This window comes from Burkholderia sp. YIM B11467 (assembly GCF_052952715.1).
In genome coordinates this window covers 797,173-851,958 of record NZ_JBQVSQ010000001.1, presented here as the reverse complement: position 1 = coordinate 851,958, position 54,786 = coordinate 797,173, and the positions used below count along the sequence as shown (strand labels likewise).

55 protein-coding genes (2 of these 55 cut by a window edge) are annotated in these 54,786 nt (G+C 66.4%); 29 read left to right on the top strand and 26 right to left on the bottom strand.

The genetic code is table 11. From position 1 onward, the window contains the following. Positions 1-214, bottom strand: partial view of a hypothetical protein gene (locus ACTRWB_RS03835; RefSeq protein WP_446900989.1) — the 5' portion only. It extends 701 nt beyond the left edge of the window; only the first 214 of its 915 coding nucleotides appear in the window; the start codon lies at positions 212-214; the stop codon falls past the left edge of the window. 175 nt (positions 215-389) lie between these two features. On the opposite strand from ACTRWB_RS03835, the gene ACTRWB_RS03830 reads away from it, so the two are divergent. Both ACTRWB_RS03830 and ACTRWB_RS03825 read left to right on the top strand, forming a co-directional pair. Then, on the top strand, positions 390-647 hold the full coding sequence (locus ACTRWB_RS03830; protein ID WP_446900988.1) for a type II toxin-antitoxin system ParD family antitoxin: 258 nt from the start codon (positions 390-392) through the stop codon (positions 645-647). After that, positions 644-943 (top strand): type II toxin-antitoxin system RelE/ParE family toxin, encoded by a 300-nt coding sequence (locus ACTRWB_RS03825; RefSeq protein ID WP_164462844.1) that lies wholly within the window; start codon positions 644-646, stop codon positions 941-943. Before ACTRWB_RS03830 ends, ACTRWB_RS03825 begins: the two co-directional genes overlap by 4 nt. Before the next feature lie 188 nt (positions 944-1,131). On the opposite strand, the gene ACTRWB_RS03820 is transcribed toward ACTRWB_RS03825, so the two are convergent. From ACTRWB_RS03820 to fae, 4 genes are all read right to left on the bottom strand, one after another. After that, the gene (locus tag ACTRWB_RS03820) at positions 1,132-2,505 is read right to left on the bottom strand and encodes an MFS transporter (protein ID WP_343490928.1); all 1,374 of its coding nucleotides are present in this window, start codon (positions 2,503-2,505) and stop codon (positions 1,132-1,134) included. A gap of 121 nt (positions 2,506-2,626) precedes the next feature. Then, the gene (locus ACTRWB_RS03815; protein WP_446900987.1) at positions 2,627-4,078 is read right to left on the bottom strand and encodes an NAD-dependent succinate-semialdehyde dehydrogenase; all 1,452 of its coding nucleotides are present in this window, start codon (positions 4,076-4,078) and stop codon (positions 2,627-2,629) included. A 22-nt stretch (positions 4,079-4,100) separates the two neighbouring features. Beyond that, a complete protein-coding gene (locus tag ACTRWB_RS03810; RefSeq protein WP_446900986.1) occupies positions 4,101-5,123 on the bottom strand; it encodes an aldo/keto reductase in 1,023 nt (340 codons plus the stop codon). A gap of 40 nt (positions 5,124-5,163) precedes the next feature. Further along, complete coding sequence (gene fae, locus ACTRWB_RS03805) at positions 5,164-5,688, bottom strand: formaldehyde-activating enzyme (RefSeq protein WP_011356415.1); 525 nt, start codon at positions 5,686-5,688, stop codon at positions 5,164-5,166. Positions 5,689-6,013: 325 nt separating this feature from the next. Between fae and ACTRWB_RS03800 the strand changes: the two genes are divergently transcribed. The 3 genes from ACTRWB_RS03800 to ACTRWB_RS03790 all read left to right on the top strand — a co-directional run bounded on the left by ACTRWB_RS03800 (position 6,014) and on the right by ACTRWB_RS03790 (position 8,077). Beyond that, positions 6,014-6,931: a LysR family transcriptional regulator gene (locus ACTRWB_RS03800; protein ID WP_446900985.1), complete on the top strand. Its 918-nt coding sequence runs from the start codon at positions 6,014-6,016 to the stop codon at positions 6,929-6,931. Between the two features lie 172 nt (positions 6,932-7,103). Further along, on the top strand, positions 7,104-7,454 hold the full coding sequence (locus ACTRWB_RS03795; RefSeq protein ID WP_446900984.1) for a hypothetical protein: 351 nt from the start codon (positions 7,104-7,106) through the stop codon (positions 7,452-7,454). Between the two features lie 62 nt (positions 7,455-7,516). Further along, positions 7,517-8,077: a hypothetical protein gene (locus tag ACTRWB_RS03790; protein WP_129516391.1), complete on the top strand. Its 561-nt coding sequence runs from the start codon at positions 7,517-7,519 to the stop codon at positions 8,075-8,077. Here the strand turns inward: ACTRWB_RS03790 and ACTRWB_RS03785 are convergent, their stop codons facing one another. Further along, positions 8,078-8,953 (bottom strand): LysR family transcriptional regulator, encoded by an 876-nt coding sequence (locus ACTRWB_RS03785; RefSeq protein WP_048249776.1) that lies wholly within the window; start codon positions 8,951-8,953, stop codon positions 8,078-8,080. It abuts the gene before it with no gap. Positions 8,954-9,082: 129 nt separating this feature from the next. Between ACTRWB_RS03785 and ACTRWB_RS03780 the strand changes: the two genes are divergently transcribed. Beyond that, a complete protein-coding gene (locus ACTRWB_RS03780) occupies positions 9,083-10,402 on the top strand; it encodes a DUF3422 family protein (RefSeq protein WP_193101565.1) in 1,320 nt (439 codons plus the stop codon). 34 nt (positions 10,403-10,436) lie between these two features. Then, positions 10,437-10,640: a hypothetical protein gene (locus ACTRWB_RS03775; RefSeq protein ID WP_096475265.1), complete on the top strand. Its 204-nt coding sequence runs from the start codon at positions 10,437-10,439 to the stop codon at positions 10,638-10,640. Between the two features lie 75 nt (positions 10,641-10,715). On the opposite strand, the gene ACTRWB_RS03770 is transcribed toward ACTRWB_RS03775, so the two are convergent. From ACTRWB_RS03770 to cynR, 5 genes are all read right to left on the bottom strand, one after another. Further along, positions 10,716-12,728, bottom strand: a complete 2,013-nt coding sequence (locus tag ACTRWB_RS03770) for a phospholipase effector Tle1 domain-containing protein (protein WP_446900983.1) — start codon at positions 12,726-12,728, stop codon at positions 10,716-10,718. Between the two features lie 15 nt (positions 12,729-12,743). Next, complete coding sequence (locus ACTRWB_RS03765; protein ID WP_446901408.1) at positions 12,744-13,199, bottom strand: DUF3304 domain-containing protein; 456 nt, start codon at positions 13,197-13,199, stop codon at positions 12,744-12,746. A 351-nt stretch (positions 13,200-13,550) separates the two neighbouring features. Beyond that, positions 13,551-14,582, bottom strand: a complete 1,032-nt coding sequence (locus ACTRWB_RS03760) for a DUF4123 domain-containing protein (protein WP_446900982.1) — start codon at positions 14,580-14,582, stop codon at positions 13,551-13,553. Between the two features lie 14 nt (positions 14,583-14,596). Then, entirely contained in the window at positions 14,597-17,149 is a 2,553-nt protein-coding gene (locus tag ACTRWB_RS03755) for a type VI secretion system Vgr family protein (RefSeq protein WP_446900981.1), read from the bottom strand. A gap of 176 nt (positions 17,150-17,325) precedes the next feature. Continuing rightward, positions 17,326-18,222: a transcriptional regulator CynR gene (cynR, locus tag ACTRWB_RS03750; RefSeq protein ID WP_419688020.1), complete on the bottom strand. Its 897-nt coding sequence runs from the start codon at positions 18,220-18,222 to the stop codon at positions 17,326-17,328. Positions 18,223-18,335: 113 nt separating this feature from the next. Here cynR and ACTRWB_RS03745 point away from each other — a divergent pair, with 113 nt between their 5' ends. The 3 genes from ACTRWB_RS03745 to ACTRWB_RS03735 all read left to right on the top strand — a co-directional run bounded on the left by ACTRWB_RS03745 (position 18,336) and on the right by ACTRWB_RS03735 (position 20,078). After that, entirely contained in the window at positions 18,336-18,995 is a 660-nt protein-coding gene (locus ACTRWB_RS03745; RefSeq protein ID WP_446900980.1) for a carbonic anhydrase, read from the top strand. 34 nt (positions 18,996-19,029) lie between these two features. Beyond that, complete coding sequence (gene cynS / locus ACTRWB_RS03740; protein ID WP_089491865.1) at positions 19,030-19,500, top strand: cyanase; 471 nt, start codon at positions 19,030-19,032, stop codon at positions 19,498-19,500. A 110-nt stretch (positions 19,501-19,610) separates the two neighbouring features. Beyond that, positions 19,611-20,078, top strand: a complete 468-nt coding sequence (locus ACTRWB_RS03735) for a nucleoside deaminase (RefSeq protein ID WP_412025402.1) — start codon at positions 19,611-19,613, stop codon at positions 20,076-20,078. A gap of 163 nt (positions 20,079-20,241) precedes the next feature. On the opposite strand, the gene ACTRWB_RS03730 is transcribed toward ACTRWB_RS03735, so the two are convergent. Next, positions 20,242-20,610, bottom strand: coding sequence for a hypothetical protein (locus tag ACTRWB_RS03730; RefSeq protein WP_446900979.1), 369 nt, complete (start codon positions 20,608-20,610; stop codon positions 20,242-20,244). On the opposite strand from ACTRWB_RS03730, the gene ACTRWB_RS03725 reads away from it, so the two are divergent. The 5 genes from ACTRWB_RS03725 to ACTRWB_RS03705 all read left to right on the top strand — a co-directional run bounded on the left by ACTRWB_RS03725 (position 20,603) and on the right by ACTRWB_RS03705 (position 25,033). Further along, the gene (locus ACTRWB_RS03725; RefSeq protein WP_446900978.1) at positions 20,603-21,703 is read left to right on the top strand and encodes an ABC transporter ATP-binding protein; all 1,101 of its coding nucleotides are present in this window, start codon (positions 20,603-20,605) and stop codon (positions 21,701-21,703) included. The genes ACTRWB_RS03730 and ACTRWB_RS03725 overlap by 8 nt on opposite strands. 10 nt (positions 21,704-21,713) lie before the next feature. Then, positions 21,714-22,700, top strand: coding sequence for an ABC transporter permease subunit (locus ACTRWB_RS03720; protein ID WP_446900977.1), 987 nt, complete (start codon positions 21,714-21,716; stop codon positions 22,698-22,700). Next, positions 22,697-23,536 carry an ABC transporter permease subunit gene (locus ACTRWB_RS03715; protein ID WP_048252093.1) on the top strand — a complete coding sequence of 280 codons (840 nt, stop codon included), beginning with the start codon at positions 22,697-22,699 and terminating at the stop codon, positions 23,534-23,536. Before ACTRWB_RS03720 ends, ACTRWB_RS03715 begins: the two co-directional genes overlap by 4 nt. Before the next feature lie 166 nt (positions 23,537-23,702). Further along, positions 23,703-24,503: a hypothetical protein gene (locus ACTRWB_RS03710; protein WP_446900976.1), complete on the top strand. Its 801-nt coding sequence runs from the start codon at positions 23,703-23,705 to the stop codon at positions 24,501-24,503. Between the two features lie 95 nt (positions 24,504-24,598). Then, positions 24,599-25,033, top strand: a complete 435-nt coding sequence (locus ACTRWB_RS03705) for a GNAT family N-acetyltransferase (protein ID WP_419688014.1) — start codon at positions 24,599-24,601, stop codon at positions 25,031-25,033. A gap of 28 nt (positions 25,034-25,061) precedes the next feature. Here the strand turns inward: ACTRWB_RS03705 and ACTRWB_RS03700 are convergent, their stop codons facing one another. From ACTRWB_RS03700 to ACTRWB_RS03690, 3 genes are all read right to left on the bottom strand, one after another. Beyond that, positions 25,062-25,637, bottom strand: coding sequence for a hypothetical protein (locus ACTRWB_RS03700; protein WP_446900975.1), 576 nt, complete (start codon positions 25,635-25,637; stop codon positions 25,062-25,064). A 137-nt stretch (positions 25,638-25,774) separates the two neighbouring features. After that, positions 25,775-27,058 carry a cystathionine gamma-synthase family protein gene (locus tag ACTRWB_RS03695; protein ID WP_446900974.1) on the bottom strand — a complete coding sequence of 428 codons (1,284 nt, stop codon included), beginning with the start codon at positions 27,056-27,058 and terminating at the stop codon, positions 25,775-25,777. Positions 27,059-27,198: 140 nt separating this feature from the next. Continuing rightward, positions 27,199-28,095: a LysR substrate-binding domain-containing protein gene (locus ACTRWB_RS03690; RefSeq protein ID WP_446900973.1), complete on the bottom strand. Its 897-nt coding sequence runs from the start codon at positions 28,093-28,095 to the stop codon at positions 27,199-27,201. 138 nt (positions 28,096-28,233) lie between these two features. On the opposite strand from ACTRWB_RS03690, the gene tam reads away from it, so the two are divergent. Further along, positions 28,234-29,019 (top strand): trans-aconitate 2-methyltransferase, encoded by a 786-nt coding sequence (gene tam, locus ACTRWB_RS03685; RefSeq protein WP_446900972.1) that lies wholly within the window; start codon positions 28,234-28,236, stop codon positions 29,017-29,019. A 29-nt stretch (positions 29,020-29,048) separates the two neighbouring features. On the opposite strand, the gene ACTRWB_RS03680 is transcribed toward tam, so the two are convergent. After that, positions 29,049-29,639 (bottom strand): GNAT family N-acetyltransferase, encoded by a 591-nt coding sequence (locus ACTRWB_RS03680; protein WP_446900971.1) that lies wholly within the window; start codon positions 29,637-29,639, stop codon positions 29,049-29,051. Between the two features lie 681 nt (positions 29,640-30,320). Here ACTRWB_RS03680 and ACTRWB_RS03675 point away from each other — a divergent pair. After that, positions 30,321-31,484 (top strand): porin, encoded by a 1,164-nt coding sequence (locus ACTRWB_RS03675; protein WP_446900970.1) that lies wholly within the window; start codon positions 30,321-30,323, stop codon positions 31,482-31,484. Between the two features lie 196 nt (positions 31,485-31,680). Next, on the top strand, positions 31,681-32,340 hold the full coding sequence (locus tag ACTRWB_RS03670; RefSeq protein ID WP_446900969.1) for a M24 family metallopeptidase: 660 nt from the start codon (positions 31,681-31,683) through the stop codon (positions 32,338-32,340). Positions 32,341-32,388: 48 nt separating this feature from the next. On the opposite strand, the gene ACTRWB_RS03665 is transcribed toward ACTRWB_RS03670, so the two are convergent. From ACTRWB_RS03665 to ACTRWB_RS03650, 4 genes are all read right to left on the bottom strand, one after another. Further along, positions 32,389-34,839 carry a phosphocholine-specific phospholipase C gene (locus ACTRWB_RS03665; protein WP_446900968.1) on the bottom strand — a complete coding sequence of 817 codons (2,451 nt, stop codon included), beginning with the start codon at positions 34,837-34,839 and terminating at the stop codon, positions 32,389-32,391. A 44-nt stretch (positions 34,840-34,883) separates the two neighbouring features. Further along, on the bottom strand, positions 34,884-35,021 hold the full coding sequence (locus tag ACTRWB_RS03660; RefSeq protein ID WP_226127085.1) for a hypothetical protein: 138 nt from the start codon (positions 35,019-35,021) through the stop codon (positions 34,884-34,886). A gap of 168 nt (positions 35,022-35,189) precedes the next feature. Next, entirely contained in the window at positions 35,190-35,870 is a 681-nt protein-coding gene (locus tag ACTRWB_RS03655; protein WP_412025387.1) for an HAD family hydrolase, read from the bottom strand. Between the two features lie 23 nt (positions 35,871-35,893). Continuing rightward, positions 35,894-36,838, bottom strand: coding sequence for a choline ABC transporter substrate-binding protein (locus ACTRWB_RS03650; RefSeq protein WP_446900967.1), 945 nt, complete (start codon positions 36,836-36,838; stop codon positions 35,894-35,896). Positions 36,839-37,106: 268 nt separating this feature from the next. Here ACTRWB_RS03650 and ACTRWB_RS03645 point away from each other — a divergent pair, with 268 nt between their 5' ends. The 4 genes from ACTRWB_RS03645 (at position 37,107) to ACTRWB_RS03630 (ending at position 39,675) form a co-directional block, all read left to right on the top strand. Continuing rightward, entirely contained in the window at positions 37,107-37,787 is a 681-nt protein-coding gene (locus ACTRWB_RS03645) for an MgtC/SapB family protein (RefSeq protein WP_048249149.1), read from the top strand. 43 nt (positions 37,788-37,830) lie between these two features. Next, positions 37,831-38,598, top strand: a complete 768-nt coding sequence (locus tag ACTRWB_RS03640) for a DeoR/GlpR family DNA-binding transcription regulator (RefSeq protein ID WP_343490903.1) — start codon at positions 37,831-37,833, stop codon at positions 38,596-38,598. Positions 38,599-38,739: 141 nt separating this feature from the next. Beyond that, complete coding sequence (locus ACTRWB_RS03635; protein ID WP_446900966.1) at positions 38,740-39,231, top strand: molybdopterin-dependent oxidoreductase; 492 nt, start codon at positions 38,740-38,742, stop codon at positions 39,229-39,231. Between the two features lie 120 nt (positions 39,232-39,351). Further along, on the top strand, positions 39,352-39,675 hold the full coding sequence (locus tag ACTRWB_RS03630; RefSeq protein ID WP_129517372.1) for a winged helix-turn-helix domain-containing protein: 324 nt from the start codon (positions 39,352-39,354) through the stop codon (positions 39,673-39,675). A 34-nt stretch (positions 39,676-39,709) separates the two neighbouring features. Here ACTRWB_RS03630 and ACTRWB_RS03625 read toward each other — a convergent pair whose 3' ends face one another. The 5 genes from ACTRWB_RS03625 to ACTRWB_RS03605 form a co-directional block, all read right to left on the bottom strand. Next, entirely contained in the window at positions 39,710-41,044 is a 1,335-nt protein-coding gene (locus ACTRWB_RS03625) for a DUF2325 domain-containing protein (protein WP_446900965.1), read from the bottom strand. Positions 41,045-41,164: 120 nt separating this feature from the next. Continuing rightward, positions 41,165-41,695 (bottom strand): hypothetical protein, encoded by a 531-nt coding sequence (locus ACTRWB_RS03620; RefSeq protein WP_446900964.1) that lies wholly within the window; start codon positions 41,693-41,695, stop codon positions 41,165-41,167. A 117-nt stretch (positions 41,696-41,812) separates the two neighbouring features. Next, positions 41,813-43,294 (bottom strand): aldehyde dehydrogenase family protein, encoded by a 1,482-nt coding sequence (locus ACTRWB_RS03615; RefSeq protein WP_446900963.1) that lies wholly within the window; start codon positions 43,292-43,294, stop codon positions 41,813-41,815. 28 nt (positions 43,295-43,322) lie between these two features. Further along, positions 43,323-44,273, bottom strand: coding sequence for an agmatinase (gene speB / locus ACTRWB_RS03610; protein ID WP_048249142.1), 951 nt, complete (start codon positions 44,271-44,273; stop codon positions 43,323-43,325). A 153-nt stretch (positions 44,274-44,426) separates the two neighbouring features. Then, entirely contained in the window at positions 44,427-45,311 is an 885-nt protein-coding gene (locus tag ACTRWB_RS03605; protein ID WP_446900962.1) for a helix-turn-helix transcriptional regulator, read from the bottom strand. A gap of 197 nt (positions 45,312-45,508) precedes the next feature. On the opposite strand from ACTRWB_RS03605, the gene ACTRWB_RS03600 reads away from it, so the two are divergent. The 4 genes from ACTRWB_RS03600 to ACTRWB_RS03585 all read left to right on the top strand — a co-directional run bounded on the left by ACTRWB_RS03600 (position 45,509) and on the right by ACTRWB_RS03585 (position 49,669). Then, on the top strand, positions 45,509-45,853 hold the full coding sequence (locus tag ACTRWB_RS03600) for a cupin domain-containing protein (RefSeq protein WP_048249140.1): 345 nt from the start codon (positions 45,509-45,511) through the stop codon (positions 45,851-45,853). Between the two features lie 84 nt (positions 45,854-45,937). Then, complete coding sequence (locus ACTRWB_RS03595; protein WP_446900961.1) at positions 45,938-47,398, top strand: NAD(P)/FAD-dependent oxidoreductase; 1,461 nt, start codon at positions 45,938-45,940, stop codon at positions 47,396-47,398. A gap of 88 nt (positions 47,399-47,486) precedes the next feature. Continuing rightward, positions 47,487-48,677 carry an MFS transporter gene (locus ACTRWB_RS03590; protein ID WP_446900960.1) on the top strand — a complete coding sequence of 397 codons (1,191 nt, stop codon included), beginning with the start codon at positions 47,487-47,489 and terminating at the stop codon, positions 48,675-48,677. Between the two features lie 71 nt (positions 48,678-48,748). Continuing rightward, positions 48,749-49,669: a LysR family transcriptional regulator gene (locus ACTRWB_RS03585; protein ID WP_129516419.1), complete on the top strand. Its 921-nt coding sequence runs from the start codon at positions 48,749-48,751 to the stop codon at positions 49,667-49,669. A 16-nt stretch (positions 49,670-49,685) separates the two neighbouring features. Here ACTRWB_RS03585 and ACTRWB_RS03580 read toward each other — a convergent pair whose 3' ends face one another. Further along, positions 49,686-50,525, bottom strand: a complete 840-nt coding sequence (locus ACTRWB_RS03580) for a helix-turn-helix transcriptional regulator (protein ID WP_193101516.1) — start codon at positions 50,523-50,525, stop codon at positions 49,686-49,688. A gap of 229 nt (positions 50,526-50,754) precedes the next feature. Between ACTRWB_RS03580 and ACTRWB_RS03575 the strand changes: the two genes are divergently transcribed. The 3 genes from ACTRWB_RS03575 to ACTRWB_RS03565 all read left to right on the top strand — a co-directional run. Continuing rightward, a complete protein-coding gene (locus ACTRWB_RS03575) occupies positions 50,755-52,479 on the top strand; it encodes an amidohydrolase (protein ID WP_446900959.1) in 1,725 nt (574 codons plus the stop codon). A 211-nt stretch (positions 52,480-52,690) separates the two neighbouring features. After that, positions 52,691-53,806 (top strand): polyamine ABC transporter substrate-binding protein, encoded by a 1,116-nt coding sequence (locus tag ACTRWB_RS03570; RefSeq protein WP_193101513.1) that lies wholly within the window; start codon positions 52,691-52,693, stop codon positions 53,804-53,806. A 96-nt stretch (positions 53,807-53,902) separates the two neighbouring features. Then, positions 53,903-54,786: the 5' portion of a DUF3138 family protein gene (locus ACTRWB_RS03565; RefSeq protein ID WP_412025375.1), read on the top strand. 691 nt of this gene lie beyond the right edge of the window; the window shows 884 of its 1,575 coding nt (coding positions 1-884); its start codon is at positions 53,903-53,905; its stop codon lies off the right edge, out of view.

Below are 54,786 nucleotides of genomic sequence, written 5' to 3'. Positions count from 1 at the left end.
TGAGATCGACACGCTGGGCGGGCATGGCTGCGGGCGCTGAGTGGAAAGCACCGAGCATATCGCCGCGCATCCGGTTCGCAGAGTCCGCCGAACGGCCAGTTCGAACACGCGGACGCAGGTGACGCGCGAGCCCGGCAGCGGTCTCGGCGAAGACGACGGCATCCGATGGATAGACCTTCAGGCCGGGTTGTGGCGTGACGATGCCTTCAATCATGATCGGCGTTCGCACCGGGAGAGCCCTGCAAGGCGACCTGAAAGCAGGCGAGAACAGGATGCGCGATTGGCGGCGTCTGCATTCGTGCCGATTCGACTGGAGTTCATTTCCTTGATAACTGTTGATAACCAGGTTACCCTTCATGCATCGAATTCAATCCCGTCGGGAGGTCGACATGATCAGTGCGGAACTGGGCCAGCAACTGGAGGCTTATGTCGCGAAGCTGGTCGAATCGGGGCGCTACGGGTCCAAGAGCGAGGTGCTTCGCGAAGGCGTGCGCCTGATTCAGGATCGCGAGGCGCAACTGAATGCGCTGGACGCGGTGATCGCGCGCAGCCTGGCCGATGCGGAAGCAGGACGCGGCGCCGATGCTCGGGAAGTATTCGATCGCCTCGAAGCGAAGTATCGGGCACAGGCGAATCGTCAGGCATGACCGTCCGCCTGTCGGACTTCGCGATTGCCGAACTCGAAGCGATTGCGGATTACATCGCACGTGACAATCCGCAACGAGCCGTGACCTTCGTGCGGGAGATTCGCGACAAGTGTCTGGGCCTTGCCGGGATGCCGCTGGCGTTTCCGCTGGTGCCGCGCTTCGAGCGTCACGGTGTGCGACACCGCGTGTACGGCAACTACCAGATCTTCTATCGGGTCGTCGGCGATCCGCCGACGCGGATCGATATTCTTCACATCCTGCACGGCGCGCGCGATTACGCGTCGATTCTCTTCTGAGCGATTACACGCATCGCGTATTGTCGGGAAGGTAGAAAAACGGCCGGCTAGAATGCACGAACCCGGCCTCGGCCGGGTTCGTTCGAATCACAATCCGCATTCCGCATTACCGCCGCACATAAGCGGCGTGTCGATGCGAAAGCGCTTGTGCACATCGCCACAGGCAGGCACGACGCCTGCCTCCATCGTCAATGCCCCGACGCCTCCTCGAGCGTCAGATGCTTCGTCTCCGGCGCCCACGCGATCGACACGATCATCCCGACCAGCAGCACGCCCGCCAGCGCGAACATCGTCGCGTGAAAACCGAGCGTCGCGATGCCGACCGGCAGCAGGAACGTGCCGATCGCCGAACCGAGCCTGCTGCACGCGATCGCCAGGCCAACGCCGCACGCGCGCACTTCGGTCGGGAAGCATTCGGGCGGAAACACGCCGACGAGGTTGCTGAATGCCGACATCGTCAGCGTGAAGATCGCGAACGCGACGATCATCGCGATGGCCGCCGACGACGGCAGCACCGCCAGCGCGACGAGCGACGCGCACGTCACCGCGAACGACCCGATCAGGAAGCCGCGCCGCGACAGCCGGATCGTCAGCCAGATGCCGATCAGCGCGCCCAGCACGAGGAAGCCGTTCAGCAGCAGATCCGCGCCGAAGCCTTCGGCGAGGCCGATGGTCTTCAGGATCGTCGGCAGGAACGTGTAGATCGCGAAATACGGAATCACAAGGCACACGAAGAACGCGCAGTTGAAGATCGTCCGGCGGATCAGGTCGCGCTGGAACAGCCGGCCAAAGCCCGCATTCGCATGCGGCTCGGCCGAGCCGTCGAGCATCACGTGCGGCCCGAAATGCTTCGCGACGATCGCGCGCGCCTCCTTCACGCGGCCCTTGCCGAGCAGCCAGCGCGGCGATTCGGGCGTGCCGATCCGCAGCACCAGCACGATCAACGCGGGCAACGCGGCCGACGCGAGCAGCCAGCGCCATGCGTCGGGCGCGGCGTCGCTGTACGCGAGGCCGAGCACGTTCGCGGCGACATAACCGATCGTCCAGATCACGCTGAACGAACCGAGCAGCGCGCCGCGATGCTTGCGCGGCGAGAACTCGGCGAGGATCGCGTGGCCGACCGTGAAGTCGCCGCCCATCCCGAAGCCGATCAGCACGCGCAGCAAGCACAGCTCGAGCGGCGAGCTCACGAAGAACTGCGCGAACGCGGCCGCGGTGATGATCACGAAGCTCGTCAGGAAGATCTTCTGCCGGCCCATCCGGTCGGACAGCCAGCCGAACACGAGGCTGCCGAAGAAGATGCCGATCAGCGCCGAGCTGCCGATCATCCCCATCCAGAACGCGTCGATCGGCATCTGCTTGCCGAGCGCGGCGAGTGCGTAGCCGATCGTGCCGAGCGTGTAGCCCTCGGTGAAGTGCGCGCCGAACGTCAGGCCGGCGATCTTCACGTGGAAACGGTTGAGCGGTACGTCGTCGAGTGCGATGGGGCGGTGCGGCGCATCGGCGCCGCGCGACAGCGGCAGCGCGCGGGCGGTGCCGGATTGAACGTTGGCTTGGGTCAAGCTGCCTCCGGATTTGTCATGCATGCGGCGCGCGGGCGTCGGACGACGCCGCGAAACCGTGCGAGGCGCCGCGCGGCCAGGCGGCGCGCGGCGCGGATCGACCGCGGAGAGCGGTCGGGGGTCAGCGGCCGAGGCCGGCCATCAGCGTGTACTTGAGTTCCACGTATTCGTCGAGGCCGTACTTCGAGCCTTCGCGGCCGAGCCCCGATTGCTTGACGCCGCCGAACGGCGCGACTTCGGTCGAGATGATCCCGTCATTGACGCCGACCATCCCGCTTTCCAGTGCACCCGACACGCGCCACGCGCGGCCGAGGTCGCGCGTGTAGAAATACGCGGACAGCCCGAACGGCGTGTCGTTGGCCGCGGCGACGGCTTCGTCCTCGGTCGTGAAGCGGAAGCAGCCTGCGACCGGGCCGAAGGTTTCCTCTTCGGCGATCAGCATGCCGGCCGTCATGCCGGTCAGCACGGTCGGCTCGTAGAAGGTGCCGCCGAGCGCGTGGCGCTTGCCGCCGGTGAGCACGTTCGCGCCCTTCGCGGTGGCATCGGCGACGTGCCGCTCGACCTTGCCGAGCGCCGCTTCGTTGATCAGCGGCCCCTGGTCGACGTCGCCCGCGAGCGCGTTGCCGACGCGCAGCTTGCGCACGGCGTCCGCAAGCTTGCGCGTGAAGGCGTCGTACACGCCGTCCTGCACGAGGAAGCGGTTCACGCACACGCAGGTCTGGCCCGTGTTGCGGAACTTCGACGCGATCGCGCCTTCGACCGCCGCATCGAGATCGGCATCGTCGAACACGATGAACGGTGCGTTGCCGCCGAGTTCGAGCGACAGCTTCTTCAGCGTGTCGGCCGACTGCTTCGCGAGCAGCTTGCCGACCCGCGTCGAGCCCGTGAACGACAGCTTGCGCACGACGGTCGAGCTCGTCAGCGTCTCGCCGATCGCGACCGCGTCGCCCGACACGACGTTGAACACGCCGGCCGGTACGCCCGCGCGCTCGGCGAGCACCGCGAGCGCGAACGCCGACAGCGGCGTTTCCTCGGACGGCTTCAGCACCATCGTGCAGCCGGACGCGAGCGCGGGGCCGGCCTTGCGCGTGATCATCGCGAGCGGGAAATTCCACGGCGTGATCGCCGCGACGACGCCGATCGGCTCGCGCGTGACGACGATCTGCGTGTTCGGCTTCGGGCTCGGGATCACGTCGCCGTACATGCGCTTCGCTTCTTCCGCGAACCATTCGAGAAAGCTCGCCGCGTAGGCGACTTCGCCGCGCGCTTCCGCAAGCGGCTTGCCCTGTTCGCGCGTCAGCAGCTCGGCGAGCGCGTCGCGGTGTTCGAGCATCAGCTCGCCCCAGCGCTTCACGCGGGCGCCGCGCTCCTTCGCGGTCAGCGCGCGCCACGCGGGAAACGCGTGCGCGGCCGCGTCGATCGCGCGCTGCGTGTCGTCGGCGCCGCCTTTCGCGACCTTCGCGATCGTCTCGCCGGTCGCGGGATTCAGCACCGGATAGGTCGCGTCGCTCGCGCCATGCGATTCGTGCCATTCACCGCCGATGTAATGGCCGGTTCTCAGAAATTCGCTCATCGTGTGTCGTTCCCTCAGTGCTTCAGTCTGCCGCGAAACTGCCCTGCGCCGGACGCGACTCGCGCGCGATGCGCTTGCCGGCCGTGTAGTCGTTGATCAGGTCGCACGGCGTGTAGTTGCGTTCCAGTTCGTGCAGCTCTTCTTCGGTCAACCGCGTTTCGAGCGCGCCGAGTGCGCTGTCGAACTGCTCGACGGAATCCGCGCCGACCAGCATGCTCGCGATGCCGGGCCGGCTCAGCACCCACGCCTGCGCGATCTGCGCGGGCGGCACGCCGCGCCGCTTCGCAACCTTCGCGACCGATTCGGCGATCGCGAGCGACGACGCGTCGCCGTACATCTGCGCGGTGAAGAAGTCGGTCTGGTTGCGCGTCGATTGCGGCTCGCAGGTCAGCAGGCCGCGCGCGAGCGGGCTGAACACCGACACGCCGACGCCCTGGTCGATGCAGTACGGCACCATCTCGCGCTCTTCCTCGCGATACGCGAGGTTCAGCTGCAGCTGCATGTTGATCGGCTTGTCCCAGCCGTTGCGCTCGCACGCCTGCATGATCTTCGCGAACTGCCACGTGTACATCGTCGATACGCCGATGTAGCGCGCCTTGCCTGCGCGCACGATGTCGTGCAGCGCGCTCATGGTTTCCTCGACGGGCGTGTTCACGTCGAAGAAGTGCAGCATGAAGATGTCGACGTAATCCATCCCGAGGCGCTTCAGCGACCCGTCGATGCCGTCGAGCACGTGCTTGCGCGAATGACCGCCCGCGTTCGGGTAGCTGCCCATGTCGTAGCCGACCTTGGTCGTCACGACGAGCTCCTCGCGGCGCGCGTTGCGCTTCAGGATGCGGCCGACCACTTCCTCGCCGACGCCGGTCGAATAGAAATCCGCGAGATCGATGAAGTTGACGCCGGCATCGAGCGCGCGGCGCACGATCGGCTCGCTCTGCGCTTCGTCGAAGATCCACGGCTTCCACTCGGGCGTGCCCATGTTCATCGTGCCGAGACACAGGCGGGACACCTTCAGGCCGGACTGGCCAAGGCGGACGTATTCCATGCTTCCTCCTGGTGCGGCCTGGCCGGCCGCGCGTTGTCTGTCAGTTCTTTTTCGGTGTGTAGAACGGGTTCGACACGTCGCGCGCGGCGGCGAACACGGCGTCGCGATGCGGCAGCCCTTCCATCGCGGCGACGATCGCGTTGCGGCACGCGCGGTAGTTGTTCTCGAACACGGCGTCGAGATCGTCGGTCTGCGGGTTCACCCAGTTCGCCGACACGACGACCCAGTCGTTCTCCGCTTCGGGCGGCAGCGTGCCGTTCTCGAGCGCTTCGGCCACGGCCTTCGCGATGCCGGCCTGCGACGCGCCCCACGTGGCGTTGCCGTGGAAGTCGCTGGCGATCTGCGCCTTGTTCACGTACAGCGTGAGCGGCTTGGTCGGCACGCCCGGCTGCGCGATCACGACGAACGGCGCATGGCCGGCCGACGGCGTCGCGAGCGCGGTCGCGAATGCCTGCCCGGCCGGGCCGTTGCGCGGGCCGACCAGCACGTTGATGTGCGCGAGGTTGACGCCGGGGCCTTCGAAGCCTTCGCCGATGTAGAGCTGCCTGGGTTGGGATGCGGTCATTGCGGTGTCTCGTCGATAAGGTTGGTGTGAGGCGATTGTGGTGGGCCGCGGAGCGGCCGGTGAATCGATGTTTTCTGATCGAGGTATGAGTTTTCGTCGTCTCCGGGAAAGCCCTTGGCCCAGCGCGCAAACGCCCGCCGGGCGGGCCGCGGCCGCCGTCGTGACGGCTGGCGGAACGGCATCGGCGGGTGGACGTTCGCGTCCCGGCTCCGGGTTTGTCATACCCGGGCAGGGGTTGGAGGGCCGAGCGCATCTGGACAACAATCGGCGTACTCCGAGCCCTATCTTTCGTCTTCCCTTTTCTTTTCGAAAGCGAGTAATTCCGATGGCTGCCATTCAGAAGCCCGATTGGTCGAAGCTGAGTTCGCTCGATCCGGAGCTGATCCGGGCATTCGTCGCCGTCGTCGAAAGCGGCGGCTTCACCGCGGCGGCCCGGCAACTGCATCGCACGCAGTCGACGATCAGCCTGCGCATCCGCACGCTCGAGGAGCGGCTCGATACGCACCTGTTCATGCGCAACAGCCGGCGGCTCGAACTGTCGCGCGACGGCGAGAATTTCCTGATCCACGCGCGGCGGATCATCCAGGTGCAGAACGACGCGATCATCGCGTTGAAGCAGACGAGCAGCGACCGCGGCGTGGTGCGCTTCGGGCTGCCCGAGGACTATGCGGAGCTGTGGCTGCCGGACCTGCTGAAGTCGTTTTATGCGATGCGGCCGGGTGCGCGCCTGCACGTGCACTGCCGGACGTCGCTCGAACTGCTCGAACGGCTGCAGGCCGGCGAGCTCGACGTCGCGCTCGTCGTGCGGCACGGGCCGAACGTGGGCGGGCGGCTGCTCGGCCGTCACGACGTCGTGTGGGCCGCGCACCGGGATTTCGCGCTCGGCGCGCACGCGTCGGTGCCGCTCGCGCTGTTTCCCGAGACGTGCTGCTACCGGCAGCGCGGGCTGCAGGCGCTCGCGACGGCCGAGCGGCCGTATCACGTCGTCTATACGAGCCAGAGCCCGACCGGCATCAAGATCGCGGTGAACCACGGCGCGGCCGTGACGATGATCGATCGCTGCACGCTGCCCGAGAACTGGCGCGTGCTCGACGAAACGGACGGGCTGCCGCCGCTGCCGGCGGCCGATCTCGAACTGCATCGCTCGCCCGGCATCTGCGACCCGCTGACCGACGATCTGGTGTCGCTGATCGAATCGATGGTCGACGAGCGGCGACGCGCATCGCTCGAGGCGTTCGCGTAGCCGGGCAATTGCGAAGCGGGAGCGGGCGGGGCGGGCCACGCGGCACGGGGCCGGATCAATGCGTCCCGCATGCCGTTTTTTGCACTGCCTCCCCGTTTTTTTGCACGACGTTTATGCGGTCTCTTCTAAGCTGGGGATGTGTCGAACAGCCGAGACGGCTTCCGTCCGCTCCATGACCTTCATCCATCCCGTTCCCGCCTTCGATGTCGCCGGCCGCCAGTTGCGCGCCGGTGCACACAACAACGTCATTCCCTTCCCGCCGCCGCGCCCGCGCCTGCAGTTGCCCGTCACGCTGACGGCCGACTCCGGCGAGCATGCGCGCACCCGGCTCGCCGCGCTGCTGAATTCCCCGCTCGGCGTATACGTCGTCAGCGCGCGCGCCGTGCGCGACGTGATCCACGTGCACTTCGACATCGCGCCGGAAGACCTCGATTTCACGCTGCACATGCTGATCGCCCAGCAGGCCGACGCGGTGATCGGGCCGGTCGCGCGCCGGTTGCGGATCGGGTCGAAGGCCCGGTGAGCCGGGACATGCCGGTTGCGCGCCGCGTCGTGCGTGGCGCGGTTCCTGAATACGGAGTGCCTATGTACCTGACGGAAGAAGTGCGTACCGCGCGGCCGGCAAGCCGCCGCGTGCGGACGGCGTCGCTGCCGTCGAGCCAGCAGCTCGCGCGTCAGCTCGTGACGACGGTTCGCGTCGCCGAAGTGCTGCTGCATCAGGCGATCGTCGTACCCGACGGGCATCAGTGGTCGGTCGACACCGAGCGGGTCGACGCGGACGGCGGGCCGCTCGCGGCCTGGGAGACCTGCGTGACGTTGCGGATCGGCAAGGTGTTCGCGCCGGCGGTCAGCCCGGCCGCACGCGTCAACGATCCCGGCCAGGTCGCGGTCGAGATCCGTCTCTGTCTGCCTGAGCAGGCGTATCTGGCTGAGCGGCGCGTGAGCATCTTCGGCCGCCGCCATGGCAACCGGTTCGGCGCGACGCTGTCGGTCGCGTCGGGCGCGCAGTGGGGCTGGCAACGTGTGGAGCACGTCGCACCCGAACACCTGCACGTGCGCGGCGATACGCTCGAGGCACTGGTCGATGCGGTGGCCGCGAACGTCAATGCGGCGTTGGGTGCGGCGGGGTTCGGCGCGACGCGCTGATCACGCGTCGCCGGTTTGCCCGGTCTGCCGCTGCAGGTCTTCCATCAGCTGTTCCGCGAGAAAGTCGCACGGCGGCCGCTTCGATTTGGTGCTGCGCGCCAGGATCAGTTCGAGCGGCGGCAGGTCGGGCAGACCGTGCGAGCGGCCGAGCATCGACAGTTGCGCGGGAATCGCGCAGCGCGCGAGCGGCGCGACCGCGAGGCCGGCCTCGACCATGCTGAGCAGCCCGAGCAGGCTCGGGCTTTCATACGACGTGCGGTACGGCACCTTCGCGCGTTCGAGGCTGCGGATCGCGTTCTCGCGCGCGACGCTGCCCGGCATGAACACCGCGATCGGCAGCGGCCGTTCCTCCCACACGCGCGGCCCGTTCGTCATCGCGGCCCACGCCATCGGCTCGTGGCGGATGAAGTCGCCGGACAGCCCCTTGATGCGCGTGCCGCACACGAGATCGACGGTGCCGTCCTTGATCAGCGGCGCGAGCGCGCTGCTCGGCAGCCCCATCACCTGGATCTCGACCTTCGGGTAAGTGCCGGAGAATTTCTTCAGGACCGACGGCAGCAGCGACGACGCATAGTCGTCCGGCACGCCGATCACGACCTTGCCGGTCACTTCCGGCCGTACCACGGCCGCCCATGCCTCGTCGCGCAGCGCCAGCATTCGTCTGGCGAATCCCAGCAGCACCTCGCCTTCGCGCGTCAGCACGATGCTGCGCGGCTTGCGCACGAACAGCGGCCGCCCGATCGCGTCCTCGAGGCTCTTGATCTGCATGCTCACGGCCGACTGCGAGCGGTTCACGGCCTCGGCGGCGCGGGTCATGTTGCCCGTCTCCGCGACGGCGACGACGGTGGCAAGCACGTCGTGATCGAGCATCTTCATCGGTATCAGGAAAACTGAATGTAACGATCAACATTATGCGTTTTTATTGTTGCTGTGTGTCTGCCATAGTGCGATCACGCTGGCGCTCCGCCCGGCACGCAGGCTTGAACAGGGAAAAGTGGTGTCTCGATGATCGACCATCCGTTGCGCGCCGCACTGGCCGCGGAATTGCATGCCCGGCCGTTCCTGCGGCTCGCCGAAGCCGTGTCGCTCACGCATTACGCGATCTATGCGGACGGCCAGCCCGACATCCACGAAACGCTGCTGCACGCGCTGTGCCGCGACACGGGCATCACCGCGCCGCACGAAGGCGCGACGCACTACGCGGTGCAGTCGCCATGCGGCTGGCACCTGAAGTGGGAACGCCACACCGAATTCTCGACCTTCACGTTCGTCGCGCCGCGCCGCGACACCGGCTATTTCGACGATCTGGCGATCGAAGGCATTCCGTCCGCGTGGTTCGCGCGGCTCGCCGGCATCCGCTTCGTCGCGGTGCGGATGGAACTGCTGTCGGGCGACGCCGCGCGGCTCGTCTGCGGCGACCTGCGCCGCTGGATCGACGGGCCCGCGCTCGTCGGCAGCAACGTGCTCGGCGGCGGCAAGGTGTTCTGCGACTGGCATGTGCGCGACGACGGCTTCATGCGCTTTCTCGTCGTCGACGAGGATTTCCGCGAGGAGCAGGGCGGCCGCCTGCTGCAGCGTCTCTATGAAATCGAAACGTACCGGATGATGGCGCTGCTCGCGCTGCCCGTCGCGCGGCGAATGAGCCGCGAGCTCGACGAGATCCACGCGGCCTTGCATGCGTTGATGCAGCGAATGGACGCGAGCGGCGCCGACGGCGACGACGCGGCGCTGCTCGTCAAGCTCACGCATCTCGCGGTGCGGGTCGAATCGCTGGCGGGATCGGGCGCGCGCTTCAGTGCGTCGCGGGCGTACGAGAAGCTCGTGCTGGCGCGCATCCAGGAATTGCGCGAGGAGCGCATCGAAGGGATGCCGACGATCGCCGAGTTCATGGAGCGGCGTTTCGCGCCGGCGATGGAAACGTGCCGCAGCGTGTGGGCGCGCCACGAGCAGATCGCCGCGCGGATCGCGCGCGCGGTCGACCTGCTGCGCACGCGCGTCAATCTCGCTCAGGAAAAGGACGTGACGCGCCTGCTGGCGGGCATGGAGCGCACCGCGCGCAATCAGCTTCATCTGCAGCACGCGGTCGAAGGGCTGTCGGTGGCGGCCATTTCGTACTACGTGCTGTCGCTCGCGACGGCGGCGTTCAAGGCGCTGCACGTGATGAACCTGCCGGTCGATCCCGAACTGGCGGAAGGCCTGCTGATCGCACCGGTCGTGTTCGCGGTGATTCACATCACGCGGCGCACGCGTGCGCAGCTTGCACGATCGGAAGCCGCGCATGACGGCACGACCGTGCATGCGGCGACGTTGAAGCAGGCTGGTTAAAACATCGACAACATAATCAAGGTAAGGAGTGGAGATGACTTTTTCGCAGAAACAACCGGCGGCGTTCTTCAGTGGTTTCGATGCGTTTGACGAACCGTTGGCGGATGACGCGGGCGTGCCGGAGGAGGCGCGCGTGACGTCGTATCAGGCCGTGCTGCAGGAGCCGATGACGTCGCTCGTCGGGAATACGCTCGATCGGCCGGATGTCGCGGCAGTGGCGATTCTCGGGTACAACTGACGCGGGACCGGATGCGGCTGGCGCCCGGTCGCGTGTGCGGCCGGGCGGGTTGGCTGATTGGCGGGGGTGTACTGCTCAGTCGCCGGAGAGATCGCCGATCGACGCGCCGTGCGGAATCTGGCCGGACGTGACCTGCCGGACGTACTCGTCCTGCGCGTCCTTGAGGTTTTTCGACACGTTGCCGAGGACTTTCTTCACGTAGTCCTTCGCGACGTCGGTCTGGCGTGCGACCCAGCCTTTCTCTTCGATTTCGCGAAGCGTCATGAACACGCCGTCGCCGAGCGACACGTTGTTGAGTCGCGTGATCGTGTTGTGCACGAAGTTGTCGAAGAACGCGATCACTTCCGGCGACAGCTTCGGCGGGTGCACCCATGCGGTGGCCAATGCGCGCACGGTCTTGTCCGAGATGTCGTCGACCGTCCGGCGTTCGCCGAAGGTGAACTGCGGGACCTTGGAATTCGGATCCTGGCCCTTGTAGTACCAGTCCCGGCCTTCGTAGTCGGGCAAGCCGCCGCCACTCGTGAAGATCGACTTGTAGACGTCGGAATCAACGGTATTGATGAACAAGTTGCTGCCGGTGCTCGAGTGAGCCGTGCGATCGTGAACGAAGCGCGCCCATGACACGAACAGCTTCTGGTGTTCGAGGAAGTGGTTTTCGAGCGGGCCGTTCGATTTCGGCAGCATGGCGTTGTATGCGCCGAACAGATCGTTGACGTTGAGATCCTTGCCGTTGACGTTGACGGTCTTCCGATAGTCGAATTCGCGTGCAGCCATCGGCGATATCGCCCGCAATTTTGCGAGCGGCAGCATCGGTACGCCGGCCGACCACGCACGGTCCAGCATGTTGCGTGCGGATATGCGAGCCAGCTCGGCCGATTTCTGATCTTCTCCTTCGACGAATCCGCCGCCGACATCCGACTGGCTGCCCGGATAGACGATTTCCTGAAGATTCGCGTGATCCGACGACTTTCGCGGCGAATCCAGGTTTTTGTAAAAGCGCAGTTCGGTCGCGGCGACGTGGTGGACGATCGCCTTGAATTCCTTCTGGATATCGAATTGCCCGAGCGTTTGTTTGGACAGCGCGACGAACAGGCTCAATCCCTTGATGCTCAGGCTGGCGACCTTTCCCTCTCCGGGAATGACACCCAGTGCCGGTGCGACGACCTTGGTGAAAATCGAATCCGCGTAGGAAGTCGATACGCAATCGAAGAGTCCCATGAAATCGAATTGGACTTCGATGCCGTCGTAAGTGATTTTTCCGTCTTTCTGCTTGCAGGTCTTTCCGATCAGTTCGTTCGCGAACTTGCGCGCAATCACGCCGCCACGGTCATATCCGAAAAGCGACACGCGGATGCGCTTGATTTCACGCGGATCGGCTGCCTTTGCATGCGCGACGTTGTTCTTGAAATCGTCGACCGCCTTGTTGACGCGTGCATCGAAACCCGTACCCATATAGCCGGCAGAGAATTCACTGTCGCGGACAGCCGGAACGGAATCCGCCACTATCGTCACGGCAGCGGGCAGCAAGTCGGCGGCCACCTTCTTGGCGGTCAATGATTCCTTGATCTGACCTCTCGCGGTTTCCCCGGCGTGCTCCAGTCCGTCGAGGATCGACGATTTGCCGCGGGTCAGCAGCCCTTTGTCCGCAGGGGTGTCGAGAAACCGCTTGCCGATGTCGGTAGCGATCTTCTTGCCGGGATCCTTGATCAGCTTGCCGTCGGCTTCCTTGAGCAGCGCGGCGCTGGAGTCGGTCACGATCTTCTTGGCCGTGCCGACGGTTTGCACCGACAGGTCCCGGCCCATGCCCTCGTAATACATCTTGTAGATGCCGAACTCGTCGCTGCTGTCCGCGTGCGCGTTGAAGAGACGTGCGATATTCGACAGGCGATCGGTGTCGGCCATTCCTTGCGCGAAGCCGTCGAAGAAGAAGCTCTGATAGATCTCCTGATTGCAACGGAAGCACGGGCTCGGCGGTTCGGCCGGAAGTTGCGCGCTGACACTCGCGGCGCGTGCGGCTCGCGATGCCGCGGCGCCCGATTCGGATTGGCTTTGCGTGGCGCCTTGTGCGGCGGCGGCTTCATTCGGCATGCTTTCCTCGCTCGACTAGTTGGTGGCGCGCATGCGCGGCATCGTCGGATATTCGACCCATTGGGCTTCGATCTTGCGGTCAGGCAGAAAATGGAATTCGATATAGCCGTCGCGCTTGTTGGGCAACTTCGGGACGGCGATGTCCGTCTCGTAGATTTCCGGCGACAGGTTCTTGGCATCTTCTTCAGGCGTCAGGTCGTACGTGACTTTCAGATGCCAGGTTTTTTTGCTGCGCGGTACCTCCATGCAACAGACGGTGCCGCCGCCGCCGCCGAATTGACGGGCGTGCACGCTGCCTGCGCCGAAGCCGTCGACGACGAAGTTATATACACCGCGGTCGGTGTAGTTGAAACCCACGACGCGATAGGGCCCGTAGCTCGCAGTCTGCGCGTGTACCCACCATGCGCCGCTCAGCAGTAGTACAGCGACGACGATCGGGTTGCGAATGAGGCGGCGAAGTAGATTCAGCATGTCGGTGTTCCTGGCATTCAGTTCGTCGTGGACGACGCGTTGCTCGTTGTATTCGGGTTGTGCGGATCTGTCGGGGATATCACCCATCGAGCATCGATCTTGCGTTCCGGGAGGAAGTAAAACTCGATATATCCACCAGGTTTGTGTGCGCGTACGTTACCTGCCCCAAACCCGTCGATAGTGAAACTGTCGATACCGCGATCCGTGAAGTTGTATCCGATGACGCGATACGGCCCGTCGCTCTCGGCGTGCGCTTGCATACCCGACAAGCCCCCAGCGATCGCGATCCCTGTCGCAGCCACCCGGCCAACCACCCGACGCATTCCGCTCGACATTCCCATCTCCCGCCACTCAACCTGCTTCGGGCTGCGTATCGACCACCGCCACCATCGCCTGCTGCCGCTCGGCGGCATAACCCGCCAGCGGATGCCCATCCAGCAGTTCCGTCCACACCGCTTCATCGACCGCCGCGAGCGTGTCCGACAACGGCGGCGGATCGTCCCCGCGCGCCGCAATCTTCTCGGCGATCGCCGGATGCAGGTCGAACGCCGGATGCACGTTCATCCCGACCAGCACGAAATACGCGAGATCGTTCTCGTTCGCGAGCCCGTACCGCTCCCGCGCCCGCGCGACCAGATCCTTCACATAGCGGATGCCCCAGCGGTCCGGTACAGCCGACATGGGCGGCAGGCATTCGTCGCGCAACTGGAAATAGAGCGTTTCCGCGAACCCTTCGCGTGCGAGCGCGTCGTATTGCGCGTCCGTGAACACGATCGGCGTCGCGGCGGACGCGGGCAGCGGCCCATGTTCCTCGCCCGCCACCGCCTCCCACGGATCGAACCGGTAACGCAGCTCGACGAATGCGGCCAGCAGTTCGCGCCGTTGCGCAGGCGTCAGGACCGGCACGAGGATTTCGAGGATCGACGGATCGTAGTAACGCAGCAGCGCCTGGCGCGTGTCGGGCAACGTCGCCTCGGCAAGCGGGTGCAGATAAGCGGCGAGCTCGGGCAACGCATGGCCGGTCGCGAGCCAGACGACGAGATCCGACTCGCCGCCGGCATTCAGCAGGTCGAGCATCGTCGCGCGCGATGCGTCGTCGTCTGCGCTCAGGTCGAGCAGGAACGGGCCGATTTCAGGCCGCGACGCCTCGAGCATCGCGGCGGGATACAGCGACTGCCACGCGATGCCGCGCGCGCGGGCCGCACCGAGCATCGTGTCGTCCAGCGCGCCGTCGACGAGCGCCAGCAGGCGCAGCGGGCGCGTGTGAGCGGCTTGCTGCGTGCGATGCCAGTCGCGCAGACCGTCGTGCCGCTGCACGGCGGTCGTGCGCGGCCATTGCGCCGGCAGCGGCAACGCGCGCGTCAGATCGTGAAACGGTTTCATGGAGGCGGCGGAATTCATGTGCGGGGCGTCAATGCGGACTTCATTTTCGCGGCGCTGCGCCGGCATTCCGAACACACGCCTTCGGGCAGGCGCGGCAGCGGGTAGTCGGTGCTGGCCGGGCCCGAGAAGCTGTGGTTGCCGCCCTTGAAATCCACCTTGCCGGGCGCGTGAATCTCGATGTTGCCGTTGCCGATGCGGATATACGCGCCGCCGGACGTCAACAGGATCGGCTGCTTCGATGCGAGGTCGATCTGCGCCGTGGCGGCGACGATCTTCACGGTCTTCTGCGCGGTGAGTTCGACATCGTCGTCGTGCGCGCGGATCTCGATCTTGCCCTTGCCGGCGAACAGCTTCATCCCGGCGTTCTGCGCGAACAGGCTGACCGACGAGATCACGCTCGCGACCAGCGATTTCCCCGCCGCGATGTGGGTGTTCTGGCCGCTGACGACGTTGACATGCCGGTCGGCAACGATCTGCAGCGATTGCTGGCTGGCCATCCCGATGCCGGCCGGGCTGCCGAACAGCATCACGGGCTGCGTGAACGCGTTCGCGTTGCCCGTGCCGCCGCCTGCCGTGCATCCGCCCGATGCGGTACCGGGCACGCTCTGCTGGGTCGCGTCGGTGAACGTCTTCAGCGCGTCGCGACCGGGTTTCAGCGTGTCTGCCTGGTGCGTCTCGCTCACGTCGGACAGCGATTCGAGCAGGCTTTCGGCACCGACGAGCTGTTGTTGCGCCTCGCGCACGTCGAGCGGCTGGCTCGACACGGTCTTCGGATGCGTCGTGACGTACAGGCCCTGGTTCGCGCGCACGGCACCGTATGCATCGGTCCTCAGGTCGAAGCCGCTGCCGACGTACGCACCGCGCGTGTTGCCGGACTGCTCGATCAGATAACCGACATGCAGCAGGCTGTTCGCGGTGCTGCTAAATAGCTGCGAGCGGTTCTGCCCGGTCGCGTCGTCCATCACGAGCTGGTTGTAGCCGCTCCCCGCGTATTCCTTCGAGCGGAAGCCGGACAGCAACCCGTCCGTGTGCCACTGCGGTTGGGTCGCGCCGTTGTAGAGCCGCGCGGTGACGATCGGCCGGTCGCAGTCGCCGGACATCCAGTCGACGACCACTTCCTCGCCGATGCGCGGCACGTGCACGCTGCCGTACCCGCCGCCCGTGTCCGACGACGCGACGCGCAGCCAGCACGACGCGCGCTCGTCGCCTTCGTTCAGGCGATCCCAGTGGAACCGGACCTTGATCCGGTTCAGTTCGTCGGTATGCACTTCCTCGCCCTTCGGACCCGCGACGGTCGCGGTCTGCAGGTGCATCTCGGGCTTCGGATGCTCGAACGGGCTGCGGAACGGCACCGTCTGGCGCTGTGCTTCGATCTCGACGAGATAGAAACCCTCGCTGCCGTCGGTGTGGCGCACGGTCATCGCGCCGGCCGCGTCGCCGAGCTGCGCCTTCATCGCGTCGAACTGCGCGGCCAGGCCGTGCGGAAAATGCGACGGCGCAGCAGGAATGTTGTTCTTGATCCACCAGACCGTCTCGACGACGGCGAACCGGTTGCCGTCCTGTTCGGACGGCGGATGGGCTGCATGGTCGGTCAGCTCGAACACCCGGCCCGCGTCGATGCCGCGCATGCCGCCGAATCCGTGGAACCGCTTCGCGCGCGATTCCCATTCTTCCATCCGGATGGTCGACTGGCGATTGCCGTCGCCCTGGGCACCGTACGTATAGGGGCCCGTGTACGTATAGACCTCGGCCTGATTCGGCAGGTCGCCCTGGTTCGGCCGGGTCGGGACATCGGTGCCCTTCGGGTTGAGCGCGGTACCGGGCGACTTGTAGTCGAACGTGCGCGTCGTGTAATGACTGCTCTGCAGGGTGCGCGTGCCCGACCATTGGACGAGCGCCTGGGTCTCGTCGCCCGAGGCCGTGCGCTGGAACGGCACGCGGGCCGGCGCGGCGGCGGGCAGCGAATGGAGCGAATCGGTGATCACCAGCGTATGGTGCGAGCCGTCCTCGGCCTGCTCGAAATAGCCGAACAGGCCTTCGTCCTCGAGCAGGCGATGGACGAAATGCCAGTCATGCTCGAACTGCATGCAGAACGAGCGGTTCCGCAGCGGTGCCGAGAGCGCGAACCGGAACATGCCGGCGGCTTGCGGATGCTGGTTGAAGACGTCGGTCAGGATTTCGTCGGCAGTGCGATCCTGCCAGATGCGCTGGTCGCGGCGGTACCGGAGGAAGCCGAGCCACGACATGAAACGGATCTGGTACGCGGTGATGCCGCCGTCGAAGCCGAGCCGGCGCGCGGTCTGCACGTAGCCGTGCCACGGCAGATAGGTGTCGCCTTGCTGTTCGATCCACAGCGTGACGGGCTGCGCGATCAGCTTCTTCAACTCGATATTGTCGCGGGTCGAGACGGCGTCGACAGTTAACGAGAAATCGCGGCCCAGCCGCGATACGCCGTGAACGGTCTGGGGCAGCAGGACATTCTGGCCCAGCGGCGTATCGAGCTTGAGCAGGCGTGCTTGCTGAAACAGGCCGCCGCCGATCGCGCGAACCAGTTCTTGGGAATTCATCGTCGTGGCCCTCTTGAATCGAGAACGATGAGCAGGGAGGCGAGTCGACCGCCGGTTTTATCGTACAAATTCTCTCGATCGGCGATTTTACAGGATAAATCGCGGGACTCCGGCGTCGCGGTGCCGACGGGTAGCGCGGCCCCGGCGCGTCATGCGCGACCGGCTCGGCGGCCATGCTACCGCGTGCGTGTGGCCGGTCCCGCCCCCTGCGCGAGCGCCAGCTCGACGAACGCACGCGCGGCCGCGCTCCGGTACGCGCCCTTGCGCTGCAGCAGCACGGCGGTGCGCCGCAGCACGGCCGGGTCGAGCGCGACGGCAACGAGATCGTCGTGCCCGGTCGCGATCGTCGCGGGCAGCAGCGTCGCGAGATTCGTGCGGCGCACGATCTCGATCACCGCACCCAGCGAATTCGCCTCCATCAGCACGCGCGGCTGCACGTCGTGCTCGCGGAAATAACGGTCGATCTGCGTGCGCGTCGCGAATTCGGCGGTCAGCAGCACGAGCGGTGCGTCGTGCAGCGCGCGCAGGCCGGCCTTGCGTTTCCCGGCGAGCGCGTGCCGACGGTTCACGACGAGCGCGAGTGTCTCGACCAGCAGCGTTTCCACTTCGATATCCGCCGTCTGCACATCTTCGAACGCGATGCCGACATCGAGCTCGTCATCGACGAGCAGCGCCTCGATGCGCTCCTGCGACATCTCGCGCACCGACAGTGACACGTCCGGATAACGACCGTGAAACGCCTCGACGAGCGGCCCGACGAGATAGCTCGTGAAGGTCGGCGTGACCGCGAGCCGCAGCGAGCCGCGGCTGAGATCCTGCACGTCGTGAATCGCGCGCCGGCCTTCCGCGAGATCGTGCAGCGCCTGCCGCGCATAGCGGAAATACACCTCGCCTGAATCCGTCAACCGCGTGACGCGCCCGGTGCGGTCGAACAGCTGCGCGCCTAGCGTTTCCTCGAGCTGGCGGATCTGCTGCGACAGCGCGGGCTGCGACACGTGCAGCGCGGCGGCCGCGCGCGTGAAGCTGCGGTGTTCGGCAACGGCCAGGAAGTAGTGGATATGGCGCAGCAGCATGGTGGTTCCTATAAGTCGTGCTTATCGGCCTGATCATAAATCAGTCTTTTACCTTATTGGAAGCGCGGCGTAACCTGCCCTTCATCGATTTCACCCGAACCGGAGAACAAGCGATGAAGGACATCATTGAAGGCTTTCTGAAGTTCCAGCGCGATGCCTACCCGGCGCGCGCCGCGCTGTTCCGCGATCTCGCGCGCAGCCAGAACCCGCGTGCGCTGTTCATCTCGTGCTCGGACAGCCGGCTCGTGCCGGAACTCGTCACGCAGCGCGAACCGGGCGATCTGTTCGTGATCCGCAATGCCGGCAACATCGTGCCGTCGTACGGCCCGGAGCCGGGCGGCGTGTCGGCGTCGGTCGAATACGCGGTGGCCGCGCTGCGCGTGACCGACGTCGTGATCTGTGGGCATTCCGATTGCGGCGCGATGACGGCGATCGCGACCTGCCAGTGCATGGACCACATGCCGGCCGTCGGCCACTGGCTGCGCTATGCCGATTCGGCGCGCGTCGTGAACGAGGCGCGTACGCATCGCAGCGAACGCGAACGGATCGACTCGATGGTGCGCGAGAACGTCGTCGCGCAACTCGCGAACCTGAAGACGCACCCCGCCGTGCGGCTCGCGCTCGAAGAAGGGCGCCTCGCGCTGCACGGCTGGGTCTACGACATCGAATCGGGCTGCATCGACGCCTACGACGGCGCGACCGGCCGGTTCGTCTCCCTGGCGGACCATCCAGGCGTCCGCGCCACGCCCGCGGCGCTTTCCGTCGCAGCCTGAACCCTTTCCACCTACCCACCCACGAGGTATTGCCATGATCCAGTCCCAACACAGCCAGACCGCCCGCCACGCGCTTGCGGAGACCGTCGTCCTCGCAAAGGCGCGCAAGAACCTGTCGTTCGCGCAACTCACCGAAGGTACGGGCCTGAGCGAGGCGTTCGTCACGGCCGCGCTGCTCGGCCAGCATGCGCTGCCGGCGGACGCGGCGCGCGTCGTCGCCGACAAGCTCGGCCTCGACGATGACGCGGTGCTGCTGCTGCAGTCGATCCCGCTGCGCGGCAGCATCGACGATCGCGTGCCGACCGACCCGACCATTTACCGCTTCTACGAAATGCTGCAGGTGTACGGCACGACGTTGAAGGCGCTCGTTCACGAGAAGTTCGGCGACGGCATCATCAGCGCGATCAATTTCCGGCTCGACGTGAAGAAGGTCGACGATCCCGAAGGCGGTTCGCGCGCGGTGATCACGCTCGACGGCAAGTACCTGCCGACCAAGCCGTTCTGACGCCGGCACTGCGCGGCGCCGCGACGACGGAGCCGCGCGGGTTCGCTCGACGTGCGTCGGCCGCGGGCCGGCGCGCGTTTCCGTCATCCCGTTTCAACGAGGACACCGCCATGGATTTTGTGAAGCGTACGATCGATCTTGCGATGAAGAACGTGGAAGAGGGCGGCCGCCCGTTCGCGACGGTGATCGTCCGCGACGGCGAGATCGTCGCGGAGAGCCCGAACCTCGTCGCGCAGACCAGCGACCCGACGGCACATGCCGAGATCCTCGCGGTGCGCGACGCGTGCCGCAAGCTCGGCACCGAGCACCTGACCGACTGCGAGATCTACATCCTCGCGAGCCCGTGCCCGATGTGCCTCGGCTCGCTGTACTACTGCAGCCCGAAGCGCGTGATCTACATCACGACACGCGAGGATTACGCGCCGTTCTACCGCGACGACCGCAAGTACTTCGAGCTCGACACGTTCTACGCCGAGTTCGCAAAGCCGATCGGCGAACGGAGGCTGCCGATGGTGCAGCAGAAACACGGCGACGCGATCGGCGTCTACCGTCGCTGGAAGGAACTGAACGCGAAGTGACGTGACCCGCGCGACGCACCTGTCGCGCGGCGCAGCCGCCCCGGCTGCTCGTTTTCCCCACCCTCCGTTCTGCCCGACGGCTGCCGTGCCGCCGGGCGCCCGTGCTGCCGCGCGGGCCCGGGTCGTGCCCCCGTTTTCCTGCCTCCCCAAACATCGATCCCGTTCAATGTCCGGAACGGAAATCCGCGATCCATAAAGTTTTTGACGGGTTTAAAAATTCGCACTGGAGACGACAGAAACGTGCGGAAAGCCCGATGAAAACCAATGAAATGTTCATGACAGCCAGCGCGACGACCGATGCCGGTCGCGGCTGATTGCCGCCGATCGCCGTGCGTTGCCCCACACCTGCCTCGTTGCGCCATTCGTTCCGGATGAGGAATCGCTCGATCCCTCTCCGCTTGTACCGCGCGACCCCGTGACCGGTCGCGCCTGACGCCTGAGATTCGCTTACTTGCTTAACACGGACCATCATGAAACGGGATTCATTCAGTACACCTGATGCGGTGCGTCGCACGACGACGGAAATGCTCAAGCCGAACGATGCCTTCGTGCGCATCGAAAACGTCGTGAAGAAATTCGGCGACAGCACGGCCGTCGACAACGTGAACCTGACGATCGCGAAAAACGAGCTGTTCGCGCTGCTCGGCAGCTCGGGCTGCGGCAAGTCCACGCTGCTGCGCATGCTCGCCGGGCTGGAAACGGCCACCTCCGGCAAGATCTTCGTCGACGGCGAAGACCTCGCATCGCTGCCGCCGTACCGTCGCCCCGTGAACATGATGTTCCAGTCCTACGCGCTGTTCCCGCACATGTCGGTCGAATCGAACGTCGCGTTCGGCCTGAAGCAGGAAGGCACGCCGAAGAACGAAATCAAGGAACGCGTGGCCGACGCGCTCGCGCTCGTGCAGATGAGCAAGTACGCACAGCGCAAGCCGCATCAGCTTTCCGGCGGCCAGCAGCAGCGCGTCGCGCTCGCGCGTTCGCTGGTCAAGCGCCCGAAGCTGCTGCTGCTCGACGAGCCGATGTCGGCACTCGACAAGAAGATCCGCCAGAAGACCCAGCTCGAACTCGTGAACATCATCGACAAGGTCGACGTAACCTGCGTGATGGTCACGCACGACCAGGAAGAGGCGATGACGATGGCGAGCCGCCTCGCGGTGATGAGCGAAGGCAAGATCGTGCAGATCGGCGCGCCGGGCGAAGTGTACGAGTTTCCGAACAGCCGCTTCTCGGCCGAATTCATCGGCTCGACCAACCTGTTCGAGGGCCGCGTCGTCGAGGACGAGCCCGATCACATCTTCGTCGAGAGCGACGATCTCGAAGCACGCATGTACGTGAGCCACGGCATCACCGGCCCGCTCGGGATGCCGGTCGGCATCTCGGTGCGCCCGGAGCGTGTGCACGTGTCGCGCGAGAAGCCGGGCTCGAAGCACAACTGGGCGCGCGGCGTCGTGACCGACATCGCGTACATGGGCAGCTACTCGCTGTATCACGTGCGCCTGCCGAGCGGGAAGACGGTCGTGTCGAACCTGTCGAGCTCGCACCTGATGAGCGACACGGCCCCGGCGTGGAACGACGACGTGTTCGTGTCGTGGTCGCCGGCGAGCGGCGTCGTGCTGACGCAATGAGGACGACACGATGAGAACCTCTGCTTCCACTCCGTCCACGCCGGTGTCGCCCGGCGCCGCGAGCACCGGCGCCGGCCGGGCCCGCCCGGGCCGCTTCGCCGCGCTGTCGCGCTTGCTGCCGTCGGGCCGCAGCGTCGCGATCGGCGTGCCGTTCCTGTGGCTCGTGGTCTTCTTCGCGCTGCCGTTCGTGCTGGTGCTGAAGATCAGCTTCGCCGATCAAGTGATGGGCATCCCGCCGTACACGTCGCTCGTCGAGTTCAAGGACGGCGTCGTGCACTTCGCACTGCAGCTGTCGCACTACGCGTTCCTGCTGCAGGACGACCTGTACATCGCGACCTACCTCAGCTCGCTGAAGATGGCCGCCGTGTCGACCGTGCTGTGCCTGCTGATCGGATACCCGATGGCGTACTACATCGCCCGCTCGGAGCCGAACCGCCGCAACGTGCTGATGATGGCCGTGATGCTGCCGTTCTGGACCTCGTTCCTGATCCGCGTGTACGCATGGATCGGCATCCTGAAGGACGACGGCCTGCTGAACCACACGCTGATCGCGCTCGGCATCATCCACACGCCGCTGCGGCTGTATCACAGCGATGCGGGCGTCTACATCGGGATGGTCTATTCGTACCTGCCGTTCATGGTGATGCCGTTGTACGCGCACCTGGTGAAGATGGACCTCACGCTGCTCGAAGCCGCGTACGACCTGGGCGCGAAGCCGTGGGTCGCGTTCACGCGGATCACGTTGCCGCTGTCGAAGAACGGGATCATCGCCGGCAGCCTGCTGGTGTTCATCCCGGCGGTGGGCGAGTACGTGATTCCGGAACTGCTCGGCGGTGCCGACACGCTGATGATCGGTCGCGTGATGTGGGATGAGTTCTTCAACAACATGGACTGGCCGATGGCGTCCGCGGTGACGGTCGCGATGGTGATGCTGCTGCTGGTGCCGATGGCGCTGTTCCAGTACTACCAGGTCAAGGAACTGGAGGAAGCGAAATGATCAAGCCGAGCAAACCGCTGTCGACGGGCGTCCTCGCCTTCGGCTTCCTGTTCCTGTACATCCCGATCATCAGCCTGGTCGTGTACTCGTTCAACGAGTCGAAGCTGGTGACGGTGTGGTCGGGCTTCTCGCTGAAGTGGTACGCGGCGCTGCTGGAGGACGACGAGCTGCTGACCGCCGCGTGGCTGTCACTGAAGATCGGTCTCCTGACGGCCACCGCGTCGGTCGTGATCGGCACGTGGGCGGGTTTCGTGCTCGCGCGCTTCGGCCGCTTCAAGGGCTTCACGCTGTACACGGGGATGATCAACGCGCCGCTGGTGATTCCGGAAGTGATCCAGGGCATCTCGCTGTTGCTGCTGTTCGTGGCGCTGGAGCAGATGTTCGGTTGGCCGAAGGGCCGCGGGATGCTGACGATCTGGATCGGTCACGTGATGCTGTGCGTGTCGTACGTGGCGATCATCGTGCAGTCGCGCGTGAAGGAGATGAACAAGTCGCTTGAAGAGGCGGCGCTCGATCTGGGCGCGACGCCACTGAAGGTGTTCTTCGTGGTGACGCTGCCGCTGATCTCGCAGGCGCTGCTGTCGGGGTGGCTGCTGTCGTTCACGCTGTCGATCGACGACCTGGTGCTGTCGGCGTTCCTGTCGGGGCCGGGGTCGACGACGCTGCCGCTGGTGGTGTTCTCGCGGGTGCGGCTCGGGCTGAACCCGGAGATGAACGCACTGGCGACGCTGTTCATCACGGCCGTGACGATCGGCGTGATCGTCGTGAACCGGATGATGATCGCGCGCGAACGGCGCCGGGTGGCCGACATGAAGGCGGCGTTCGCGGTGGCGTGAGCGGCCGTGGCGTGAAGCGGGCGGGCTTGCGTCACGGCCGTGCTTTGCTGGCATCATGTCGGACGATTCCACGACACGGGCCTGCACCATGTTCCGCTTCACGCTTCAACGCAGGATGCCGCCGACGGCCGGCGTTGCCGTCGCCATCGCTTTGATGTGCCACGGATTGGCGGCTGGTGCCGCATCGGACACGCCGACGGCGCAGACGCGAACGCTGCCGGCCGCCGGCACCACCTGGTGCTACAGCGTCGGCGAGGGCCACATGTCGGCGATGACGCTCAAGGGCGTGCACAACGGCATCGCGAGCTATGACATCGGCCCGGCCGGCGCCGCGTCGCTGAAGCTCGACGAGCAGGTCGACACTTACACGCCGCTGAATCCGGGACGCAACGGCGAGCGCCGGCTGATGGTGTTTCCGCTGAAGCAGGGCAAGCAGTGGGAGGACCGGTTCGACGAAACCGTGACGACGAGTCTCGGCGGCGGGCACGCATGGCATTACCGCTACAAGGCCGTCGCGTCGAGCGAGGTGATCGGCACCGAGAAGCGGCAGGTCGGCGCCGGCACGTTCGATACGTTCGTGATTGCGCGCACCACGTCGTGGACCAAGAGCGCCCCCGGCACGTCCGATGCGGCGCTCGGCGACATGCATTGCGACGACCGCGAATGCTCGGTGTCGGGCTATAGCAAGGAAGTGTTCTGGTACGCGCCGTCGATCGGCAGGGCCGTGCTGCGCGCGTATTCGCAGAGCGGGTTCCCGCAATCGATGTTCGACGATACGAGCGCCGAGTTGCTGAAGAACGCGAGCTCGCTCGTGACCGAGCTGGCCGGATACGGCGACGATGCGACGTGCAAGGCGACGCAGCCGACGCGGTTCGCGGCGGTGCCGTCGGCACCGTGGTTCGGGTTCGCGCTGTGGCCGAACAACGCGTGGGAATTCCACATGGCGCGCGATATCGCGCGGGAGTAGCGCGGTCGCGTCGCGGCGGGCGACGCGCTATAGTCGTGCGACGCCCGCAGCGGGTGCTGCATGCCCGGCGGCCTTATCACGCACGCGTTCGCCCGATGACAGCCCATCCCGACGTTACCCTTCGACTGACCGACACCGAGCAGCCGGCCGCACGCGACTTCATCAGCCGCAAGCTCGGCGAATTCAACCATGCGATGACGGGGCGCGCCGACGCGGCCGCGCTCGACGTCTACGTGACCGACCCCGCGACCGGCGAGATCGTCGGCGGCCTGACGGGGCGCACGTCGCTCGGTCTTTTCTTCATCGATCTGTTCTACCTGCCCGAATCGCTGCGCGGCGGCGGATTCGGCAGCCGGTTGCTGCGCGAGGCCGAAACGGAAGCGAAACGGCGCGGCTGTGCGCGGGCGGTGCTGTACACGATCTCGTTCCAGGCGCCGGACTTCTACCGGAAGCAGGGTTACGAGACATTCGGCGAAGTGCCGTGCGAGCCGGAAGGGACCGCGCGCGTGTTCATGGTGAAGGTGCTTTGAACCGGTGCCGCCGGCTTGCTTCGCACGGTCAGATTTTCGTGGCGATCGCCTTTGGCGTGTAGCTGCCGTGAGAGGCCGGATCCACGAACCGGCCTCCGAAATATCCCCCACCGTTCTCGTCGGGCATGAACGTCTGGTTGGCCGGATCCAGCATGCGGCGCCAGAATGCGTTCCGGCGTGCGATGTTGTCGATCGTTCGCATCTTTCCGAGGATCGTGCCGGTAATCGTTGCATCCCTTTCGCTGAGACTGCCGGCGAGAACGAGCGAGAAGCCCGGCGGAAGGGGAAGCGTTCGATGGATCTCCGACCAGCACAGCGTGCCGATGCCTCGGCAGCACAATTCCGGCGGCAGCATGAAGTCGCCGACGTGCATCTTGAACGACGATTCGTCCAGCGGAAGCCATCCTTCATCGAACGGGAATTTCTTGACCCGAGTCGTCGATCCGAATCGCGATTCCAGGTATTCGAGTTCGACGGACACGCGGCCCGTGCAGTAGCGATCGGGTGACCCGTCCAGTTTTTCGATTGCCTGCACGATCGCCATGGACGCGATCGGCGCGCCTTGCAGATCGGTGATCCGGTACGTATGCCGCGTGGTGTTCATGGTGCTGATCCTTGTGCAAGCACGATGACGCGGCTCGAACGTGGGCATCCGGGCGTGGGCGGCGTCACTGAATGCCCGCCCCGCGCCGGCGCGGGAACTGCCCCCGCGCGAACGGCACGGGGCGCATGTCACCTGCGTCAGCAATGCTCCAGTGCGTACGACAGGTCGGCGATCAGGTCGTCCGGATGTTCGAGCCCGACCGACACGCGAATCAACCCTTCCGACACGCCCGCCGCGGCGCGCGCATCGGCCGGCACGCCCGAATGCGTCGTCGACGCCGGATGGCAGATCAGCGACTCCGTGCCGCCGAGACTGACCGCGGACTTGAAGAGCGTCAGGTGGTTGATGAACCTGAACGCCTGCTCGCGGCCGCCGTCGAGGATGAATGCGAACGTCGAGCCGGGCCCGCTGCACTGGCGCTGGTAGACGGCCTGGTAGGCCGGATCGTCGATGAGCTCGGGGTGCAGCACGCGCACCGGTCGATGCGGATTGCCGGCGAGCCAGCGGGCGACGTCTATGCCGCTGCGCGCGGCCTGCTGCATGCGCAGCACGAGCGTTTCCATCGAGCGCGTGATCATCCACGACGAATGCGGGTCGAGCTGCGAGCCGAGCGTGCTGCGAATCGAGCGGATCTTCGTGATCAGGTTGCGGGAGCCCGTAACGCCACCAGCAACGAGGTCGCTATGCCCGCCGATGTATTTCGTCAGCGAGTACACGCTGAGGTCGATGCCTTGTCGCGATGGCTTCTGATACAGCGGCCCGAGCAGCGTGTTGTCACAGACCGACAGCGGGCGATAGCCGTGGCGCGCCTCGAACGCATCGATCTCGCTGCGCAGGCCGTCGAGGTCGAACAGCGCGTTGGTCGGATTGGCGGGCGTCTCGATGTAGCACATCCGCACGTTGCCCTTCTGCGCGGCTGCTTCGAGCGCGGCGCGGATCGAGAGGGTGGACAGCCCGTCGGCGATCACTTCGGAGCGAATGCCCCACTCGGGCAGGAACTTCGAGATCAGCGTTTCGGTGCCGCCATACAGCGGCACGGACTGAACGACGCAGTCGCCCGGCCGCAGGAAGGTCAGCAGGATCGCCGCGATCGCGGACATGCCGCTCGACGTCACGACGGCGGCTTCGGAATCGTCGAGCAGCGCGAGGCGATCCTCGACGATCTCCAGGTTCGGGTGATTGAAACGGCTGTAGACGAGGCCCGCGCCTTCGCCTTCGGGCAAAGGCTTGCGACCGGCCACGACGTCGAAGAATTCGGCGCCGTCCTCGGCCGTGCGGAACGCGAACGTCGACGTGAGGAACACGGGCGGCTTCACCGATCCTTCCGACAGGAACGGATCGTAGCCGTACGACATCATCTGGGTTTCGGGATGGAGTTCCCGGTCTGCAATCTTGCGCTTGTGGTAGTTGCGATAGGCCATGCAGTGCTCCGTGCTGGGGTAGTGAGGAACAGCCGTTGCAGCGGTGGCACGACGCGTGCGGCGCCGGGTAGGCACCGGTCGTCGCGACCGCGTGTGGCGATACTAACCGAAGGCACGGCTTCCGTGACACGCCCCTGACACTATCGACAGGGTGTCGCCTGTTCGAAGATCATGTCGTACAGCGCACGGGCGGCGGGCGACAGTTGCGCGCTCTTGCGTGTGACGAGCACAAGCGTGCGCGACACCGTCGGCTCGACGAGCTCGATCGTGCGGATCATCGGATACGCGTTCTTCTGGATCGCGAGCCTGGGCACGACGGCCGCGCCGAGCCCCTCCGCGACGAGCCCGAGCGCCGTCGAGCTGCGCTGCACTTCGTAGAACGAATGCAGCGACACGCCGCTCGTTTTCAGTGCGCCGTCGAGCAGCCCGCGATTGCCGCTCATTTCGCCGGCGAAGATCAGCGGGTGCGGCTGCAGTGCCGCCCAGCGAATGCGCCGCCGCTTCGCGAGCGGATGATCGTCGCGGCACACCAGCACGTACGGGTCGGTCGTCAGCGGTACGTTGACCAGTTCGGGATGCTGGTCGCCGGCGATGCCGATGCCGAACTCGGCCTCGCGATGCAGCACGGCCTGCAGTACCGACGCCGACGCGTGATCGAGGATCTTCACGCGATCGTGCGGCCGGTGCCCGGAGAACGCGCGCAGGATGCGGGGCAGGTATTGCACGCCGACCGTCGGCACGCACGCGATCGTCACGTCGCCGCGCTGGCTCAGGCCGGTCTCGCGGATTTCGGTCAGCGCGTCGGACAGTTCGTTCAGCAGCCGCCGTGCCTGCGGCAGGAAGCGCCGGCCGATTTCGGTGAGTGTGGTGCGGCGCGTGGTGCGCTCGACGAGCGCGACGCCGAGAAAGGTTTCGAGCTTGCGCAGCCGCTGCGTGATGGCCGTCTGCGTGACATGCAGCGTATCGGCCGCCTGCCGGAAGCTGCCGCCGTCGGCGATCGCGACGAAAGCCTGGACACCGAGCGTATCGATTTTCATCAGAATTTTGAATCAATCACGATATTAAATTCATTTTACTGAACTTCGTGACGATCGCAGAATGCTTCACATCGACGGCCTCCCGCATCGCGCACGCTGGCAGAGGCACGGCCGTCCAAGCCGACCCGGAGAAACGACATGACGACCCCACTCGATCGATACGCCGCCCAGTACGTGCAATTCGAGGACGAACGCACGCGGCCGATCCGCGATCTGCTGGCCGCGGTGCCGAACACGCCGATCCATACCGCGATCGACATCGGCTGCGGGCCGGGCAACTCGACGCAAGCGCTGATCGCACGCGCGCCGGACGCGACGATCCACGGGATCGACGCATCGGCGGACATGATCGACGCCGCGCGCAAGCGCCTGCCGGCACTGCGTTTCGATGTCGCGGATATTTCCACATGGGACGATCCGGGCGGCTACGACCTGATTCTCGCGAACGCGGTGCTGCAATGGGTGCCCGCGCACGACACGCTGTTTCCGTCGCTCGTCGGCCGGCTCGCGCCGGGCGGCCATCTCGCGGTGCAGATGCCCGACAACCTCGACGAACCCGCGCACCGGCTGATGCGCGAAGTCGCCGCGGCCGGGCCGTGGGCGGACAAGCTGACAGGCGCGGCGCGCACCGAACGGTTCGACGCGCGCTACTACTACGCGCTGCTGTCGCCGCTGTGTTCGCGCGTGGACGTGTGGCGCACGGCCTACTACCACCCGCTGCGCGGCGGTGCGGATGCGGTCGTCGAATGGTTCAAGGGCAGCGCGCTGCGGCCGTTCCTCGCGGCGCTCGATGACGGCGAACAGCGCGCGTTCCTCGCGCGCTATCGCGATGCGATCGCCGGGCCGGACGGCTATCCGGCGCTCGGCGACGGCACGGTGCTGCTGCCGTTCCCGCGCCTGTTCATCGTCGCGACGCGCAAGTGACGCGGCAATGACGCGGCGGCTGGGGCACGTCAGCGCACCGGCCGCAGCGATTCCGGGTCGACCGTGCGGCTGCGGGCGGTCTGCCCGTCGCGCAGGTCCTTGTACCAGAAGAGCGCGACTTCCCCGTCGTTCTCGCCATCCGCGTACAGGAAGCGGTCGTGGCCGCCCAGCACGAAACCCGCGCGCGCATACGTGCTGCAGGCCGCGACATTGTTCGCCTGCGTCTCCAGCCGCATGAAGCCGAACCCGTGGTTGCGCGCCCATGCTTCCGCGGCCGCCAGCAGGAACTGCCCGATACCCTGGCGCCGATAGGGGCGGTCGACGGCCAGCTCCGTGATCTCGGCCATGCCGTTCCAGCTTTGCGCGATCGCGACGAACCCGGCGAGCCGCCCGCCGGCCGTCGCGCGAAAGAGCGCCGCTTTGCCCGGCGCATCGTGCGCGTAGCCGGCCGGATCGAAGCCGTAGTCCTTGCGCTGCGCCGGCAGCGCGCGAAGATCGAGCAAGTCCTGATACGGCGCATTCAGTTCCCACGCGATATCGAACGAGAAGTCGCATCGGTCCAGTTCGTCGGCGGAAAGCCCGCTCGCCTGTTCGATGCTGATGTGCTCGGCTCGGTCCATGTGTCGGTGTCCTGTCTTCGGCGGGATGGCGTGGTCTTGTCCGTGCCGCGATCGCCGGCGCCGTGATGCGCACCGTGTCGCGTCCTTTTCTGCTTCGTTTTTTTGCATCTGCACAATGCGCTGCGCCCGAAACCGGCACAGACCGGCTGCGGCGCGCGTTCAACCGCCTGATTATGCTGGATTTCGGCGACGGCCCTGTGCGGGGGGCGGTGCGATGCCGGCTGCCTTGTATCGCGTCGCCGATTCGGGGCGACCGTCGATCGCCTGTGGATGAAAGACGACAGGAACCCGAATAATGGTTTACCGTTCGATGACAACTCGATATATTTCGAAAAATATATCGAAGGTCGTGGCGCCGGCAGGCGTCACGTCGTCAACTCGCTCCACGAAAGCCGGAAGAGATTCTGACCTGCATCGCCGGAGCAACGCGTCGTCATGGCGTGCGCAACCGGTGCGCAAGCTCCCCGACGCTGCAATACGAGCGGCCGCCTCTCGGCATGCCGCTTCAGCAAGCCCACACTGGCATCGAAACGGAACATCGTGCACACGCGCATGAGGCGTCGGCGCGTCCGGCGATCCGGTGCCCCGGGCTTGCATACGTCCGTCAACCGTTTTTTCGTCAACACGCCGCGCATCTCGCTGCGACGCAGGCGCGTGCGTTCACAACAAAAGGGAAGCAGCATGAGGAAGACCATCGTGGCCGCGGCCGCACTCGGGATGTTCGGCACCGCCGCGCAGGCGCAAAGCAGCGTCACGCTCTACGGGCTGATCGACGCGGGTATCACGTATTCGAACAAGGTCGCGACGTCGGCCGGACACGACAAGCTCGTCAAATACGGCGACGGCGTCGCGTCGGGCAGCCGCTGGGGCATCCGTGGCACCGAGGATCTCGGCGGCGGGCTGAAGGCGCTGTTCGTGCTGGAAAACGGCTTCAGCAGCGGCGACGGCACGCTCGGCCAGGGCGGCGCGCTGTTCGGCCGGCAGGCGTTCGTCGGCCTGTCGAAGAACGGGATCGGCTCGCTGACGTTCGGCCGCCAGTACTCGTTCTCGACCGACTACCTCGGCGCGAACTACACGATGGGCAGCCAGACGCCGGCCGGCAACTACGCGTATCACATCAACGACCTCGATCAGCTGACGTCGAGCCGCATCAACAACGCGGTGAAGTTCCAGAGCGCGAACTTCGCGGGCCTGACGTTCGGCGCGCTGTACGGCTTCTCGAACTCGACGCAGTTCGCGGGCACGCCGACCACGACCGGCGCGAACGGCACGCAGGGTTCGTCGAGCGCGTACAGCTTCGGCGCGAACTATGCGCAAGGGCCGTTCGGCATCGGCGCCGCGTATACGAACATCCGCTTCCCGAACGGTGCGACGCCCGCATTCGGCGTGAGCATCGCGAACATCAACACGGCCGGTCTGCGCGACCTCGAGACGTTCGGTGTCGGCACGCGTTATGCGATCGCGGCGGCCCTCGTGTGGGCGAACTGGACGCACACGAAGTTCGCGCCGCTGTCGGGTGAATCGTCGAAGCTGAACAACTACGAAATCGGCGGTCGTTATGCGTTCACGCCGGCCTTGAGCGGCGGGCTCGGTTATACGTTCTCGAAGCTCGACGGCCGTTATGAAGGCAAGTGGCACCAGGTCAACGCGGCGGTGGACTATGCACTGTCGAAGCGCACGGACGTATACGTGAGCGCGGCCTACCAGAAGGCGTCGGGCAGCAACACGATCAACGGCCGTGTGGTGCCGGTGCAGGCCGAGATCGGCTCGTCGCCGTCGTTCATCGGCAACGCGGGTGCGAACACGCAGTTCGTTACGCGTATCGGCCTGCGTCACAAGTTCTGATCGACGCGGGCAGGCGGGCGTTGCCGAAGCAGGCGGCGCCCGATGCGACGGCGGGCGCTCCAGCGGAGCGCCCGTTTTGCTGTGGCACCCGACGAAACGCGACACAGCAGCGGTCCGTAAATCGATATATTCTCCTGTGCATATCGACACGACGATCGACTGACCCCCCCACATTCACCCGCACGGGAGCACCATTGTGAATTCGATGCACCGCGAAGCCGTCGGCGAGGCCTTTTCGCTCGACGCGATGCAGCACGCAAGAACCATGACGTGGCAGGCCGTCGACGCGATCGCCGCGGGCATCCGGCCCGGCATGCGCGAATCGGAGGCCAATGCGCTGGGGCTGAGCGTGCTCAAGGAGCTCGGGATGGACCGGATCTGGCATCCGATCCTGGTCCGCTTCGGGGAAAACACGCTGCGCACGTTCAAGGAGCGCTCGGTGGCGGACCCGGTGCTCGCCGACGACGACATCTTCTTCATCGACCTCGGCGCCGTATGGGCGAAGCACGAGGGCGACGCGGGCGCGACGTTCGTACGCGGCGACGATCCGGACATGCAGGCCTGCGCACGCGCGGCGCGCGTCATCTACGACGAAGTCGAGCATCACTGGCGGACCACCGGATGCGCGGGCATCGCGCTGTACGAGTTCGCGGCACAGCGCGCCGACGCGCACGGCTTCCGGTTGAACGTCGACATCAAGGGGCATCGCGTCAGCGATTTCCCGCACGCGATCTACAAGGCCGGCAATCTCGGCGACTTCGACGGCGCGCCGGCCGCCGGCCTGTGGATCCTCGAAATCCAGATTGCCCACCCGACGCGGCCGTTCGGCGCGTTCCGCGAGGATCTGCTCGTTTAGCGCGTGTCGGCCGCCCCTGCGGGCGGCCGACACGGTCCGGTCATGCCGTCAGATGTTGATCGTGACGGGACCCGCGAGCGGCGTGTAGCCGTCGTCGAACAGATACCACGCGTCGTACTGCCCCGACGCCAGCGTGCTGTTGGCCGTGGACGAGAACAGCAGCGAGCCGGTGCTCTTCGGCAGGTACGCCCACGACTTGTAGCTGCCCTTGGTCGGCTGCGCGCCATGCGCAAAGATGCCCACCCAGTTCTTCGGGCTGTGGCTCCACGGCGGCGCGACGTAGTCGAATCGCAGCGTGCCGAACGTCGAGCCCTGCGAAGCGAGCGACGCGACGAACTTCTGGCCGGTATTGCCGATCGCCGAATCCGTGAGCAGGGCGCCGGATTGCGTCTGCACGCAGCCGGCCACCCGCCGCAGGAAGTTCGGATCGTTCGCGTCGCGGATGCTTGCGTCGTACCAGCCGCCGTCGCCGTACCACGTGACGGCTTGCGTCGCGCCGGCGGCGACGGTGACCGACTGCCTCGTGTTCATGCCGTAGGCGTTGTCGGTGAGCTGGAACGTCGTCGCGCTGGCGCCGGCGGAGTTGTCGAGCGTGATCTGCACGTTGCCGTTCGCTACGTCGTAGCACAGGCTGATTTCGGCGGTCGATCCCGTGTTGCCGGACGAACCGACGCTGCCGCGGAACGTCTGCAGGAAGCCGTTCGGGCCGTAGATGGAATAGTCGTAGCTGCCGCCGGCATTCAGCGCGAGCGAATCCGACAGGTTCGCGCACTGGCTCGCGCCGGCCGCGATCGTGTAATGCCGGGGAATCGTGCTCGTGCCGTCGACCCACGCCTGCAGGTGTACGCCGGCGGTGCCGGTGTTGGTCATCGTCAGCGACAGCGCGTTGCCGGCCCGGTTGACCTTGCCCTGCACGAAGAACTCGTAGGGCAGGCGGCAGGCGGTGCTGCGGCCGGCCGTCTGCGCCGGTACCGCGGTGGTGGTCGGGTAGGGGATCAGGACGGCCGGGCCGTTCGGGTTCATGTTGCTCGCCGGCGGCTGGATCGCGGGAACGGTCTGGTCGGCGTTCGAGAAATCGAAGGCCGACGTCAGGTCGCCGCAGACCGCGCGTCGCCACGGCGAGATATTGGTTTCCTGAAACCCGAAGCGCGCCTCCAGGAAACGGATCACCGACGTGTGATCGAAGACCTGCGAATTCACCTTGCCGCCTTTCGACCACGGCGAGATCACGAACATCGGCACGCGCGGCCCGAGCCCGATCGGCACGTCGCCGCTGGCCGAGCCATCCGATGCGCTGCCGCTGCTGGCGACGAATTCCGCGGCCGTCGAGACGGTCGACTGCCCGGTGCCGGCCGCGGAGCTGGCCGGGACGGCGGGCGGGACGTGATCGAACAGGCCGTCGTTCTCGTCGTACATCACGAGCAGGACCGTGCTGGCCCAGACCTTCGGATTCGAGGTCAGCGCGTTCAGGACGTTGCTCACGTACCATTCGCCGCCGCTCGCGGCCCACGACGGATGCTCGCAGTACGCGTAAGGCGCGGCAATCCACGACACTTGCGGCAGCGTGTCGTTCGTGACGTCGGCCAGCAGTTGGCTGAACAGGTTCGTGTCGTATTCCTTGCCGCCGCCGGTCGGGTCGATCTGCGTGCCGTTGAGCGCCGGCGCGAGCGGATCGCCAGCGCCCAGGTTCTGGTACTGCTTGAAGTTCAGGATGACGTTGTCACCGTAATTGCCGTTCCACCAGAGATCCTTGCTGGAGCCGTTGTATTCGCCGTAACCGTGGCTGGAATCCAGCCCGTTGCCCTTGTCCTGATAGAACTTCCACGTGACGCCGGCCGCGTTCAGCCGCTCCGGCATCGTGGTCCAGCCGGTACCGGTCATCGTGTTGGTCGTGTACGGCGAATAGCCGGCGACGTTGCCGCAGCACCCGGTCCACAGATACAGCCGGTTCGGGTCGGTCGGACCGAGCATCGAGCAGTGGTAGTCGTCGCACACCGTGAACGCGCTCGCCAGTGCGTAGTAGAACGGGATGTCCTTCTGCGTGAAGTAGTACATCGTGCCGCTGGTTTTCGCGTCGGCCCAGTTGTCGTAGCGGCCGTTGTTCCAGGCACTGTGCGTGCCGCTCCAGCTGTGGTCCAGGTCGCCGTAGTAGGTGTCGCCGTTCGCCGTGCCGAACGGCGGGGACGGGTTGAACGGAAACACGTAGGACATCAGCCAGGGCTGGCGCCACACCGGATACCCGCTCGAAATCACGACCGGCCGCGGATCGCCGAAGCCGCGTGCGCCGCCCAGCGTGCCGAGATAGTGGTCGAACGAACGGTTTTCCTGCATCAGGATCACGACGTGCTTCACGTCCTGGATCGTGCCGGTAACGGTGGCCGCGGGAATGGCCTGCGCGCGCGCGATGCTTTCGGGCAGCATGCCCGTGATCGCGGTCGCACCGGCGAGCTTCAACGCATCGGCGAGGAACTGACGTCGTGTTGTGGGTTTGTTTTGCATGATCGCTCTCTGTCGTGGATGGCTGGCCGTGGGGCCTGCGTCGGTCAGTGGCACGCGCTCGCGCAGTGCAGGACGGGCGTGGACGCCGAACCCGGTGCGGCCGCGCGCGCGGCCGCCACGTTGGCCGCGGTGCCCGAGTCGCCGTCGCCGCAAGCGGCCAGCGTGCACAGGAGCGCGATCATGAAAGCGCCGCGCCAGTGCGGAAAGCGGCTTTCCGACCGGCGCGACTTGACGACATGCTTTCGATTCGATTCGAATCGGATTCCTGAATGATTGAGATGGTTGCTGCGTGCTCCGTATTTCATTACCCCTCCAGACATGAAAATGGACAGCAGAGAATATCGCCCGATTCAGAACAACTTTATGACAGGCCAGCCGCGTGTGCCGGCAACCTGAGAAAGCCGTACGTCGGGATTGGTCGCGACCGGGTCTGTGACGTAGTCCAGCAGCGGCACGTCGTTGATCGAATCGCTGTAGAAGTAGGTCCGTTCGAAATCCGACGGCGCGTAGCCGAGCGATTCGAGCCATGCGGTCGTGCGGATGATCTTGCCTTCGCGGAAACTCGGCACGCCGGTGCTGCGTCCGGTGAACTGCCCGCCGGGCGTGCCGTCGTCGGTATCGAGCTCGATACCGAGCAGGTGCTCTATGCCGAACTCGGCCGCGATCGGCCGCGTGACGAAGACGTTGGTCGCCGTGACGATGCAGCAGAGATCGCCGTTCTCGCGATGCCGGTCGACCAGCGAGCGCGCCTGCGGCGTGATCGCCGGCCGGATCACCTCGTCCATGAACTGTGCGTGCCAGCGTTCGAGCTGCTCGCGCGAGTAGCGGGTAAGCGGCGCGAGCGTCACGGCGAGGTAGGCGTCCATGTCGAGCGTGCCGGCCGCATAGTGGCCGTAGTGCTCGTCGATCAGCGCCGCATGCGCGTCGTCTTCCTGCCAGCCGACCCGCGTGATGAAGCGGCTCCAGGCCTGGTCGCTGTCGAGCGGCAGCAGCGTGTGGTCGAGGTCGAACAGCGCGAGATTCTTGTGCATGGGTGGTTCCTTGTCTTGCGTGCTTACGCGCCGATGAGTTTCTCGATCGCGTCCCGGGCGTTCTTCCCGTCGATGGTCGTTACGCCGTCGAGCCACTTCGACAGCACGCCGGGGTTCTTCTTCGCCCATTCCTTCGCGACCGCGACCGGATCCGCGTGATTCATGATCGGCACCATCAACTGGTTCTCTTCGTCGGTCGTGAATTTCAGGTTGGTCAACAGCCGGCCGACGTTCGGACAGCGTTCGAGGTAACCGGGCGTGACGAGCGTATAGACCTTCGCAGATCCGTAGTTCGGGCCGAACACGGTGTCGCCGCCGTCGAGGTAGGCAATCTTGTAGTTGATGTTCATCGGGTGCGGTTCCCACGCGAGGAACACGATCATCCGGTGCTCCTGCACGGCGCGCGTCACCTGGACGAGCATCCCGGCCTCGCTCGATTCGACCAGCTTGAAGCCGCCGAGCCCGAATTCGTTCTTGTCGATCATCCGCTGGATCAGCGCGTTGCCGTTGTTGCCGGCGCCGATCCCGTAGATCTTGCCGTCGAGCTGATCGCGGAACCTGGCGATGTCGGCGAAGCTCTTGAGGCCCTTGTCCGACGCGTATTGCGGCACGGCCAGCGTGTAGCGCGCGCCGACCAGGTTGGGCTGCGGCAACTGGTGCACGGCGCCGGCATCGACGAACGGCTTCACCGTCGGCGTCATGCTCGGATCCCAGTAGCCGAGGAACGCATCGATCTGCGCCTTCTTCACACCGGCCAGCACGATCGGCGGCGACGCGATCGTCTTGGTCGCCTCGTACCCCAGCCCGTCCAGCAGCATCATCGCGACGCCGGTGGTGGCCGCGATGTCGCTCCAGCCGACATCGCCGAGCGTCACCTTCCTGCAGACGTCGCCCTCGGATGCGTGAACGGGGGCGGTCGCCAGCGCCGCCAGCAATGTTGCCGCCAGCATCCATGCCTTCTTCATCATGTTGGTCTCCTAAGCAAGTGTTCCGGATCGTGTTGCCTGATTGGTACGACGATTGATCGTATTGATCGGATGAAACAAACGAACTTGGGTCTGGCTTTGCGGTTTTTCGTACCGTATATTAGAAAGCACAAAATCGCAAGATCGCACAAAAATACAACTTGCCGGGCGCCGGTCGCGACGGCGGGCGGACGAAGGCAGGAAAAGTCGGGCGGCGGTCCGGACGGGCCGTGCTTCATCAAGCGGGTAGGGCAAAGCAAGGAGACTTCGAATGATCAGTCAGCTGGAAATCATTTCCCGCCTGTTGCTGGCGGCATTGCTCGGCAGCATCATCGGCATCGAGCGCGAGCGCCTGTCGTGGGCGGCCGGCCTGCGCACGCACATGCTGGTGGCGGTGGGCGCGGCGCTCGTGATGGTCGTGTCGGCGTTCGGCTTCGCGGATATCCAGAACGCGAAGAACGTGTCGCTGGACCCGTCGCGGGTTGCCGCGCAGGTCGTGTCGGGCATCGGCTTTCTCGGCGCCGGGTCGATCATGCTGCGCGGCGAGATCATCCGCGGCCTGACGACGGCGGCGAGCCTGTGGGTCGTGGCGGCGGTCGGGCTGGCCGTGGGCGGCGGCATGTATGTGGCCGCGATCGCCGCGACCGCGATCGTGCTGGCGATCCTGGCCGGCCTGAAGCCGATCGAGAAGCGCTTCTTCGCCGCGCGGCAGCGCTGGGGCGTGCGCATCCTCGCGAGCCGCGGCGCGGTGAAGCTGACGTCGCTGCAGGCGATGCCGGGCATCGATCAGGCGCGCATCGTCCAGTTCGTCATCGAACAGGACGACGCCGCGCCGGACGACGACCGCATCCACGTGGTGTTTTCGAAGATGACGAGCGCGGAGTTCCAGGCCGTCCGTCAATCCCTGCAGACCCTCGTCGGCATCAAAAAGATGGAGGAGAGCGCTACGTAGTTCGCCGTTCGAATAACATTGACGTTCATTCCGAGGACATTTCATGTGGCAAGAAGAGCGATATCAGAGGATTCGGCTTCTGTTATCGAAGATGCAGCGCGTCTCGACCGACCGGATCATGGCCGACCTGAACGTGTCGCGGGAAACCGTGCGGCGCGATCTCGTCGATCTCGAGGCGCTGGGGGAACTGAAGCGCGTGCATGGCGGCGCGGTGCAGGTGGGCGACGAGGCGCCGATCGCCGAGCGCGCGCAGACGCACGTGAAGGCGAAGCAGGCGATCGCCCGCGCGGCGGCCAGGCTGGTGACGGGCTCGCAGACGCTGTTCATCGACGCGGGCACGACCACCACGCTGCTGGCCGAGGAGTTGTCGAAGCTGTCGGGGCTCACGATCGTCACGAACTCGATCGACGTCGCGCTGAAGATGCGGTCGAGCGACCCGGGGCAAGCGAAGAACGAAACGATCCTGCTCGGCGGGATGATCGGCAGCCGCGCGGCCGCGACGGTTGGCGACGGCACGGTCGCCGAGATCTTCCGCTACCGCGCCGATCTCGCGCTGCTGTCGCCGGTGGGGGTCGACCACGTCAGGGGCGCGACGAACTACGACCGGATGGAAACCGAAGTGGCGCGCGCGATGGTGAGCAACGCGGCGGAGGTCGCGATCCTGGCCGATTTCAGCAAGCTCGGCACGAACAGCCGGATCAGCTTCTGCGAGCCGGCGCGGATCGGCGCGCTGGTGACGGACCAGAAGGCGGAATCGGTCGACAGCTTCAAGCACATCAGGAAGGCCATCAAGAACATCGTGCTGTCATAGCGTCGCGTCGCGCGGGGCACGATCGGCCGCCGTTATGCCGTTCATGCGGTGCGCATTCTGCCGGCCGGCCTTTTCCCGGCGTAATATATCCGCCGATACAACGAAGGCGCGCCAGCCGGCGGGCCGTCATGGAGGCGGGCGATGGAGATGGCAGGGACGGCGGCGCCCTCGGCGCATCAGGCGGCGGCAGGCTCGATCGCGCTGACGGGCGCATTCGTGCGGCCGATGACGGTGACGCTCGACGATTTGCGCCGGCACGCGAGCGCGACGGCCGAGCCGTTCGACCTGCGCTGCTTCACGACGAACCGCTTCATCCGCTCGGTCGCGCCGTATCGCGGCGCGCGGCTGAAGGACCTGCTCGATGCGGCCGGGTTGCGCAACGACGCGCCGGGCGACTTCAAGCGCATGGTGTTCGTCGCACATGCGCACGACGGTTATGCGGTCACGTTCTCGTGGCACGAACTGTTCAACACGCCCGTCGGCGAACACGTGATCGTCGCGTTCGAATGCGGCGATGCGCCGCTGTCGATCGACGATGGCGCGCCGCTGCTGTTCTCGGGTGCCGACATCCTGCCCGCGCCACGCCATGTGAAGCGGCTGGCCGGCATCGTCGCGCGCGTGCTCGAGGTCTGACGCCGCACGCGTGCTGCCGGCGTTCGCCGCGCCGGCCATCGTGTATGCTTGCCCGCATCGTTCAATCGGCGGGACAACATGAAGACTTCGGCACACCCCAAGCCTGAGGCGCGGTTCAGGATGCGTATCCAGCAGGCCGACACGATCGCGCTCGGCCCGGGCAAGGTCGCGCTGCTCGAAGCCGTACGCGAGCACGGCTCGATTTCGGCGGCGGCGCGCAGCATGCAGATGTCGTACCGGCGTGCGTGGCTGCTGATGGACGAGCTGAACCGCTCGCTGAAGTCGCCGGCGACGGTGTCCGAACATGGCGGGCAAAGCGGCGGCGGCAGCGTGCTGACGCCGGTCGGCGAGGAGATCATCCGCCTCTATCGCGGGATCGAGGAACGCGCGTATGCGGCCTGCGCGGACGAGATCGCCGCGCTCACGAAAATGGTGCGTCGCTGAAGGGTGGTGCCGACGCCAGGTTGCCTCGCGTGGACTAACCGTGTCGCAAGCAGAAACGCGGCGCGTCGCCCGCAGGCGCATCCGGTTGCATGACATCGCGCGCTTGCGCATCGAGCCGTCCGATCAGTTCGACGAAGCTGGCGACGCTGGCGGTCCGCAACGGGTAATACGCGATCCCGTGGCGTTCGCAGATGCGCTTGAGCAGGTTCATCGAATCGTGGTCGATGCAGTCGACCGGGAACACGACCAGGTGCGCGCCCGGTAACGCGGCGGCCAGCAGGCCCTTGCGATCCTCGATGCCCCCGTCGTGCATCGTCAAGTCACCGCCGGACGCCTCGACGATCCGCCGGATCGCGCGGTTCGAACCGGGCCGCCCGCCGACATAAACGACGCGCTTGCGCTGCAGAATCGACAGCGTGTCCACCGTCCGCTCGGCCGGATCCTCCATCGACGCCTGCATCGCGTGTTCGATCGCGCTCGCTTCGGCGCGCAGCGTCTTCACCATCGCCATCAGGCCGTCGAGCCGCGCGCGCATCGCGCGGGCGCTCGCCTGTTCCGCGGCGATCCGCTGCTCGGCTGCCTCACGGCGGCTCGTGTGCAGCGCGAGCCGTTCGTCGCGCGCGGCCAGCGCCTCGCGCAACTCGCGCAATACGTTCTCGGTCGCCAGCGGCTGCGCGTTCTGGCGCGCGACGAGCGCATCCCGTTCCTGCAGCGCCGCGTCGCGCTCCGTGCTCATCTCGTGCAGGCGCGCCTGCTGCCGCTCGATCTTCGCGTGCAGTGCCGCATTCTCTTCTTCCAGCGCGACCAGCCGCCGGATATCGGCGCGATTGGCCGCGCCGACCAGGTGCGACAGCATGTGCAGGTCGCCGAAGGCGGCCTGGCGCACGCCCATCGTCGTGCGCGGATGCGTCATCAGCGCCCAGTACGCGGGCGGGATGTCGCCGCTCTTGAGCGCTTCCTTCCAGCGTGCGAGCAGTTCGTCCGCGTCCTTCGCGCTGTCGAATGTGCGTATCGCACCGGCATAACGCTCGTCGAGCGCCTTGTGCAGTGCCTTGGCGCCGCCGGTGCCGGCGATCGCGAGCTCGACGGCCGCGTGATGGATTTCAAGGTCGGTTGCGTGCTGCCGGTCGACATCGGCGAATTTCGGCACGAGCCGGCGCAGCTCGTGCGTGGTCAGGCAGGTGCCGATGATCGAGCAGTGCAGGTTCGCATCGAGTTCGGACAGGCGCGTGCGGCGCTTCAGTTCGACCTGTTGCGCGCGGGACGGCGCGCAGCAGGCGTCGATCCGCGCGCCGCTTGCCGCGGACGGATGGCCGCCGGACGACGAAAGGCCCGCCGTGCGGGCAAGGCGAAAGGGCGGAGCGTGCATGTTGACCTCTATCCGGCACGATCGGACCGGAGACGGATGCGCGAAAGATTCGCGAAATATACCACGGAATATAACGGGCTAAATTCCGGGGAAATCACCCAGTAACGCGGGGTGGCACGGTCAACAAAGCGCGGTCGAACGGTCGGTGCGCGGCGCTGCGGCCGGCGTCGGCGCCGCGGTCGAAACGGGGAGGGATGCCGGCACGTGGCGCTCCATCACGGATTCGACGCACAGCCCGACGAACAGCACGTCGACGCGCTCCAGCGCGGCCACGGCGTCGCGCATCGCGGCCGGATCGTTGCTGAACGAATCGGAGAACACGTCGTCGCGTGTGCGTTCGAGGCGGCGCGCGTGTGCGATCGCCCGTTCGAGTTCGGGCAGGCGTGTGAAGCGGGCGGCGCGTGCGTCGTCTTCGAGCGTCGACAGCAGCTCGCGAAAACCCAGCGCGGCCAGCGCATCGTCCGGCGCGGCCGAGAACATCCGGATGAAGCGCACGACGCTGCCGCGCAAACGCCGGAACGCGTCGACCACATCCGTGACCTGCTGCGCGCGCGCGTCGCTCGACAACGGCTTGAGCGCGGTGATCTTGCGCGCGAGCGGTTGTTCCCGTGCGGCGCGCGGCGGGGCGCGATCCGTCGGCGTGCGGGCCATGGTGTTGCTCCGAGAGTGCAGATATCGATATATTCTACGGAATATATCGATGCCGCAAAAAAAGACGACACCTGCCGCGCGGCACGGTGTCGCCAACGGCCTGAACGGCCGCACTGGTCAGTCGATCGCGCGCATCGCGTGGCGCAGTTCCTGATAGCTGCGCAGCCCCGCGACACCGAGCTCGCGGCCGATTCCGCTGAGCCCGAAACCACCCCAGCACACGTGCGGGTAGATCAGTTGCGGCGCATTGATCCACACGAGCCCCGCGCGCACGCGCTGCTGGAACTGCTTCGCGATGCCCGCATCGCGCGTGACGACGGTCGCGACGAGCCCGTAGCGCGTGTCGTTCGCGAGCGCGATCGCTTCGTCGTCGGTGCGGAACGATTTCACGCACGCGACGGGGCCGAACACTTCGTCGGTCCACAGCGGGTTGTCGACGGCCGGCTCGGCGATCACGACGGGCGCCATGAAGAAGCCTTCGCCGCCGGCATCCGCGACCCGGCCGCTGAACGCGATGCGTGCGCCCGCATCGATGCCGTGCCGGAGCATCGTTTCGACGCGCGCACGCTGCGCGGCCGAGATCAGCGGTCCCATCGCGACCTGTTCCGCGGCCGGCGGCGCGACGACGAGCGCGCGCACGGCGGTCTCGAACGCGGCCATGAAGCTTCGGTACACGCTGTCGTGCACGAGGATGCGCGCGGTGGCCGAGCACATCTGGCCGGCGTTGGTGAACGCGCCGGCAACCGCGAGTGACACCGCGACGTCGAGATCGGCGTCCTCGCGCACGATCAGCGACGACTTGCCGCCGAGTTCGAGCGTCACGCGCTTCATGTCCTCGGCCGCGGCCTGCATCACCTTGCGGCCGGCCGCCGTGCTGCCGGTAAAGGAGATCTTGTCGATCAGCGGATGCGCGGTGAGCGCCGCGCCGACTTCGGCGCCGCCGTTCACGACGTTGACGATGCCGGCCGGCACGCCGGCTTGCGCGACGATGTCGAGCAGCGCGTGCTCGACCGGCGACGTGAGTTCGGACGGCTTCAGCACGACCGCGCAGCCGGCCGCGAGCGCGGGCGCGAGTTTCCATGCGGTCGTGACCATCGGGAAGTTCCACGGCATGATCAGCGCCGCGACGCCGACCGCGTCGTAAAAGCGTTCGGCCGTGACGGCGTCGCTCGGCAGCGCGACAGGTTCGGCCGCGAACAGCGCCGGGTCTTCGCACAGCTTCGCGTAGTAGGCGAACGTCGCGGCGACGTCGCCGACGTCGGCTTCCGCTTCGAACGGCGGCTTGCCGCTCACCTGCATCTGCAGCGCCGCAAGGTGGTCGCGTTCGGCTTCGACGCGCTCGGCGATCGTCGCGAGGATGCGGCCGCGCTCGGCGGGCGACGTGTCGCGCCAGCCGGCGAACGCGTCGCGCGCGGCGCGAACCGCGGCGTCGACGTGCGCGGTGGTTGCGAATTCCTGCCAGCCGATCGCGGCACCGGTCGACGCGTTGAAGATCGGCGCGCCGGCCGTGTCGGAATGCGTGCGCACGGGCTGGCCGGCGATGCGCGCCGCGGGCAGTACGAACGTCGTGGCGGAACGGGAAAGTTCGGCGGTGGACATGAAGGTCATCCTGTCGATGTCGGTCGGGTTAGCGGTAGAGAACGCCCGGCATCACGCAGAGCATCTCGAACGCGAGGTTCGCGCCGGTGAGCGCGGTGGTGCCGGTCGGGTCGTACGGCGGCGCCACTTCGACGAGATCCGCGCCGACGATATTCAGGCCCTTCATCCCGCGCACGATTTCGAGGCCCTGCTGGACGGTGAGGCCGCCGATCTCCGGCGTGCCGGTGCCGGGCGCGAACGACGGGTCGAGGCCGTCGATGTCGAAGCTGAGATAGACGGGCGTGTCGCCGACGCGTTCGCGCACCTGCGCCATCAGCGGCGCGAGCGACTTGTTCCAGCACTCTTCGGCCTGCACGACGGTGAAGCCCTGCTGGCGGCACCAGTCGAAATCGTCCGCGTGGTAGCCGGTGCCGCGCAGGCCGATCTGCGTGACCTTGTCGCATTGCAGCAGGCCGTCTTCCACCGCGCGGCGGAACGGCGTGCCGTGCGCGATCTTCTCGCCGAACATCGTGTCGTTCACGTCCGCATGCGCGTCGACGTGCACGACGGCGACCTTGCCGTACTTCTTGTGCAGCGCGCGCAGGATCGGCCACGCGATCGTGTGGTCGCCGCCGAGCGTGATCGGCCGGCAGCCGTTCGCGACGATCTCGTCATACGCATCCTCGATGCGGCGCACCGAGTCCTTCAGGTCGTACGGATTGGTCGCGACGTCGCCGATATCGGCAACCTGCAGCGAATCGAACGGCGCGGCGCGCGTGGCCATGTTGTACGGCCGCAGCAGCACGGATTCGGTGCGAATCTGGCGCGGGCCGAAGCGCGAACCCGAGCGGTTCGACGTGCCGAGGTCGAGCGGCACGCCGACGAAACACACGTCGAGGCCGTCGGTCGTGGCGGCTTGCGGCAGCCGCATCATCGTGGCGATGCCGCCAAAACGCGGCATCTCGTTGCCGCCCATCGGTTGGTTCAGTTCGCGGGGCATGGGCCGTCTCCTTTTTTTGAGGTAAAGCGATCGGCCGATGGTAGAGGAGAACGTGCGCGCGAAGATTTTGAAGTCGCAACGTTTACATCGACGGGTCTCGATGCGAGTGGCGCCCGCGCATCGACGCGGCGCAACCGAAGGTGGCTCGCGCCGTCAGCGGGCGATCGCGGGTGGCGATGCGCCGTCGTGCGGTCCGGCGGAAGGGAAGGGTGTCGTGGCCGCGCCCCACGCGGCGAGCTCGCGCTTGGTGCGCACGCCGAGCTTCGCGAACGCGCGCTTCACGTACGACTCGGCCGATGCGACGCGCACGCCGAGGATCGCGGCGGTCTCGGGCACGGTCTTGCCGGACAGCAGGTGCTTGCAGGTTTCGTATTCGCGCTTCGACAGCTTCACGCCGTCGGCGGCGATCCGCGCATCGAACTGCGCGAGCGGATGGACTTCGGGTGTCGGGTGCGCGACGCGCCGCACGGCCGTGGTCGACGCGTGCAGTTCGAGCAGCGGGAACAGCACGTCGCTGATGCTGCGAAAGCGGTTCATCTCGGCGAGCGTGAACGGCGGCCGGTCGCGGCCGCGCTCCAGCGCGATCGAATGCTGCGAATAGCGTGTGCCGCGCGCGAGCACGCATTCGTGGCCGATATGCACGTCGTCGAATATCCGCTGGCGGAATTCGCCGGGCGGGATCGCCGCGATGTCGCGCACGACGAGCATCGTGCCCGTCTTGCCGCGCAGCCCCGCGAACAGCGGGTCGCTGTCGAGGAAGCGCTCGTAGTAGAGCGTCATCACGTCCGAGATGTCCGACGTCGCGGTGCCGATGCCGCTGCTGCCGATCCATTCGCATCGGTAGCCGGTGGGCATCGTGCCGTCGACGCGCGAGCGTTCGACGTGCGCGACGTCGAGCGACACCACGTCGTTCAGCAGTTGCGTGAGGCGCGGCACGAAGTGCGGCGTGCCGACCGTCTCGATCAGCTCGCCCAGCGCCTTGAACGACACGTTGAAGCGGTCGTTGTCGCGGTGGAAGGGGTTCACGTTGAGCAGCATGCGGTTCCCCGGTGAGAAGCGGCCGGATTGTAGCGGGTGCCATGAAAAACGTCATTAGGGGGAAACACCGTCGGGTGTCCTGCCGACCCGTCTGCCCCGCGAAACAGCGCTTGTCCCCCCCGGAGGGGGGCATACCAGGGCAGTGTAAATGGGTAACTTTGTCTCTGCTTTTTTCAATCGAGAGACGAAAGATCCAGATGACCAAACTGATCAAGGACATCCTGCCGCTGGGCGCAGGCGTGGGCGAATTCACGAAGCTCGACTTCGGGATGGACGAAAGCGACTGGCGCGCGGCCGAAGGCAAGAGCGGCAACTACATCATCGGCTGGTGGGAAGGCAAGGTCGGCTCGGTGGAGTTTCCGGAAACCGCAGCCGACGAAGCGGTGTGGCTCGTCGAGGGCCGGATCGCGCTGACCGACGTCGAAGGCAACCGCAAGGAATTCACGCCGGGCCAGGGCTACCTGCTGCCGGCCGGCTTCGCGGGCCGCTGGGAGACGATCGAGGACGCGAAGAAGTTCTACGTGCTGCTCGAGAAGTCGTGATGCCCGAAACCGCCGCCGTGGCGTCGTCGTCCGTGTGACGCGCGCCCGGCGGCGGTTTCGTTTTCGCGTGTGATGGCAGGGATCATGGAAATGGAAGTCAACGAAGCAAAACAGACCGCGCCGGTTCAGGCGCACGCCATGCGTGGCGCGCCGGTCGCGCTGGGCGTCGAGGCGGCGCTCGCGAATACGAAGCTGTTCCCGTACTGGCTCGACAACCCGGCCGCGCCGGCAACCGAGCCGGAACTCGTCGGCGACGTGACGGCCGACCTGCTGATCGTCGGCGGCGGCTTCACCGGGCTGTGGTCGGCCGTGCAGGCGAAGGAACAGATGCCGCACCTGAACGTGGTGCTGATCGAGGCCGGCAAAGTCGCGCACGGCGCATCGGGTCGCGCGGGCGGGATCATCTCGACGTCGGTGATGCACGGGCTGCCGAACGCGGTGCGCGTGTTCCCGAACGACATCGCGCAACTCGAGGAATTCGGCCATCACAACCTCGACGGGTTCGAGGAGACGCTGAAGCGCTACGACATCGACGCCGACATCGAATGGAACGGCGAGATGACGGTTGCGGTCGATCCGGAGCACCTCGCGCACCTGAAGGGCGATTACGACCTGCATCGCGAGTACGGCCACAACGTCGTGCTGCTGAACCGCGACGAAACGCTCGAACAACTGAACTCGCCGCTGTTCGCGGGCGCGCTGTGGTCGCGCAACCGCAGCGGCATCGTGCATCCGGCGAAACTCGCGTGGGGGCTCAAGCGCGCGGCGCTGTCGCTCGGCGTGAAGCTGTACGAGCACACGCCGCTCGCGACCGTGACCGACGAAGGCAGCACGGTGTTCGTGAAGACGCCGAAGGGCAGCGTGCGGGCCCCGCGCGTCGTGTTCGGCAGTGGGACCGCGAAAGTCGGGATTCCGGACATCAACCGCCGCGTGATGCAGGTGCGCGACCACGTGCTCGCGACCGAGCCGCTGACCGACGAGCAACTCGCGCGGATCGGCTGGAAGAACCGCCAGGGCGTGTACGACACGCGCACGCAACTCAACTATTTCCGCCTGACGAAGAACAACAACATCATCTTCGGCGGCCTCGTGAGCTATCACTTCGACGGCGACCCGGAACCGCACCAGGACGGTCAGCGCGACACGTACTACCGGCTCGCGGAGGCGTTCTACCGCACCTTCCCGCAACTGAGCGACGTGCGCTTCTCGCACGCGTGGGGCGGCCCGATCGACTACTGTTCGCGCGGCTCGGTGTTCGCGAAGCGCTATCTCGGCGACAAGGCCGTGTTCGTCGCCGGCTATACGGGCTTCGGCGTCGCGGCGAGCCGGTTCGGCGCGTTCATGGGGCTGAACATCCTGTTCGATCGCGACAGCCCCGAACGCAAGCTCGACATCGCGAACCAGAGCCCGAGCTACATCCCGCCCGAGCCGATGCGCTGGGTCGCCGCGAAGATCACGTTCCATGCGTTCGACGGCGCGGATGCCGAAGGCGGCTGGAAGCGCGCGTGGATCAGCGGCCTCAAGGCGATGGGCTTCCCGATGTAAACGACGCGGCGGCTCGCAACCGGGCCGCCGCCATACCAAACTCCCATGAGGAGACGGTCCGCGCAGCGGACACGGAGAGAGACACCTGATGAACGTAGTGAATCTGCAGGATGAAGCGCGACAGGAAAACGCGCGGTTCGTCGTCGTGATGCTGCTGCTCGGCATACTCGGGCCGACGGTATTTCTCGGCCTGCCCGCGATCGTCGGGCAGGTCGAACGCCATTGGGGCTTCGGCGAAGCGGCGCTCGGGCTGTCGAGCTTCATCGAGGTGCTCGGCGAATCGACGGGCACGCTGCTCGTCGCGTTCGTGCTCGGCCGCCAGCCGGTCAGGCTCGTGCTCGCGGGCGCGGTGACGCTCGCGGCCGGCGCGAACCTCGGCACGCTCGCGACGCACGGGCTCGTCGCGTATTCGGCGCTGCAGTTCATCGCGGGTGTCGGCTCGGGCGGGCTGAACGGCATCGCGCTGCGCTACCTGTCGTACTCGCGCGCGCCGGAACGCAATCTCGGCGTGATGCTGATGGGGCAGGTGATGTGGAGCATGGTGCTGCTTGCGTACATCTTCCCGATGCTGAGCGGCGCATGGGGCGCGCACGGCGTGTTCGGTTTCGTCGCGTGCGTGCTCGGCATGTTCGTGCTCGCGACGCCGCTGTTTCGGCGCGGCGAGACGCTGGCCGCGCCGACGCCGGCCGGCGTTGCCGGCAGCATCGACCGCAGGGGCGCGATGCTCGTGCTGTGCGCGCAGCTCGCGCTGTACGGCGGCGTCGGCGTCGTGTGGACCTTCCTCGAGAAGATCGGCACCGATGCGGGCCTGAGCGGCAAGTCGGTGTCGCTCGTGCTCGGCATCGCGAACGTCGCGAGCCTCGTGATCTGCGCGGCGATGCCGAAGCTTGGTGCCGGTGCGGGCCTGCGCCGCTGGACGCTCGTGAACCTCGGCGGTTGCGCGGTCGCCGCCGTGCTGCTCGCGATGCCGGCGTCGGTCGCGACGTTCACGCTCGGCGCGATCGTCTTCATCGGCTGCTGGACGGGCGGCGCGCTGCTGATCTACGCGACGATTCCGCAATACGACCTGATCGGCAAGTCGGCCGCGCTGTCGCCGGGCTGTGTCGCGCTCGGTTATGGCGTCGGCTCGGTCGCGGGCGGTTCGCTGATCGAGAGCGCGGGCACGCAGTCGGCGCTTTTCGCGGCGATCGTGCTGTGCGCGGTGGCGTTCCTCTGCTACGGGCGGCTGCGGCCTGCCGTGTTCGGCATGGAACGCGCGCTCGCGGCGGCATCGGAGTGACGGAGGCGACGCGCACCGCTGCCGATGGCGGCGCGCGTCCGGTTCGGTTCATCGGCGAAGGCGGCTTCAGCATGTTTTCGAATACCACCGATCTCGATCTCCGGCTCATCCGGGTCTTTCTCGCCGTCGTCGACGCACGCGGCATCACGGCCGCCGAGGCGTCGCTCGGCGTGCGGCAGTCGACCATCAGCACGCAGCTGTCGGCGCTCGAGGCGCGCGTCGGCTTCAAGCTGTGCGATCGCGGGCGCGGCGGCTTTCGCCTGACGTCGAAGGGCGAACGCTTCGCGGCCACCGCGCGCACGCTCGTCGCGGCGACCTCCGAATTCGTCGCGCGCGTGCGCGACATCGACCGCAAGCTGGTTGGCACGCTGTCGATCGGCCTGATCGGCCAGGCGCCGCTCGTCGAGAATGCGCGCGTGGCCGACGCGATCGGCGCGTTCCGCAAGCGCGACCAGGCCGTCACGTTCTCGATGAAGGTCGCGTCGCCGCAGGAGCTCGAGGAAAGCCTCGTCAACAACCAGCTCGATCTCGCGATCGGCTATTTCTGGCATCGCGTGCCCGGCTTGCTCTACACGCCGCTCTTCACCGAGCAGCAGGTGATCTACTGCGGGCGCGGGCATCCGCTGTTCCATGCGTCGCGGCCCGTGACGGCGGACGACCTGCAGCTTCACGACTGGGTATGGCGCACCTATCCGGTGCCGGAGGAGCAGTATCCGCTGCCCGAGCGGCGCGTGACCGCGAGCGCGGACAGCATCGAGGCCGCGACGATCCTGATCCTGTCGGGCGGCCATCTCGGCTACCTGCCCGCGCATTACGCGGAGCCGTTCGAGCAGCGCGGGCTCGTCAAGGCCGTCGGCCGCGCGACGTTCAGCTTCGACGTGCCGCTGCATCTCGCGATGAAGCGCAGCACGAGCGACAAGCCGATCGTCGACGCGTTTTGCGAGGACCTGCTGCGCGCGTTCAACATCAAGGCGGCCGCGCTGGCCGCGTAGCGTACCGCCCGCGCGTTCAGCAGTCGACCAGCACCCAGTCGAACAGCTCGCGGCGCGTGCGCACGCCGAGCTTCGCGAATGCGCGCTTCACGTACGACTCGGCCGTCGACAGCTTCACGTCGAGCTGCTGCGCGGCCTCGGGCACCGAGCGCCCGCACAGCATCAGCCGGCAGATCTCGTGCTCGCGGCGCGACAGCTGCACGTCCTGCCGTTCGAGGCGCGCATCGAAACCGGCCTGCCCGGCATGCGACAGCGCGTTCGGCGCTGCCGACGCGACCCGCCGTGCGGCGTACGTGCGCGCATGCAGCTCGAACATCGGGAACAGCAGGTCGACCATCTGCCGGAAGTGGAACAGCTCGTCCGTCGTGAACGCGGCCTGACCGCCGGCGCGCGCGAGGCCGAGCGCGTACTGCACGTGCGCGTTGCCGTGCACCAGCACGCATTCCTGCGCGATGCCCGGTTCGTCGAAGATCCGGCGGCGGAACTCGCCGTTCGCGAGCCCGTCGATGTGGCGCTGCACGAGCAGCGTGCCGGCCTTGCCGCGCAGCGGCGCGAACAGCGGATCGACGTGGCAGTAATCCTGGTAGTAGAGGTCCATCACGCGCAGCGTATCGGCCGCGCGGCGCACGCTGCCGCTGCCGAGCCATTCGACCACGTGGCCCGACGCGCTGCCCGTGTCGGTGCGCCAGCGTTCGAGATGCACGGCGTCGGCCGCGATGCTGTCGTTGACGAACGCCGTGACCGCGCCGATGAAGTCCGGCGTGCCGACCGCGCGGATCGCCGCGCCGAGCGTGTCGGGACGCACGCCGACCAGGTAGTGGCCGTGCGCGGCGGGATCGGGATGAAGAAGTCGCATGATCGGGCGGGGGCGGGCGGGTGACAGCGCGACGTTACGCGAAGCCCGCGCGCGCGTCTGCCGGGAATTCACCGGATAAATGCGTCGATTTCGCGCGCTGTCCTCACATTGATGACACGGCGTGCGCGCGGCGCGCCGGAATTCGCGAAAGCCCCGGCGTCGGGGGGGCAGACCCGTGCGTATCGTCTGTCTATAGTGAAAGCGCTTCGAAACCTACAAAGGACAGGCAATGCAGATTCAACCGACGCATGCCGCCGCGACGCCGGCGGATTTCGTTCTGACCAACGCGAAGGTCTACACCGTCGATCCGCACAAGCCGTGGGCGCAGGCCGTCGCCGTGCGCGACGGCCGGATCGTCCACGTCGGCGACACGGCGGCCGTGCAGGCTTACGTCGGCGCCGGGACGAAGGTGGTCGACGCGGCGGGCCGGCTCGTGCTGCCGGGCTTCGTCGAATCGCACTGGCACTTCGAGACGACCGCGTTCGCGTTCCAGGCGTTCGTGAACTACGAGGATCCGCAGCAGGTGCTCGCCGCGCTGCGCACGTACGTCGAGTCGCATCCGGACGAGCCGGCGATCACCGGGATGGGCTGGGTGCAGGCGACGATTCCGCCGGCGCTGCTGCGCAAGGAGACGCTCGACGCGATCTGCGCGGATCGCCCCGTGTGCCTGCTGTCGACCGATTTCCATTCGATGTGGGTGAACTCGAAGGCGCTGGAGATCGCCGGGATCGATGCGTCGACGCCGCCGGTGCAGGAGGGCGCGAGCTGGTTCGAGAAGGACCCGGTGACGGGCGAGCCGACCGGCCTGATCGTCGACGGTGCCGCGTATTCGTTGCTGATGCAGCGGATCAGCGCGGCCGGCCTGCTGCCGACCGGCATCGACCTGTACCTGAAATCGATTCCGCCGTGGCAGAAGAAGCTGTGCGCGGCCGGCGTGACGACCGTGTTCGACGCGGGCTTCTTCGATCCGAGCGGCGACCAGTCGCTGCTGTACGAGACGCTGCAGACGATGGAGCGCGCGGGCGACCTGAAGCTGCGCGTGGTCGGCAGCGTCGCGGTGATCGGCGAGATCGACGATCCGGTCGGCACGCTCGTCCAGTATCGCGAGCAGTACGATTCGCCGCTTGTGAAGGCGCGCGCGCTGAAGCTGTTCCTCGACGGCACCGAGGCGAACCACACCGCGTACCTGCTCGAGCCGTACGCGGACCGCCCCGACACCTGCGGCGCGCCGACGATGCCGGCCGACACGTTCAACCGCTATCTGGTCGAAGCCGATCGCGCGAACGCGAACGTGATGGTCCACTGCGTGGGCGACGCGGCCGTGCGGATGGCGCTCGACGGCTTCGACGCGGTCAACCGCTCGAACCCGCCGCGCGATCGCCGCCACGTGATCACGCATGCGTTCCTCACGCATCCGGACGACATTCCGCGCTTTCGCCGCGCGGGCGTGATGGCGAACACGCAGCTGCAGTGGGGCGTGGTCGACGCCTATACCGAGCAACTGCGCGACCACTACGGCCATGAGCGCTGGAGCAACATGTACAAGTTCCGCACGTTCCTCGACGAAGGCGTGACGGTGTCGATCGGCATGGACGGCCTCGCGTGCCAGTGCCGCTGCCAGCACAAGCCGCTCGAACACATCGAGTCGGGCCATACGCGCCAGCTCGCGGGCGAGCCCGATGCGCCGGTGTTCCCGGACATCGCCGAGCGCCTGAGCATTCCGCAGCTGATCGCCGCGTACACGATCCACGGTGCGTACCAGCTCGGGATGGAGCACGAGGTCGGCTCGCTGACGCCCGGCAAGCGCGCGGATCTGGTCGTGCTCGAGAACGACCTGTTCGAAGTTGGCCAGTACGATATCGGCCGCATCGACGTCGGGTTGACGATGATGGGCGGCCGCATCACGCACGTGGGCGACGATTTCGGCGCGCGCACCGGTGTGCAGGCATCCTGAGCGGTCTTCTGCTGACGAAGCGATGACAACAACTTTCAAATTGCTTCCGTTTTGATCGATCGGCGCATCCGGCCGGAACCGGATGCGCCGATTGTGCGGCGTGTCCCCCTATTGGCAGGGCAGACCGGCCAATTTCCTCTGGCTACATTTTTCCGGACCGAAGCACACACCCGTTCATCGCGAACGGATCATGATATCGACGGAGGAAAACATGGCAGGGGACTGGAAACATCATCTGAAGACGGCATGCGCGGCGCTCGCGCTGGGCGGGCTCGTGTGGGCCGGCGCGCCGGTCGCGCACGCGGCGGACGTCGTCAACGTGTACAACTGGGGCAACTCGATCGGCAAGGCGACGATCGCGAACTTCGAGAAGGCGACCGGCATCAAGGTCGTCTACCAGGAGTTCGATTCGAACGAGACGCTGCAGGCGAAGCTGCTGTCGGGCACGTCGGGCTACGACGTCGTCGTGCCGTCCGACATCTTCTGGGCGCGGCAGCTGCAGGCCGGCATCTTCCGCAAGATCGACAAGAGCCAGGTGCCGAACTACGGGCTGCTCGATCCGGAAATCATGAAGGTGCTGTCGAAGGACGATCCGGGCAACCAGTTCGGTATTCCGTGGACGTGGGGCACGGATGGCCTCGGGATGAACGTCGAGAAGGTGAAGGCCGCGCTCGGCAACGACGCGCCGCTCGACAGCTGGGCGCTGCTGTTCGACCCGAAGTACGCGCAGAAGCTGAAGAGCTGCGGCGTGTCGGTGCTCGATTCGCCGGTCGACGCGTTCGGGATGGCGCTGGTCTACCTGAAGAAGGATGCGAACACGACCAACCCGGCCGACTACCAGGCCGCGTACGAGCTGCTGAAATCGGTGCGGCCGTACATCACGCAGTTCAATTCGAGCAGCTACATCAACGATCTCGCGGGCGGCGACATCTGCCTCGCGCTCGGCTGGTCGGGCGACGTGAACTCCGCGCGCATCGCGGCCGCATCCGCGAAGAAGTCGTATCACATCAAGTACGTGATCCCGACCGAGGGCAGCGCGATGTGGTTCGACATGATGGCGATTCCGAAGGATGCGCCGCATCCGGACGCCGCACACAAGTTCGTCAACTTCGTGCTGTCGGAGAAGGAGAGCGCGAACCTGACCAACGACACGTCGTATCCGTCGGCCGTGCCGTCGTCGAAGCACCTGGTGCGCACCGAGGTAACCAGTGATCCGGCCGTGTTCCCGCCGGCCGACGTGATCCGCAAGCTGAGCCTCAGCAAGCCGATCCCGCCTGAGCTGATGCGTCTGCAGAACCGTCTCTGGACGAAGCTGAAGACCGAGTAAGCCGGCCGCAGCCCCCACCACTCCCGCATCCCTTTCGCGCGCCCCGCCGCCCACCGCGGCGGGCGGGGGCGCGCTCGTCCCGACGACACCCACCCCATGAAAATCAAACACATGACGGCGCTGTGCCTGCTCGCGTTCGAAGCGGCTTCGGCATTCGCACACACGCCGCAGGCAACCGACGCGAGCAAGATGAAGGCGCTGCAGGCGCAGGTCACCGCGCTGCAGCAGCAGGTGAACGAGCTGCGCGCGAGCATGATGGCTGCGCAGACACCCGGCGCCGCAACCGCTACCGCATCGGGCGGCGCGAAGATCGGCTCGGTCAACACGGCGGCGGCCGCCGCGCCGGCAGCCGATTCGACACCCGCGTTCACGAACGACGACCTGCAGCAGATGCGCGAGCAGATCTCGAACGCGTCGCTGAAGGTCGACTCGTTGCAGGAAGCCGCGACGACCGGCCCGCTCGCGGGCCTGAGCATCACCGGTTATGTCGATCCCGTGTACCTGTTCAACCGTGCGCAGCGCACGTCCGGCTTCCAGTTCCTGAACCACGATCCGGGCGCGTACGACTACTTCAACAGCACGATCGGCGACGTCTATCTCGACATCAAGAAGACCTTCGGCGTCGGCCCGATGGCGCCGTCGGCGGAGATCGTGATCCAGCCGAACCGCGGCTTCGGCAACGTGTTTAGCAATGCGCACGGCGGCGTCGGCAACAACATCATCACGCAGGCGCAGGTCAACGTGCCGCTCAGCACGACGCGGACCTTCGAGGTCGGGATGATGCCGAGCCTCGCGGGCTACGAGGTGCAGCCGTCGAACCAGATGCTGACGCTCACGCACGGGCTGCTGTACGACTTCAGCGAGCCGGGCAACCTGATCGGCGTCGGGCTGAAGGGCTCCAACGCGGCGATGACGCGCTTCTGGCAGGTGGTGATCGGCAACGAGGTGCTGCGCACGGCCGGCGCGATCGCGAACGCGGC

What these genes read in the sequence shown, in the direction of transcription:
- ACTRWB_RS03830 (WP_446900988.1), top strand. Translation starts at nt 390, where the DNA reads ATGATCAGTGCGGAACTGGGCCAGCAACTGGAGGCTTATGTCGCGAAG.
- ACTRWB_RS03825 (WP_164462844.1), top strand. Translation starts at nt 644, where the DNA reads ATGACCGTCCGCCTGTCGGACTTCGCGATTGCCGAACTCGAAGCGATT.
- ACTRWB_RS03815 (WP_446900987.1), bottom strand. Translation starts at nt 4,078, where the DNA reads ATGAGCGAATTTCTGAGAACCGGCCATTACATCGGCGGTGAATGGCAC.
- ACTRWB_RS03810 (WP_446900986.1), bottom strand. Translation starts at nt 5,123, where the DNA reads ATGGAATACGTCCGCCTTGGCCAGTCCGGCCTGAAGGTGTCCCGCCTG.
- fae (WP_011356415.1), bottom strand. Translation starts at nt 5,688, where the DNA reads ATGACCGCATCCCAACCCAGGCAGCTCTACATCGGCGAAGGCTTCGAA.
- ACTRWB_RS03800 (WP_446900985.1), top strand. Translation starts at nt 6,014, where the DNA reads ATGGCTGCCATTCAGAAGCCCGATTGGTCGAAGCTGAGTTCGCTCGAT.
- ACTRWB_RS03795 (WP_446900984.1), top strand. Translation starts at nt 7,104, where the DNA reads ATGACCTTCATCCATCCCGTTCCCGCCTTCGATGTCGCCGGCCGCCAG.
- ACTRWB_RS03790 (WP_129516391.1), top strand. Translation starts at nt 7,517, where the DNA reads ATGTACCTGACGGAAGAAGTGCGTACCGCGCGGCCGGCAAGCCGCCGC.
- ACTRWB_RS03785 (WP_048249776.1), bottom strand. Translation starts at nt 8,953, where the DNA reads ATGAAGATGCTCGATCACGACGTGCTTGCCACCGTCGTCGCCGTCGCG.
- ACTRWB_RS03780 (WP_193101565.1), top strand. Translation starts at nt 9,083, where the DNA reads ATGATCGACCATCCGTTGCGCGCCGCACTGGCCGCGGAATTGCATGCC.
- ACTRWB_RS03775 (WP_096475265.1), top strand. Translation starts at nt 10,437, where the DNA reads ATGACTTTTTCGCAGAAACAACCGGCGGCGTTCTTCAGTGGTTTCGAT.
- ACTRWB_RS03770 (WP_446900983.1), bottom strand. Translation starts at nt 12,728, where the DNA reads ATGCCGAATGAAGCCGCCGCCGCACAAGGCGCCACGCAAAGCCAATCC.
- ACTRWB_RS03765 (WP_446901408.1), bottom strand. Translation starts at nt 13,199, where the DNA reads ATGCTGAATCTACTTCGCCGCCTCATTCGCAACCCGATCGTCGTCGCT.
- ACTRWB_RS03760 (WP_446900982.1), bottom strand. Translation starts at nt 14,582, where the DNA reads ATGAAACCGTTTCACGATCTGACGCGCGCGTTGCCGCTGCCGGCGCAA.
- ACTRWB_RS03755 (WP_446900981.1), bottom strand. Translation starts at nt 17,149, where the DNA reads ATGAATTCCCAAGAACTGGTTCGCGCGATCGGCGGCGGCCTGTTTCAG.
- cynR (WP_419688020.1), bottom strand. Translation starts at nt 18,222, where the DNA reads ATGCTGCTGCGCCATATCCACTACTTCCTGGCCGTTGCCGAACACCGC.
- ACTRWB_RS03745 (WP_446900980.1), top strand. Translation starts at nt 18,336, where the DNA reads ATGAAGGACATCATTGAAGGCTTTCTGAAGTTCCAGCGCGATGCCTAC.
- cynS (WP_089491865.1), top strand. Translation starts at nt 19,030, where the DNA reads ATGATCCAGTCCCAACACAGCCAGACCGCCCGCCACGCGCTTGCGGAG.
- ACTRWB_RS03735 (WP_412025402.1), top strand. Translation starts at nt 19,611, where the DNA reads ATGGATTTTGTGAAGCGTACGATCGATCTTGCGATGAAGAACGTGGAA.
- ACTRWB_RS03725 (WP_446900978.1), top strand. Translation starts at nt 20,603, where the DNA reads ATGCTCAAGCCGAACGATGCCTTCGTGCGCATCGAAAACGTCGTGAAG.
- ACTRWB_RS03720 (WP_446900977.1), top strand. Translation starts at nt 21,714, where the DNA reads ATGAGAACCTCTGCTTCCACTCCGTCCACGCCGGTGTCGCCCGGCGCC.
- ACTRWB_RS03715 (WP_048252093.1), top strand. Translation starts at nt 22,697, where the DNA reads ATGATCAAGCCGAGCAAACCGCTGTCGACGGGCGTCCTCGCCTTCGGC.
- ACTRWB_RS03705 (WP_419688014.1), top strand. Translation starts at nt 24,599, where the DNA reads ATGACAGCCCATCCCGACGTTACCCTTCGACTGACCGACACCGAGCAG.
- ACTRWB_RS03700 (WP_446900975.1), bottom strand. Translation starts at nt 25,637, where the DNA reads ATGAACACCACGCGGCATACGTACCGGATCACCGATCTGCAAGGCGCG.
- ACTRWB_RS03695 (WP_446900974.1), bottom strand. Translation starts at nt 27,058, where the DNA reads ATGGCCTATCGCAACTACCACAAGCGCAAGATTGCAGACCGGGAACTC.
- ACTRWB_RS03690 (WP_446900973.1), bottom strand. Translation starts at nt 28,095, where the DNA reads ATGAAAATCGATACGCTCGGTGTCCAGGCTTTCGTCGCGATCGCCGAC.
- tam (WP_446900972.1), top strand. Translation starts at nt 28,234, where the DNA reads ATGACGACCCCACTCGATCGATACGCCGCCCAGTACGTGCAATTCGAG.
- ACTRWB_RS03680 (WP_446900971.1), bottom strand. Translation starts at nt 29,639, where the DNA reads ATGGACCGAGCCGAGCACATCAGCATCGAACAGGCGAGCGGGCTTTCC.
- ACTRWB_RS03675 (WP_446900970.1), top strand. Translation starts at nt 30,321, where the DNA reads ATGAGGAAGACCATCGTGGCCGCGGCCGCACTCGGGATGTTCGGCACC.
- ACTRWB_RS03665 (WP_446900968.1), bottom strand. Translation starts at nt 34,839, where the DNA reads ATGCAAAACAAACCCACAACACGACGTCAGTTCCTCGCCGATGCGTTG.
- ACTRWB_RS03660 (WP_226127085.1), bottom strand. Translation starts at nt 35,021, where the DNA reads ATGATCGCGCTCCTGTGCACGCTGGCCGCTTGCGGCGACGGCGACTCG.
- ACTRWB_RS03655 (WP_412025387.1), bottom strand. Translation starts at nt 35,870, where the DNA reads ATGCACAAGAATCTCGCGCTGTTCGACCTCGACCACACGCTGCTGCCG.
- ACTRWB_RS03650 (WP_446900967.1), bottom strand. Translation starts at nt 36,838, where the DNA reads ATGATGAAGAAGGCATGGATGCTGGCGGCAACATTGCTGGCGGCGCTG.
- ACTRWB_RS03645 (WP_048249149.1), top strand. Translation starts at nt 37,107, where the DNA reads ATGATCAGTCAGCTGGAAATCATTTCCCGCCTGTTGCTGGCGGCATTG.
- ACTRWB_RS03640 (WP_343490903.1), top strand. Translation starts at nt 37,831, where the DNA reads ATGTGGCAAGAAGAGCGATATCAGAGGATTCGGCTTCTGTTATCGAAG.
- ACTRWB_RS03635 (WP_446900966.1), top strand. Translation starts at nt 38,740, where the DNA reads ATGGAGATGGCAGGGACGGCGGCGCCCTCGGCGCATCAGGCGGCGGCA.
- ACTRWB_RS03630 (WP_129517372.1), top strand. Translation starts at nt 39,352, where the DNA reads ATGCGTATCCAGCAGGCCGACACGATCGCGCTCGGCCCGGGCAAGGTC.
- ACTRWB_RS03625 (WP_446900965.1), bottom strand. Translation starts at nt 41,044, where the DNA reads ATGCACGCTCCGCCCTTTCGCCTTGCCCGCACGGCGGGCCTTTCGTCG.
- ACTRWB_RS03620 (WP_446900964.1), bottom strand. Translation starts at nt 41,695, where the DNA reads ATGGCCCGCACGCCGACGGATCGCGCCCCGCCGCGCGCCGCACGGGAA.
- ACTRWB_RS03615 (WP_446900963.1), bottom strand. Translation starts at nt 43,294, where the DNA reads ATGTCCACCGCCGAACTTTCCCGTTCCGCCACGACGTTCGTACTGCCC.
- speB (WP_048249142.1), bottom strand. Translation starts at nt 44,273, where the DNA reads ATGCCCCGCGAACTGAACCAACCGATGGGCGGCAACGAGATGCCGCGT.
- ACTRWB_RS03605 (WP_446900962.1), bottom strand. Translation starts at nt 45,311, where the DNA reads ATGCTGCTCAACGTGAACCCCTTCCACCGCGACAACGACCGCTTCAAC.
- ACTRWB_RS03600 (WP_048249140.1), top strand. Translation starts at nt 45,509, where the DNA reads ATGACCAAACTGATCAAGGACATCCTGCCGCTGGGCGCAGGCGTGGGC.
- ACTRWB_RS03595 (WP_446900961.1), top strand. Translation starts at nt 45,938, where the DNA reads ATGGAAATGGAAGTCAACGAAGCAAAACAGACCGCGCCGGTTCAGGCG.
- ACTRWB_RS03590 (WP_446900960.1), top strand. Translation starts at nt 47,487, where the DNA reads ATGAACGTAGTGAATCTGCAGGATGAAGCGCGACAGGAAAACGCGCGG.
- ACTRWB_RS03585 (WP_129516419.1), top strand. Translation starts at nt 48,749, where the DNA reads ATGTTTTCGAATACCACCGATCTCGATCTCCGGCTCATCCGGGTCTTT.
- ACTRWB_RS03580 (WP_193101516.1), bottom strand. Translation starts at nt 50,525, where the DNA reads ATGCGACTTCTTCATCCCGATCCCGCCGCGCACGGCCACTACCTGGTC.
- ACTRWB_RS03575 (WP_446900959.1), top strand. Translation starts at nt 50,755, where the DNA reads ATGCAGATTCAACCGACGCATGCCGCCGCGACGCCGGCGGATTTCGTT.
- ACTRWB_RS03570 (WP_193101513.1), top strand. Translation starts at nt 52,691, where the DNA reads ATGGCAGGGGACTGGAAACATCATCTGAAGACGGCATGCGCGGCGCTC.